General features: G+C 60.8%; 52 protein-coding genes and 1 riboswitch (1 of these 53 running past the window's edge). Of the genes, 13 read left to right on the top strand and 39 right to left on the bottom strand.

The window, feature by feature from the left end:
* The 11 genes from EKA13_RS07485 to EKA13_RS07435 form a co-directional block, all read right to left on the bottom strand.
* On the bottom strand, window positions 1-751 hold the 5' portion of the coding sequence (locus EKA13_RS07485; RefSeq protein ID WP_065758761.1) for an adenylosuccinate synthase. It extends 542 nt beyond the left edge of the window; the window shows 751 of its 1,293 coding nt (coding positions 1-751); it begins with the start codon at window positions 749-751; the stop codon falls past the left edge of the window.
* A gap of 54 nt (window positions 752-805) precedes the next feature.
* Window positions 806-1,993: an ATP phosphoribosyltransferase regulatory subunit gene (locus EKA13_RS07480; RefSeq protein ID WP_065758760.1), complete on the bottom strand. Its 1,188-nt coding sequence runs from the start codon at window positions 1,991-1,993 to the stop codon at window positions 806-808.
* 242 nt (window positions 1,994-2,235) lie between these two features.
* Window positions 2,236-3,105, bottom strand: a complete 870-nt coding sequence (hflC, locus tag EKA13_RS07475) for a protease modulator HflC (protein ID WP_065758759.1) — start codon at window positions 3,103-3,105, stop codon at window positions 2,236-2,238.
* A complete protein-coding gene (hflK, locus tag EKA13_RS07470; RefSeq protein WP_065758758.1) occupies window positions 3,105-4,265 on the bottom strand; it encodes an FtsH protease activity modulator HflK in 1,161 nt (386 codons plus the stop codon). Before hflK ends, hflC begins: the two co-directional genes overlap by 1 nt.
* Window positions 4,266-4,361: 96 nt before the next feature.
* Window positions 4,362-5,663, bottom strand: a complete 1,302-nt coding sequence (gene hflX / locus EKA13_RS07465) for a ribosome rescue GTPase HflX (RefSeq protein WP_065758757.1) — start codon at window positions 5,661-5,663, stop codon at window positions 4,362-4,364.
* A 12-nt stretch (window positions 5,664-5,675) separates the two neighbouring features.
* Window positions 5,676-5,936, bottom strand: coding sequence for an RNA chaperone Hfq (gene hfq / locus EKA13_RS07460; RefSeq protein ID WP_065758756.1), 261 nt, complete (start codon window positions 5,934-5,936; stop codon window positions 5,676-5,678).
* A 95-nt stretch (window positions 5,937-6,031) separates the two neighbouring features.
* On the bottom strand, window positions 6,032-7,006 hold the full coding sequence (miaA, locus tag EKA13_RS07455) for a tRNA (adenosine(37)-N6)-dimethylallyltransferase MiaA (RefSeq protein ID WP_065758755.1): 975 nt from the start codon (window positions 7,004-7,006) through the stop codon (window positions 6,032-6,034).
* A 1-nt stretch (window position 7,007) separates the two neighbouring features.
* Window positions 7,008-8,903: a DNA mismatch repair endonuclease MutL gene (gene mutL, locus EKA13_RS07450; protein WP_065758754.1), complete on the bottom strand. Its 1,896-nt coding sequence runs from the start codon at window positions 8,901-8,903 to the stop codon at window positions 7,008-7,010.
* Window positions 8,900-10,330: an N-acetylmuramoyl-L-alanine amidase gene (locus EKA13_RS07445; protein ID WP_176717405.1), complete on the bottom strand. Its 1,431-nt coding sequence runs from the start codon at window positions 10,328-10,330 to the stop codon at window positions 8,900-8,902. The genes mutL and EKA13_RS07445 overlap by 4 nt, the downstream gene beginning before the upstream one ends.
* A 3-nt stretch (window positions 10,331-10,333) precedes the next feature.
* Window positions 10,334-10,804 (bottom strand): tRNA (adenosine(37)-N6)-threonylcarbamoyltransferase complex ATPase subunit type 1 TsaE, encoded by a 471-nt coding sequence (gene tsaE / locus EKA13_RS07440; RefSeq protein ID WP_065758752.1) that lies wholly within the window; start codon window positions 10,802-10,804, stop codon window positions 10,334-10,336.
* On the bottom strand, window positions 10,792-11,652 hold the full coding sequence (locus EKA13_RS07435; RefSeq protein WP_065758751.1) for an NAD(P)H-hydrate dehydratase: 861 nt from the start codon (window positions 11,650-11,652) through the stop codon (window positions 10,792-10,794). Before EKA13_RS07435 ends, tsaE begins: the two co-directional genes overlap by 13 nt.
* A 63-nt stretch (window positions 11,653-11,715) precedes the next feature.
* Here EKA13_RS07435 and queG point away from each other — a divergent pair, with 63 nt between their 5' ends.
* The gene (queG, locus tag EKA13_RS07430; protein WP_065758750.1) at window positions 11,716-12,798 is read left to right on the top strand and encodes a tRNA epoxyqueuosine(34) reductase QueG; all 1,083 of its coding nucleotides are present in this window, start codon (window positions 11,716-11,718) and stop codon (window positions 12,796-12,798) included.
* Here the strand turns inward: queG and EKA13_RS07425 are convergent, their stop codons facing one another.
* Both EKA13_RS07425 and orn read right to left on the bottom strand, forming a co-directional pair.
* Window positions 12,799-13,410 (bottom strand): trimeric intracellular cation channel family protein, encoded by a 612-nt coding sequence (locus EKA13_RS07425; protein ID WP_065758749.1) that lies wholly within the window; start codon window positions 13,408-13,410, stop codon window positions 12,799-12,801. It lies immediately after the preceding gene.
* 101 nt (window positions 13,411-13,511) lie between these two features.
* Window positions 13,512-14,054: an oligoribonuclease gene (orn, locus tag EKA13_RS07420; protein ID WP_065758748.1), complete on the bottom strand. Its 543-nt coding sequence runs from the start codon at window positions 14,052-14,054 to the stop codon at window positions 13,512-13,514.
* Window positions 14,055-14,147: 93 nt separating this feature from the next.
* Here orn and rsgA point away from each other — a divergent pair, with 93 nt between their 5' ends.
* Window positions 14,148-15,179: a small ribosomal subunit biogenesis GTPase RsgA gene (gene rsgA / locus EKA13_RS07415; RefSeq protein WP_065758747.1), complete on the top strand. Its 1,032-nt coding sequence runs from the start codon at window positions 14,148-14,150 to the stop codon at window positions 15,177-15,179.
* 76 nt (window positions 15,180-15,255) lie between these two features.
* Here the strand turns inward: rsgA and motB are convergent, their stop codons facing one another.
* On the bottom strand, window positions 15,256-16,275 hold the full coding sequence (gene motB, locus EKA13_RS07410; RefSeq protein WP_065758746.1) for a flagellar motor protein MotB: 1,020 nt from the start codon (window positions 16,273-16,275) through the stop codon (window positions 15,256-15,258).
* Between the two features lie 3 nt (window positions 16,276-16,278).
* On the bottom strand, window positions 16,279-17,130 hold the full coding sequence (gene motA / locus EKA13_RS07405) for a flagellar motor stator protein MotA (protein ID WP_065758745.1): 852 nt from the start codon (window positions 17,128-17,130) through the stop codon (window positions 16,279-16,281).
* A 133-nt stretch (window positions 17,131-17,263) separates the two neighbouring features.
* On the opposite strand from motA, the gene EKA13_RS07400 reads away from it, so the two are divergent.
* Genes EKA13_RS07400 through asd form a run of 3 tightly spaced genes read left to right on the top strand, consistent with a single transcriptional unit; the run spans window position 17,264 to window position 20,534 of the window.
* Complete coding sequence (locus EKA13_RS07400) at window positions 17,264-18,799, top strand: HDOD domain-containing protein (RefSeq protein ID WP_065758744.1); 1,536 nt, start codon at window positions 17,264-17,266, stop codon at window positions 18,797-18,799.
* A 46-nt stretch (window positions 18,800-18,845) separates the two neighbouring features.
* Window positions 18,846-19,661 carry a rhodanese-like domain-containing protein gene (locus tag EKA13_RS28100; protein WP_065758743.1) on the top strand — a complete coding sequence of 272 codons (816 nt, stop codon included), beginning with the start codon at window positions 18,846-18,848 and terminating at the stop codon, window positions 19,659-19,661.
* A 9-nt stretch (window positions 19,662-19,670) separates the two neighbouring features.
* On the top strand, window positions 19,671-20,534 hold the full coding sequence (gene asd / locus EKA13_RS28095) for an archaetidylserine decarboxylase (protein WP_065758742.1): 864 nt from the start codon (window positions 19,671-19,673) through the stop codon (window positions 20,532-20,534).
* A gap of 64 nt (window positions 20,535-20,598) precedes the next feature.
* Here asd and serB read toward each other — a convergent pair whose 3' ends face one another.
* A complete protein-coding gene (gene serB, locus EKA13_RS07385; RefSeq protein ID WP_065758741.1) occupies window positions 20,599-21,813 on the bottom strand; it encodes a phosphoserine phosphatase SerB in 1,215 nt (404 codons plus the stop codon).
* Window positions 21,814-21,948: 135 nt separating this feature from the next.
* Here serB and EKA13_RS07380 point away from each other — a divergent pair, with 135 nt between their 5' ends.
* Window positions 21,949-23,451: a HAMP domain-containing protein gene (locus tag EKA13_RS07380; RefSeq protein WP_065758740.1), complete on the top strand. Its 1,503-nt coding sequence runs from the start codon at window positions 21,949-21,951 to the stop codon at window positions 23,449-23,451.
* 310 nt (window positions 23,452-23,761) lie between these two features.
* Here EKA13_RS07380 and EKA13_RS07375 read toward each other — a convergent pair whose 3' ends face one another.
* From EKA13_RS07375 to EKA13_RS07335, 9 genes are all read right to left on the bottom strand, one after another.
* Window positions 23,762-24,472 (bottom strand): PqiC family protein, encoded by a 711-nt coding sequence (locus EKA13_RS07375; protein ID WP_065758739.1) that lies wholly within the window; start codon window positions 24,470-24,472, stop codon window positions 23,762-23,764.
* 174 nt (window positions 24,473-24,646) lie between these two features.
* On the bottom strand, window positions 24,647-26,905 hold the full coding sequence (parC, locus tag EKA13_RS07370) for a DNA topoisomerase IV subunit A (protein WP_065758738.1): 2,259 nt from the start codon (window positions 26,903-26,905) through the stop codon (window positions 24,647-24,649).
* Between the two features lie 10 nt (window positions 26,906-26,915).
* On the bottom strand, window positions 26,916-27,434 hold the full coding sequence (locus EKA13_RS07365) for a retropepsin-like aspartic protease family protein (RefSeq protein ID WP_065758737.1): 519 nt from the start codon (window positions 27,432-27,434) through the stop codon (window positions 26,916-26,918).
* On the bottom strand, window positions 27,431-28,417 hold the full coding sequence (locus tag EKA13_RS07360) for an esterase-like activity of phytase family protein (RefSeq protein ID WP_065758736.1): 987 nt from the start codon (window positions 28,415-28,417) through the stop codon (window positions 27,431-27,433). Before EKA13_RS07360 ends, EKA13_RS07365 begins: the two co-directional genes overlap by 4 nt.
* Window positions 28,414-30,318, bottom strand: a complete 1,905-nt coding sequence (parE, locus tag EKA13_RS07355) for a DNA topoisomerase IV subunit B (RefSeq protein ID WP_065758735.1) — start codon at window positions 30,316-30,318, stop codon at window positions 28,414-28,416. Before parE ends, EKA13_RS07360 begins: the two co-directional genes overlap by 4 nt.
* A gap of 36 nt (window positions 30,319-30,354) precedes the next feature.
* The gene (locus tag EKA13_RS07350) at window positions 30,355-30,963 is read right to left on the bottom strand and encodes a YqiA/YcfP family alpha/beta fold hydrolase (RefSeq protein WP_065758734.1); all 609 of its coding nucleotides are present in this window, start codon (window positions 30,961-30,963) and stop codon (window positions 30,355-30,357) included.
* A gap of 107 nt (window positions 30,964-31,070) precedes the next feature.
* Window positions 31,071-31,886 (bottom strand): 3',5'-cyclic-AMP phosphodiesterase, encoded by an 816-nt coding sequence (cpdA, locus tag EKA13_RS07345; protein ID WP_065758733.1) that lies wholly within the window; start codon window positions 31,884-31,886, stop codon window positions 31,071-31,073.
* An 84-nt stretch (window positions 31,887-31,970) separates the two neighbouring features.
* Window positions 31,971-32,423 (bottom strand): DUF1249 domain-containing protein, encoded by a 453-nt coding sequence (locus EKA13_RS07340; RefSeq protein ID WP_065758732.1) that lies wholly within the window; start codon window positions 32,421-32,423, stop codon window positions 31,971-31,973.
* A complete protein-coding gene (locus EKA13_RS07335; protein WP_065758731.1) occupies window positions 32,414-33,031 on the bottom strand; it encodes an NUDIX domain-containing protein in 618 nt (205 codons plus the stop codon). The genes EKA13_RS07340 and EKA13_RS07335 overlap by 10 nt, the downstream gene beginning before the upstream one ends.
* A gap of 187 nt (window positions 33,032-33,218) precedes the next feature.
* Here EKA13_RS07335 and EKA13_RS07330 point away from each other — a divergent pair, with 187 nt between their 5' ends.
* The gene (locus EKA13_RS07330) at window positions 33,219-33,965 is read left to right on the top strand and encodes an RsiV family protein (RefSeq protein ID WP_065758730.1); all 747 of its coding nucleotides are present in this window, start codon (window positions 33,219-33,221) and stop codon (window positions 33,963-33,965) included.
* Here EKA13_RS07330 and cytX read toward each other — a convergent pair.
* A complete protein-coding gene (gene cytX, locus EKA13_RS07325; protein ID WP_425415165.1) occupies window positions 33,934-35,271 on the bottom strand; it encodes a putative hydroxymethylpyrimidine transporter CytX in 1,338 nt (445 codons plus the stop codon). The two genes, EKA13_RS07330 and cytX, sit on opposite strands and share 32 nt — an antisense overlap.
* Before the next feature lie 100 nt (window positions 35,272-35,371).
* Window positions 35,372-37,258 (bottom strand): phosphomethylpyrimidine synthase ThiC, encoded by a 1,887-nt coding sequence (gene thiC / locus EKA13_RS07320; protein ID WP_065758729.1) that lies wholly within the window; start codon window positions 37,256-37,258, stop codon window positions 35,372-35,374.
* Window positions 37,259-37,412: 154 nt separating this feature from the next.
* Window positions 37,413-37,518: riboswitch (TPP riboswitch) on the bottom strand.
* Window positions 37,519-37,672: 154 nt separating this feature from the next.
* Here thiC and EKA13_RS07315 point away from each other — a divergent pair.
* Window positions 37,673-39,103, top strand: coding sequence for a TolC family outer membrane protein (locus EKA13_RS07315; protein ID WP_065758728.1), 1,431 nt, complete (start codon window positions 37,673-37,675; stop codon window positions 39,101-39,103).
* Between the two features lie 63 nt (window positions 39,104-39,166).
* On the opposite strand, the gene waaA is transcribed toward EKA13_RS07315, so the two are convergent.
* Window positions 39,167-40,435 (bottom strand): lipid IV(A) 3-deoxy-D-manno-octulosonic acid transferase, encoded by a 1,269-nt coding sequence (gene waaA / locus EKA13_RS07310; protein WP_065758727.1) that lies wholly within the window; start codon window positions 40,433-40,435, stop codon window positions 39,167-39,169.
* Window positions 40,436-40,449: 14 nt separating this feature from the next.
* Window positions 40,450-41,340 (bottom strand): LysR family transcriptional regulator, encoded by an 891-nt coding sequence (locus EKA13_RS07305; protein WP_065758726.1) that lies wholly within the window; start codon window positions 41,338-41,340, stop codon window positions 40,450-40,452.
* An 88-nt stretch (window positions 41,341-41,428) separates the two neighbouring features.
* On the opposite strand from EKA13_RS07305, the gene EKA13_RS07300 reads away from it, so the two are divergent.
* The 4 genes from EKA13_RS07300 to EKA13_RS07285 all read left to right on the top strand — a co-directional run bounded on the left by EKA13_RS07300 (window position 41,429) and on the right by EKA13_RS07285 (window position 44,817).
* Complete coding sequence (locus tag EKA13_RS07300; protein WP_065758725.1) at window positions 41,429-41,761, top strand: DMT family transporter; 333 nt, start codon at window positions 41,429-41,431, stop codon at window positions 41,759-41,761.
* 68 nt (window positions 41,762-41,829) lie between these two features.
* On the top strand, window positions 41,830-43,005 hold the full coding sequence (locus EKA13_RS07295; protein ID WP_065758724.1) for an NAD(P)/FAD-dependent oxidoreductase: 1,176 nt from the start codon (window positions 41,830-41,832) through the stop codon (window positions 43,003-43,005).
* Window positions 43,002-43,814 (top strand): aldo/keto reductase, encoded by an 813-nt coding sequence (locus tag EKA13_RS07290; protein ID WP_065758723.1) that lies wholly within the window; start codon window positions 43,002-43,004, stop codon window positions 43,812-43,814. Before EKA13_RS07295 ends, EKA13_RS07290 begins: the two co-directional genes overlap by 4 nt.
* 40 nt (window positions 43,815-43,854) lie before the next feature.
* Window positions 43,855-44,817 (top strand): metal ABC transporter ATPase, encoded by a 963-nt coding sequence (locus tag EKA13_RS07285; protein ID WP_065758722.1) that lies wholly within the window; start codon window positions 43,855-43,857, stop codon window positions 44,815-44,817.
* Window positions 44,818-44,832: 15 nt separating this feature from the next.
* On the opposite strand, the gene hldE is transcribed toward EKA13_RS07285, so the two are convergent.
* From hldE to EKA13_RS07270, 3 genes are all read right to left on the bottom strand, one after another.
* Window positions 44,833-46,254, bottom strand: a complete 1,422-nt coding sequence (hldE, locus tag EKA13_RS07280; protein WP_065758721.1) for a bifunctional D-glycero-beta-D-manno-heptose-7-phosphate kinase/D-glycero-beta-D-manno-heptose 1-phosphate adenylyltransferase HldE — start codon at window positions 46,252-46,254, stop codon at window positions 44,833-44,835.
* 133 nt (window positions 46,255-46,387) lie between these two features.
* Window positions 46,388-48,196 carry a lipid A export permease/ATP-binding protein MsbA gene (msbA, locus tag EKA13_RS07275; protein ID WP_065758720.1) on the bottom strand — a complete coding sequence of 603 codons (1,809 nt, stop codon included), beginning with the start codon at window positions 48,194-48,196 and terminating at the stop codon, window positions 46,388-46,390.
* Window positions 48,197-48,204: 8 nt separating this feature from the next.
* Window positions 48,205-48,411, bottom strand: a complete 207-nt coding sequence (locus EKA13_RS07270; protein WP_065758719.1) for a hypothetical protein — start codon at window positions 48,409-48,411, stop codon at window positions 48,205-48,207.
* Between EKA13_RS07270 and EKA13_RS07265 the strand changes: the two genes are divergently transcribed.
* Window positions 48,410-49,015: a lipopolysaccharide kinase InaA family protein gene (locus EKA13_RS07265; RefSeq protein WP_065758718.1), complete on the top strand. Its 606-nt coding sequence runs from the start codon at window positions 48,410-48,412 to the stop codon at window positions 49,013-49,015. The genes EKA13_RS07270 and EKA13_RS07265 overlap by 2 nt on opposite strands.
* Here EKA13_RS07265 and EKA13_RS07260 read toward each other — a convergent pair.
* The 7 genes from EKA13_RS07260 to EKA13_RS07230 form a co-directional block, all read right to left on the bottom strand.
* A complete protein-coding gene (locus EKA13_RS07260; RefSeq protein ID WP_065758717.1) occupies window positions 49,001-50,116 on the bottom strand; it encodes a glycosyltransferase in 1,116 nt (371 codons plus the stop codon). The genes EKA13_RS07265 and EKA13_RS07260 overlap by 15 nt on opposite strands.
* Before the next feature lie 323 nt (window positions 50,117-50,439).
* Complete coding sequence (locus EKA13_RS07255) at window positions 50,440-51,396, bottom strand: glycosyltransferase family protein (protein ID WP_065758716.1); 957 nt, start codon at window positions 51,394-51,396, stop codon at window positions 50,440-50,442.
* 48 nt (window positions 51,397-51,444) lie between these two features.
* Window positions 51,445-52,854 carry a PIG-L deacetylase family protein gene (locus EKA13_RS07250; protein ID WP_065758715.1) on the bottom strand — a complete coding sequence of 470 codons (1,410 nt, stop codon included), beginning with the start codon at window positions 52,852-52,854 and terminating at the stop codon, window positions 51,445-51,447.
* Complete coding sequence (locus EKA13_RS07245; RefSeq protein WP_065758714.1) at window positions 52,851-53,747, bottom strand: antimicrobial resistance protein Mig-14; 897 nt, start codon at window positions 53,745-53,747, stop codon at window positions 52,851-52,853. Before EKA13_RS07245 ends, EKA13_RS07250 begins: the two co-directional genes overlap by 4 nt.
* Entirely contained in the window at window positions 53,747-54,877 is a 1,131-nt protein-coding gene (locus EKA13_RS07240) for a glycosyltransferase (protein WP_065758713.1), read from the bottom strand. Before EKA13_RS07240 ends, EKA13_RS07245 begins: the two co-directional genes overlap by 1 nt.
* Window positions 54,861-56,618: a carbamoyltransferase family protein gene (locus EKA13_RS07235; protein WP_065758712.1), complete on the bottom strand. Its 1,758-nt coding sequence runs from the start codon at window positions 56,616-56,618 to the stop codon at window positions 54,861-54,863. Before EKA13_RS07235 ends, EKA13_RS07240 begins: the two co-directional genes overlap by 17 nt.
* 111 nt (window positions 56,619-56,729) lie before the next feature.
* A complete protein-coding gene (locus tag EKA13_RS07230) occupies window positions 56,730-57,566 on the bottom strand; it encodes a 23S rRNA (adenine(2030)-N(6))-methyltransferase RlmJ (protein ID WP_065758711.1) in 837 nt (278 codons plus the stop codon).
* Between the last annotated feature and the right edge of the window lie 105 nt (window positions 57,567-57,671).

Below are 57,671 nucleotides of genomic sequence, written 5' to 3'. Positions count from 1 at the left end.
TGGCGATACCGCCAGCAGTAGTGTTCGAGCTGGTGACATACGGGTAGGTGCCGTGGTCGATGTCCAGCAGCGACCCCTGGGCACCTTCGAACATGATGTCCTTGCCGTCGCGACGCAGAGCATGCAGCTCGGCAGTGACGTCGAGCATCATCGGCTTCAGCTCTTCTGCAAAGGCCATGCACTCGTCCAGGGTCTTCTGGAAGTCGATCGCAGGCTCTTTGTAGTAATTGACCAGCACGAAGTTGTGGTAGTCCAGCAGCTCGCCGAGCTTGGCAGCGAAACGCTCACGGTGGAACAGGTCACCGATACGCAGGCCGCGACGGGCAACCTTGTCTTCGTAGGCCGGGCCGATGCCACGACCGGTGGTGCCGATCTTCAGCTCGCCACGGGCCTTTTCACGGGCCTGGTCCAGCGCTACATGGTAGGACAGGATCAGCGGGCAGGATGGGCTGATGCGCAGGCGCTCACGCACCGGTACACCTTTTTCTTCCAGCTTGGTGATTTCACGCAGCAGGGCGTCTGGTGCAACCACCACGCCGTTGCCGATCAGGCACTGCACGCCTTCGCGCAGTACGCCCGATGGAATCAGGTGCAGCACGGTCTTCTCGCCGTCGATCACCAAGGTGTGACCGGCGTTGTGACCGCCTTGGTAGCGCACTACGGCGGCAGCATGTTCGGTCAGCAGATCGACGATCTTGCCTTTGCCCTCATCACCCCACTGGGTGCCCAGGACTACGACATTCTTACCCATAACACTTGTCCTCATTCGCGCAAACTTGGCGCCGGGCATCGCCGGCGGGAAAACTCAAATGGCCAGTGGCAGAACCTGCCAAAGCCCGTTTTGCTGAATCAATTGCCGATCACAATCTGCCTCGCGGGCGGCGGACAACGGTTGCCCAGGCAATGCCTGAACCACACGCTGACCTTCGCTACGCAACTGGCAGACCTGTTGCCAAAGCGCGGCATCGCTGCTGTCGGGCATCCAGATCCCGCCAGACGGCAACACAACTTCGGCTCGCCCCAGTGTGACCAGGGTCTTCAAATCCGTAGAGAAACCGGTGGCCGGACGCGCCCGACCGAAATCCGCGCCGATATCATCGTAGCGGCCGCCCTGGGCGATCGACTGACCGACACCCGGAACGAACACGGCGAACACAACGCCGGTGTGGTAGTGATAACCACGCAACTCGCCCAGGTCGAAATACAGCGGCAGGTCTGGATAACGCGCGGACAAGCGCTCGGCAATCGCCAGCAGATCATCCAGCGCAGCCAGTACCGCTGCAGGTGCACGCCCCAGGCGCACACGCGCCGCTTCCAGCACTTCTCGCCCGCCGCACAATTCGGCCAGGGCGCGCAGCATGCCGCCCAGCTCCGCCGGAAGGTTTGCCGTGAGCGCTTCAACTTCGTCGACGGCCTTGCGCTGCAGTGCGTCGAACAACTGCTGCTCAACCGCACCGGACAACCCGGCGGCACGCGCCAGGCCGCGGTAGATACCGACATGCCCGAGGTCCATGTGGACGTCCGCCACGTCAGCCAGTTGCAGCGTTGCGAGCATGAGGCTGATCACCTCGACGTCGCTGACCGGGCTGGCATCGCCATACAGCTCGGCGCCCAGCTGAATCGGGCTGCGCGAGGTCGAAAGCGCCCGAGGCAACGCATGCAGCACGCTGCCGGCATAGCACAGTCGGTTTGGGCCCTCACGACGCAGGGTGTGCGCGTCGATACGCGCCACCTGCGGCGTGATGTCGGCACGGAAGCCCATCTGCCGACCGGATTGTGGGTCGACGACCTTGAAGGTACGCAGGTCCAAGTCCTGGCCGGCACCGGTAAGCAGCGATTCCAGGTACTCGATATGAGGGGTTACGACAAACTCGTAGCCCCAGCTCTGGAACAGATCCAACACCTGACGACGCGCGATTTCGATGCGCGCCGCTTCCGGTGGCAGTACTTCTTCGATGCCATCTGGCAGCAGCCAGCGGTCTACCGTTGCCATTACGCCATTCCTCTTGGGTCCCGACGGCCTGTCCGCAGGCCCGCCTTGAGTGAAGCAGGTATCGCCTGACGCCGCCTGTACAGGCGCTTCAAGCCGGGGCGATACCCTCGAAAACCTTGCTGCGCTGCCGATCAAACATGCAGACGCAAAAAAGCCGGGAATTTCCCGGCTGCCGCATCATACACCCGTTTTCGCGCAGGATCACCCCGCCAGAGGTATTAGCCGCCCGGCGGGGTACATCATCAAGGCTTGGTCTTGCCCATGAAGCGGAAGAAATCGCTGCTTGGGTCGAGTACCAGCACGTCGCTCTTGTTCGCGAAGCTCTCACGGTAGGCCTTGAGACTACGGTAGAACGCGTAGAACTCCTGGTCCTGGCCGTAGGCCTTGGCATAGATGGCCGCTGCCTGGGCATCGCCATCACCACGCACCTCTTCCGACTCGCGATAGGCTTCAGCCAGCAGCACACGGCGCTGACGGTCAGCATCGGCACGGATACCTTCAGCCAGCTCGTTACCCTTGGCACGGTGCTCACGGGCTTCACGCTCACGCTCGGTGCTCATGCGCTCGAACACGCTGCGGTTCACTTCCTTCGGCAAGTCGATGGCCTTGACCCGAACATCGACGACTTCGATGCCCAGCTCCTTGCTGGCCATGCGGTTCAGCGAAGCGGTGATGTCCGCCATCAAGGCGTCACGCTCACCGGACACCACTTCGTGCAGGGTACGCTTACCGAACTGGTCACGCAGGCCGCTTTCCAGACGACGCGACAGACGCTCGTCGGCGATCTGCTTCAGACCCGAGGTAGCGGTGTAGAAGCGCTCGGCGTCCTTGACCCGCCATTTGGCGTAGGCATCGACCATCACGGCTTTCTTCTCCAGCGTCAGGAAACGCTGGGTCGGAGCATCGAGGGTCATCAGGCGGGCATCGAACCTGCGCACCTGGTTAACGTACGGCACCTTCACGTGCAGGCCAGGCTGAACGTCAGTTTTCACCACACGACCGAATTGCAGCAACACGGCGCGTTCGGTCTGGGCAACGATGTAGAAGCTGTTCCAGGCCACGATCGCCAGCACTACGCCAACGATCAGGGCGATCAGCGATTTATTGCTCATCAGCGGCTCTCCCTAGAACGCGACTCACGTTGCTGCTGTTGCAGGTCAGTGGCAGCACGGTTGGCTGCATCATTGACCGAGACCGGCACGCTGCTCACAGGACCACTACTGCGCGTGTTTTCGATCATCTTGTCCAGCGGCAGGTAGAGCAGGTTGCTCTGGCCGTCTTTGCCAGAGACCAGCACCTTGCTGGTGTTGCTGTAGACTTCCTGCATGGTGTCCAGATACAGACGCTGACGGGTCACCTCAGGCGCCTTGCGGTACTCGGCCACCAGCTTGGTAAAGCGATCCGCCTCACCCTTGGCACGAGAAACCACTTCGTCGCGATAACCGTTGGCGTCCTCGATGATACGCTGCGCCTGACCACGGGCTTCCGGCACCACGCCATTGGCGTAGGTTTCAGCCTGGTTGCGGGCACGCTGCTCGTCTTCACGGGCGCGAATCACGTCATCGAAAGCTTCCTGCACTTCACGCGGGGCTGCCGCGCTCTGCACGTTCACCTGAGTGACGGTGATACCGGTACGGTAGGTGTCGAGGAAACGCTGCAGGCGCTCCTTGATCTCGACCGCCATCTGTTCACGGCCTTCGGTCAGCACCTGATCCATCGCGGTGGAGCCCACCACGTGGCGCAATGCGCTGTCGGTCGCGTGCTGCAGGCTGACTTCAGGCTGATCGACGTTCAGCACGAAATCCTGCAGGTTGGTGATCTTGTACTGCACGGTCAACGGCACTTCGACGATATTCTCGTCTTCAGTCAGCATTTGCCCCTGCTTGGTGTAGGCACGCTCGCGGGTGACGTTTTCCATGTACTTGCGATCGATCGGCGGGAAGTAGATGTTCAGGCCCGCGCCAACCGTTTCGTAGTATTTGCCGAAGCGCAGAACGACTGCCTGCTCCTGCTCGTCAACCACATAGACGGCGCTGTAAAGCCAGATAGCCGCCAACACGGCGAGACCGACACCCAGCAGGCCAAAACCACCGCCCTTGCTGGTGCCGCTGTCGCCGCCACGTTTCTTGCCACTGCCGAACATACCGTTCAGGCTGTCCTGCAGCTTGCGGAAGGCTTCGTCGAGATCCGGTGGCCCTTTCTTGTCGCCACCACGGCGGCCACCCCAAGGGTCCTGATTGTTCGAGTTGCCACCCGGCTCATTCCAAGCCATAGCGCTCTCCATCTGATAAAGCAAAGACGCGCTCACGGCGCGCCGTCCAATGCTACAGAATGCCTGTCACGGCTGCCTGACCGCTAGGCCTGGCATTTATTGCAAAGTGTGTTGCTCGATGAAATCCAACGGTTTCATCCCTTCACGACTAACCAGTCGATTGAACTCTATTCGCGACAACCGCACCGCCAGCAGGCTGTTACCTTCTTCATCGTGTTCTTCGCTCTGCACCGCACCGAGCGCAAAGAACTGCGCACGCAATCGCGCATAGCGCTGCTCAAGGCGCAAGGTACCGATGAACAGGTCATCCCCCAGCAATTCGGCAATCGCCTGCCCGACCAGCTCCAGACCGCGTCCGTCACGTGCCGACACCCAGACACGTTGCGGTTTACCTTCTTGGTTACGCTGAATCTGAGGCTCTACACCTTCAAGCAGGTCGAGTTTGTTATACACCTCAAGTATCGGCAAGCCTTCAGCACCGATCTCACTGAGTACGGCCATGACTTGCTCTATCTGTGCCATGCGCTCCGGCTCATGGGCATCGATCACGTGCAACAGCAAATCAGAGTTGCTCGACTCTTCGAGCGTAGCTCGAAAAGCTTCAACCAGCTTGTGCGGCAGATGACGAATGAAGCCCACGGTATCGGCCAGCACGATCGGCCCGACATCGTCGAGTTCAAGGCGGCGCAAGGTCGGGTCGAGGGTGGCGAACAGCTGGTCGGCTGCATACACCTCGGAGGCGGTCAGGGCATTGAAGAGGGTCGACTTGCCGGCGTTGGTATACCCCACCAGCGAGACTGACGGGATGTCTGCACGCTTGCGTCCACGACGCGCCTGCTCTCGCTGGCTGCGCACCTTTTCCAGGCGTGCCTTGATTTGCCGCAGACGGACTCGCAACAGGCGACGGTCGGTTTCCAGCTGGGTTTCACCCGGGCCTCGCAGACCAATACCGCCCTTCTGTCGCTCGAGGTGGGTCCAGCCGCGTACCAGGCGCGTGCTCATGTGCTCTAGCTGAGCCAGCTCAACCTGCAGTTTGCCTTCGTGGGTACGTGCGCGCTGGGCGAAGATATCGAGAATCAAACCGGTACGGTCAAGCACGCGACACTCGAAAACGCGTTCGAGGTTACGTTCCTGACTGGGCGTCAGGGTGTGATTGAAAATCACCAGGTCCGCTTCTTCGGCTTTGACCAGGTCGCGCAACTCCTCGACCTTGCCAGTGCCAATCAGGAATTTGGCGGAAGGCTGGTGTCGCGTCACCGTGACGAACGCAACGATATCGGCACCTGCCGACACTGCCAGCTCCTGAAACTCCTGCGGGTCTTCGCGCGCCTCAGGGTCCTGACCTTCCAAGTGAACGAGGATCGCCCGTTCACCACCACCGTGGCGCTCAAAGAACAAAGCAGACTCCTATCAGGCGTTACCTGGCTCAGCGTCACCGTGTTCGGCATCAGCTGCGCTTGGCAGACGGATTGGACGCACTGGAACCACTGTCGAGATAGCGTGCTTGTAAACCATTTGGCTGACGGTGTTCTTCAGCAGAATCACGAATTGGTCAAACGATTCGATCGTGCCTTGCAGTTTGATGCCGTTGACCAGATAGATCGAGACCCCGACCTTTTCTTTTCGCAAAGTATTCAAGTAAGGGTCTTGTAGCGAATGCCCTTTTGACATGTGCCGCACTCCTGTAAGGATCAATAGTAAGAAAATTCAAAAAAACTGATGGCTCAGGCCGCCCCACCCCAAGGATAGACGGCAATTGCAAGGACTCAGCTCAATATGGAGGCCGATCCCAAGTATTTCAAGGTGCGAGACAGATTGTCGCAAGCCAGGCTATCCAGCCAGTGCAGATCAGCCCAACTACGCAACCAGGTAAACTGCCGCTTCGCCAACTGGCGAGTGGCAATAATGCCGCGCTCCTGCATTTCAACTGAAGTCAACTTGCCATCGAGATGATCCCATACCTGGCGATAACCGACTGCTCGTATAGACGGCAATCCGGCATGCAAGTCACTTCTGGCACGCAGCAATCGGACCTCATCAACGAAGCCCTGTTCCAACATTTGACCAAAGCGCAGTGCAATTCGCTCATGCAGAACCTGCCGGTCCTTCGGTGCGATCGCCAAACTGGCGACAGTATAGGGCAATTGCCCCTGTCCCGACGCGCCTAGTACGCTACTTTGCGCAGATTGACGCTCTCGATGGGCCGTCATGCTCAAGCCGCTGACCCGATAGACCTCCAGCGCACGCATCAGCCGCTGCGGATCATTGGGATGAATACGCGCCGCCGATACCGGATCGATGGCCGCCAGTTGATCGTGCAGGGCTTGCCATCCAAGGCGCTGGGCTTCGTCTTCGATTTCCGCCCGCACCTGCGGATCGGCGGGCGGCATATCAGCCAACCCTTCGAGCAGCGCCTTGTAGTACAACATGGTACCGCCCACCAACAGCGGGATATTGCCCCGCGCAGTGATTTCAGCCATGGCTTCCAGGGCATCGCGCCGGAAGTCCGCGGCCGAATAGCTCTCGGCGGGGTCCAGAATGTCGATCAGGCGATGCGGGTGAGCCGCCAGAATATCCTTGGACGGCTTGGCCGTGCCGATATCCATACCGCGATAGACCAGCGCAGAGTCAACGCTGATCAGTTCGCAGGGCAATACTTTTGTAAGTTCGATGGCCAGATCGGTCTTGCCCGCGGCAGTCGGGCCCATCAGAAAAATTGCCGGCGGCCTGGAAGCAGGCATATCAACGACCACGCAAGAACAGTTTGTCCAGGTCATCCAGGCCCAATTGGGTCCAAGTCGGACGACCATGGTTACATTGACCGCTGCGCTCGGTGTTTTCCATATCGCGCAGCAAGCCATTCATTTCTGCCACCGCCAGGCGGCGATTGGCACGCACCGCGCCATGACAGGCCATGGTGCCCAACAACTCGTTCAAGTGTGCCTGAATACGGTCACTGGTGCCGTACTCCATCAGGTCGGCCAAGACATCCTGAACCAGGCGATTGGCTTCAGCCTGCTTGAGCAAGGCCGGAATTTGCCGGATTGCCAGGGTTTCCGGGCCAAGGCGCTGCAACTCGAAGCCCAGGCGCTGGAACCACTGGGCATGCTCTTCAGCACAGTCAGCCTCACGCTGACTCAATGCCAGCGACTCCGGCACCAACAGTGGCTGCCCACTAAGCCCCTCACTGGCCATGGCGATTTTCAGGCGCTCATACATGATCCGCTCATGGGCCGCATGCATGTCCACCAGCACCAGCCCCTGAGCGTTTTCGGCCAGGATATAGATACCCTTGAGCTGGGCCAGGGCATAGCCCAACGGCGGAATGTCGCCCTGGCCTTCCGGCAAGGCGACCGCTGCAGTTTCGGGCAGAGGGGCAAAGAACTCGCGGTAGACACTCTGGGTTTCCGCCGTTGGCATCGGCGAAGCAGGGCGCGGGGTGTACTGATACCCGTAACCGGCACCCGAACCACTGCCGGCCGGACGAGACACAGGCTCGGCCACAGGCTGCTCGAGCAGGTTGGCCGCCAGGCGCATCTCGCCCTGAGGACCAAACTCGCCCGCCGCCAGCCCACTCGGCCGAATCGCTTCAGGCACTGCCGCAGGCGCCGCCACCTGATCTTCCGGACGAACATCAGCCAGCGCCCGGTGCAACGTGCCGTAGAGGAAGTCATGCACCATACGGCCGTCACGGAAGCGTACTTCGTGCTTGGTTGGATGCACGTTGACGTCGACACCCGTAGGGTCAACTTCGAAGAACAGCACAAAGGTCGGATGCCGGCCGTTGAACAGCACGTCGCGGTAGGCCTGGCGTACCGCATGAGCCACCAGCTTGTCGCGCACGGCCCGACCGTTGACGAAGAAATACTGCTGGTCTGCCTGGCTGCGGGAGAAGGTCGGCAAGCCGACCCAGCCCCACAGGTGCAAGCCGTTACGCTCGATCTCGATCGGCAACGCCTGCTCAAGGAACGCGGGGCCGCAAACCGCGGCAACGCGCCGCGCCCGAGCCACATCGTCATTGGCCTCATGCAGGCTCAGGATGGTCTTGCCGTTATGGCGCAAGTGGAACGCCACATCGAAACGTGCCAGCGCAAGGCGCTTGATGACTTCCTGAAGGTGATCGAATTCGGTCTTTTCAGTCTTGAGGAACTTGCGCCGGGCCGGCGTATTGAAGAACAGGTCCCGGACTTCCACCGACGTTCCTACCGGATGCGCCGCAGGCTGCACCCTTGGCGCCATGTCGCGCCCCTCGGTTTCGACCTGCCAGGCCTGGTCGGCGTCACGGGTGCGCGAGGTCAGGGTCAGGCGTGCAACCGAGCTGATCGACGCCAGCGCCTCACCGCGAAAACCCAGGCTCATTACCCGTTCCAGGTCTTCGAGGTCGCGAATCTTGCTGGTAGCGTGGCGTGCCAGCGCCAGTGGCAGATCATCGGCAGAGATACCGCTACCGTCATCACGCACGCGCAGCAGTTTGACCCCACCCTGCTCCACGTCCACATCGATACGCCGGGCGCCGGAATCAAGACTGTTCTCCAACAGTTCCTTGATCACCGAAGCCGGACGCTCAACAACTTCACCGGCGGCAATCTGGTTGGCGAGCCTAGGGCTAAGCAGCTCGATTCGAGCGCTGGTATTCATTGCTGGGCCGCCAGGGTGGCACTGGGAATGTCCAGGTTCTGACCAACCTTCAGTTCATCGGTCTTGAGGCTGTTGGCACTGCGCAGCGTCGCCACGCTGACCTGATAACGCACGGCAATCATCGCCAGCGTTTCGCCAGGACGCACCACATGTTCACGTGGCCCCTGGGCGATCTTGCCGCTGTCACGCAGCCAGGCCACATAGGTGCCCGGCGGCGGGTTTTGCTGGAAGAACTGCCGCACGCCACTGTGGATAGAACGCGCCAGCGACTGCTGATGGCTAGGCGTGGCCAGCTTGGACGCCTCGTTGGCGTTAGAGATAAACCCGGTTTCCACGAGGATCGACGGGATATCCGGCGACTTCAGCACCATGAAGCCTGCCTGTTCAACCCGACGCTTGTGCAACGGGGTGATACGGCCAATGTTACCCAGCACCTTTTGCCCAACGTTCAGGCTGGAACTCAGCGAGGCGGTCATCGACAGGTCGAGCAGTACGCCGGCAAGCATGCGGTCCTTGTCGTCCAGGCTGACGTTACCGGCACCACCGATCAGGTCGGAACGGTTCTCGCTGTCCGCCAGCCAGCGCGCGGTTTCCGACGTCGCACCACGGTCGGACAAGGCAAACACCGAGGCACCGAAAGCTGCCGTGGAGGGCGCCGCGTCGGCGTGGATCGAAATGAACAGGTCGGCGCCTTTCTTGCGGGCAATCTCGGTACGTTTACGCAGCGGGATGAAGTAGTCGCCGGTACGGGTCAGTTCGGCGCGAAAGCCCTTCTCGGTATTGATCTGGCGCTGCAGTTCCTTGGCGATCGCCAGGACAATGTCTTTCTCATGCTGGCCACGCGAGCCCGAGGCGCCCGGGTCTTCACCGCCGTGACCGGCATCGATGGCGATGACAATATCGCGCTTGCCGTTCGGTACCGGCGGCAATTTGATCGCAGGCTGCGCAGGCGTGACCGGAACGGCAGGCGCGGTTGCAGTGGTCGGCGGCGGTGCTGGCGTCGACGGCGAGGTATCGGCGTCCTGATCGAACAGGTCCACCACCAGGCGGTTACCGTACTGCTGATTCGGAGCCAGAATGAAACTCTTGGGGTTGACTGCCTTGCTAAGGTCAATCACCACACGCAGGTCAGTCGGGGTACGTTGCGCCGAGCGCACACTGGTAATCGGGGTATTGGCAGTGGGAAGCGACAGCGGCGCGGCCATGGTAGCGCCGTTGATGTCGATCACCAGGCGATCCGGCGCACTCAGCGTGAATACGCTGTGCTGCACAGGCCCCGACAGGTCGAATACCAGCCGCGTGTTGTCCGGCGCCCGCCACAAACGCACGCTTTTGACTTGAGTGACGGCCAAAGCGTCAACGGTCACGACCGTAAGCAATAGTCCTACGACGGCAACCAGTGCGCGAATGCGCATACCTATCCCCATTTTCTATTTGAATTCCAAGGCCAGAGCGACACACCAGGCTTCGCCGCGCGAGCCCTGCGGCAACAGGTTCAGCGAACGACCGCCCGCTTGTGGGCTTATGGTAATGGTCAGGTCAGGCTTTGGCAAAATGCCCGCCCCCTTTTGGGGCCACTCCAGCAGACACAGGGCGTCATCATCAAAATAGTCACGAATGCCCATGTACTCGAGCTCTTCGGGATCGACCAGACGATATAGGTCAAAGTGGAAGGCGCGCTTGTCACCTATCTCATAGGGTTCAACCAAGGTGAACGTCGGGCTTTTCACCGCGCCATGATGCCCAAGCCCACGGATAATGCCGCGCGACAGGGTAGTCTTGCCCGCCCCGAGGTCGCCCTCGAGAAAGATCACGCCGCGACCTTCAGTCACCTCGGCAATACGTGCGCCGAAATCGACCATGGCCTGCTCATCGGCCATAAACAGGGTTACACCTGACACGCTGAATGCTCCTCCAACAACTGACGAATCTCTGGAATCAGGTCACTGGCCGCCAGGCCACGCCCTTTTTCACCCTGCCGCTCTCCGGCACGGGCATGCAACCAAACACCCAGACAGGCGGCCTGCCATGGCGCCATTCCCTGCGCCAGCAGTGCCCCCAGCACACCACTGAGCACATCACCCAAGCCTGCTGTCGCCATGGCCGGATGCCCATGCTGACACATGGCCAGATGACCATCCGGAGCGGCAACCAGGCTGCCGGCGCCCTTGAGAATGCACACCGCCGCATACTTGCGTGCCAGCTTGCGTGCCGCCCCGGCCCGATCCGCCTGCACCGCTTCGGTGGCGATACCCAGCAAACGTGCGGCCTCACCCGGATGCGGCGTCAGAATGCTATGGGCGGGCACCGACAAGGGCGAGCGCGCCAACAGGTTCAATGCATCGGCATCCCACACCTGCGGCAACGCCACATCAACAAGGGCTGACAACAGGCTACGGCCCCAAGCCGCCTGCCCCAGACCGGGCCCCACCACCAACACCGAGGCACGTGACAACGGCGCCATCAACTGGTTGGCCGACTGCACACCCAGGCTCATCACTTCCGGCAACCGCGCCTGCGCTGCAGCCAGGTGTTCGCCACGGGTCGCCAGTGAAACCAGCCCGGCACCACAGCGCAGGGCAGCCTCTGCGGCCAGAAGCCCGGCACCGCCGGTACCGCGATCCCCGCCGATTACCAGCACATGACCAAACTGGCCCTTATGTGCATCAACGGGTCGTGCTGCCAGCAACGGCAGGCTGTCGCCCTCAAGCGTCAGCACGTCTTTTGCGATGTGTTTGGTATGCGGCATGCGTACTGGGCTCCGATGTCTGGCAGAATTATACGCACCTGAGTCCTGATTGCCTTGTTTAGCATGCCTGTTCCTGTCACTGATCTTCCCGCCCTGGCCCAATCCATCAAGGAATGGGGCCGCGAGCTTGGCTTTGCCCATGTCGGTATTGCCGGGGTGGCACTTGGCGAGCATGAAAAACACCTGGAGCGCTGGCTTGAAGCCGGTTACCACGGCGAGATGGACTACATGGGCGCCCACGGCAGCAAGCGCTCGCACCCTGAGGAACTGGTGCCCGGTACACTACGGGTGGTTTCGCTGCGCATGGACTACCTGCCGGGCGACACCCAGATGGCACAACGCCTGGCACAACCCGAAAAAGCGTACATTTCCCGCTACGCCCTGGGCCGCGACTATCACAAGCTGGTCCGCAAGCGTGTTCAACAACTGGCCGAACGTGTCCAGCAGGCTATTGGCCCCTTTGGCTTTCGCGCCTTTGTCGACAGTGCCCCGGTGCTGGAAAAAGCCATCGCCGAGCAGGCCGGGCTCGGCTGGATCGGCAAAAACACCCTGCTGTTGAACCGCAAGGCCGGCAGCTACTTCTTCCTTGCCGAACTGTTCGTCGACATTCCACTGCCCGTCGACCCGGCACAGACCAGCGAGCATTGTGGTCGCTGCAGTGCCTGCCTGGATATCTGCCCGACCAAAGCCTTCGTCGGCCCCTATGTACTGGATGCCCGACGCTGCATTTCCTACCTGACCATCGAGCTGAAAAACGCCATCCCCGAAGACCTGCGCGCCCTCATTGGCAACCGGGTCTTCGGTTGCGACGACTGCCAGATTGTCTGCCCCTGGAACCGATTTGCTCGCCCAACCGAAGAGCGCGACTTCAAGCCTCGACACAACCTGGACAACGCCGAGTTGGCCGAGCTGTTTCTCTGGGATGAAGAAAAATTCCTGGCCAGCACCGAGGGCTCGCCGTTGCGCCGGGCCGGCTATGAGCGCTGGCTGCGCAACCTTGCCGTGGGCCTGGGCAACGCGCCCTCGAGCATTCCCGTGCTGGAAGCCCTCAAGGCGCGTCGCGACTACCCTTCCGATCTGGTACGCGAGCACGTCGAGTGGGCGCTAAGGCAACATGCCGAGCGGTTGTCACCCCTGTCGGTTTGATCATTGCTCGTCGTTGTAATGGAACTTGGGCATTTCCCAGTGAAAGCGAATGGCCAATAGGCGCAACAGGAAGCCGCCGAACAAGGTGAGCAGAATGGCCTGCTCGCCTGGCAGCTCCAGCGCAACGCAGGCCAGATAGCACCAGGCCGCCGCGAAAGAGACGCTGGCATAGAGCTCACGACGGAATATCAGTGGGATGTCGTTGCAGAAGATGTCGCGCAGGATGCCGCCGAAGACCCCGGTAATGACCCCACTGATCGAGGCAACCAAAAAGCTCTGGCCCATTTCCAGGGCAGTCATGCAGCCAATCAGGGTGAAGGCCACCAACCCCAGCGCATCAAGCACCAGGAACAGCGAACGCAGGTGGCGCATCAAGGGGGCAATGAAGATAGTGACCAGCGCCGCAACACTGGTCAGCACCAGGTACTCGGGGTGCTTGACCCAGGTCAGCGGGTAATGCCCCAGCAGTACATCCCGCACCGAGCCACCGCCCAGTGCGGTAATGCAGGCGATCAGCACCACGCCGAACCAATCCATGCCGCGACGACCGGCCGACAACGCACCCGTCATGGCTTCAGCGGTGATTGCAATCAAGTAGAGCATCAACAACATGGTGCAGATCCGAGCAAAGGGGCGCGCAGTCTACCCAGTTGCCCGCGGCACCAAAAGGGGGCGCACGGAGGATAATCCGCACACCCGGGGTGCACACCGCATCAGAACTTGATGAAGTGCTCGCGGTAGTGACGCAGCTCGGCAATGGATTCGCGGATGTCGTCCAGCGCCAGATGGGTTCCACCTTTCTTGAAACTGTCGCGGACCTCAGGCGCCCAGCGTGCGGCCAGCTCCTTGAGCGTTGAGACGTCGAGATTACGGTAGTGGAAATAGTTTTCCAGCTCACGCATGTGGCGGTAGAGGAAGCGGCGGTCCTGACAGATGCTGTTGCCACAGATCGGCGACTTGCCCTTCGGCACCCACTGCTCGAGGAAGGCCAGGGTCTGTGCTTCGGCGGCGGCCATGTCGATCTTGCTCTCCCGTACACGCTGAGTCAGGCCCGAAGCGCCGTGGGTACGGGTGTTCCACTCGTCCATGCGCGCCAGCACCTCATCACTGTGATGGATCGCGATGACCGGCCCTTCAGCCAGGGTATTCAGGTCACTGTCGGTGACAATCGTGGCCATCTCGATGATGACATCATGATCAGGGTCCAGACCGGTCATTTCCAGATCGATCCAGATCAGGTTCTGGGGGTTCTGCATACAGTGTGCTCCTCAACGTAGCTGCGCAGTTTAGCCTAGTGGAGCATGCTAAACTCCAGACCGATTTAATATTGCCTCCCGCACGGAACCTTCATGGCCAAACGCCAGCTCAATCGTCGCCAAAACTGGCGTATCGAAAAAATCCAGGGCGAACGCGCTGCACGCGCCGCCAAACGCGAACAACAAGCCATGGAGGTACTCGAAGGTGGCGACTTGGGGCCCGAGCAACTGGGCCTGGTAATCGCCCACTTTGGCGTACAAGTTGAAGTCGAAGCCCAGGACGGCGAACAGGTCGGCCAGGTCTTTCGTTGCCACCTTCGCGCGAACCTGCCAGCACTGGTAACCGGCGACCGCGTCGTCTGGCGCGCAGGCAACCAGGGCATTGGCGTGATCGTGGCGCAAATGCCGCGCAGCACCGAACTGTGCCGCCCAGACTCGCGCGGCCAGCTGAAACCGGTGGCGGCCAACGTCGACCTGATCGTGATCGTCTTCGCACCAATGCCCGAACCGCATGCCAACCTGATCGACCGCTACCTGGTAGCCGCCGAGCACGCCGGCATTCGCCCCTTGCTCCTGCTGAACAAGGCCGACCTGATCGACGAACAGAACGCCCCGGCACTCAATGCACTGCTGGCGGTGTACCGGCAACTGGGTTACCCGCTGCTGGAGGTTTCGGCCCACCATGGCGACGGCATGCAACAGTTGCAGTCCCAACTCGACGGCCATATCAGTGTGTTCGTCGGCCAGTCGGGGGTGGGCAAGTCATCGCTGGTCAACAGCCTGCTACCCGAGGTGCAAGCCCGTGTTGGCGCGCTGTCCGAATGGTCAGGCCAAGGCACCCATACCACGACGACCGCCCGCCTCTTCCACTTCCCCGGGGGTGGCGAACTGATCGACTCACCGGGTATCCGTGAGTTCGGCCTGGGCCATGTCAGCCGCGCTGATGTCGAGTCGGGCTTTATCGAGTTCAATGACCTGCTCGGCACCTGCCGCTTCCGCGACTGCAAGCATGATCGCGAACCCGGCTGCGCCCTGCTCAAGGCACTGGAAGACGGGCGCATCCAGCAGCAGCGCATGAACAGCTACCGCTCGATCATTGCCAGCTTGCCGCAAGACAGCTACTAAGCAGTAACGAGCCCGTCAGCACACAGCAAAACGCCCGCGCAGATCGCTCTGCGCGGGCGTTTTGAGTACCTTGGACTTAACGTTTGCCCGGCTCGTCCATCTTCAACACACCATCCTCGAAGATGTTCAGCTTCTGGCGCAGTTCATGTGGCTGCATGGGCTCGGGCTCTGGTGCAGTAGCACCGCTGGAGCCGCCCGGCGAAACCGGTGCACCACCTGGCTGAGCGCCATCCGGCGCGGCAGGCGCCTGCTCACCCTCCATCGCACGCTGGGCCTTCTTGGTCAGCACGATGATGTCGATACGACGGTTAACCGGATTGAACGGGTTAGCGCGATCAAACAGCGACGACGACGCATAACCCACTACCCGAGCGACCTGGGTGTCCGGGTAACCGCCCGCCACCAGCGCACGCCGAGCGGCGTTGGCACGGTTGGCAGAAAGCTCCCAGTTACCGAAATCACCCGTACCGGCGAACGGCTTGGCATCCGTGTGGCCACTGATGCTGATCTTGTTCGGTACGGCCTTGATCGTATCGGCCATGGCCAGCAGGATATCTTCGAAATAAGGCTGCAAGCGCGCACTGCCCAAATCGAACATCGGCCGGTTTTCCGCATCCATGATCTGGATACGCAGGCCGTCCTGGGTAATCTCGAAGAGGATCTGATCCTTGAACTTCTGTAGCTGCGGGTTTTCTTCGACCTTGTTTTGCAGTTCCTGCAGCAACAACTCCAGACGCTCACGCTCAACCTGTTCGGCCATGGTTTCGACCTTGTCCTTATCCAGCTGGATGCTGGTGTCAGGCGTTGGCTCGGACTTCACCTCAGGGTTGATAGTCTTTTCAGGGGCCAACTGAGGCGAACCGCCCAGGTCGATAATGTACGGCGTACCACTTTCAGAGAACCCTATCGGGTCCTTGAAGTAACCTGCGATGGCAAGCTTCTGTTCCGGCGTGGCCGTCGACAGCAGCCAGAGCACCAGAAAGAACGCCATCATCGCCGTCGCGAAGTCGGCGAACGCAATCTTCCAGGCGCCACCGTGATGGCCAGCGTCAAAGCGTTTGACGCGCTTGACGATAATGGGCTGATTGTTCTCCATGGCTTAGCGACCGCGAACCGCTTGTTCCAGCTCAGCGAAGCTCGGACGATGCGACGGGAACAGCACCTTGCGACCGAACTCGACAGCCAGCGATGGCGGCATGCCCGACGCCGAGGCGACCAGCGAAGCCTTGATGGCCTCGTAGACATTGAGTTCTTCACGGGCGTCATGACGCAGCGTATTGGCCAGTGGACCGAAGAAACCATAGGCCGCGAGAATACCGAAGAAGGTACCGACCAGCGCCGCGCCCACGTGCAGACCGATGGATTTCTGATCGCCATCACCCAGCGAGGCCATGGTCACCACGATACCCAGTACGGCAGCCACGATACCGAAACCCGGCATACCGTCGGCAATACCCGTCACCGCGTGCGACGGATGCTCAAGCTCTTCCTTAAGGCTCAGCAATTCCATGTCGAACAGGCCTTCCAGCTCGTGAGGAGCCATGTTGCCGGTAGACATGATGCGCAAGTAGTCGCAGATGTACGCGGTCATGCGTTCATCCTTGAGCACAGCCGGGTACTTGGCAAAAATCGGACTGGCCGCCGCGTCTTCGATATCGGCTTCAATCGCCATCATGCCTTCACGACGGCTCTTGTTGAGGATCTCGTAGACCAGGCCCAACACCTCGATATAAAAGGTGTGCGTGAAGCGCGTGCTGAACATCTGCAACGATTTTTTGACCACGTGCATGGTCATATGGCCAGGGTTGGCCTGCAAAAACGCACCGAATGCAGCACCCCCGATGATCAGCACTTCGAAAGGCTGAATCAACGCAGCGATTTTGCCGTGAGAAAGCACATATCCGCCAAGCACACTCGCGAATACGACGATGATGCCGATAATTTTAGCCATAGTTTAAAGCACTTACTGTCGTGGTCAGGGTCGGGGGGGGGCGGAAGCTCGAAAACTCTTCTTCTACTTATCGGCACTTCTGCGCCAGACTATAGCCAGTCAAGGCGAAAAGCCAGTTCAGGCGCCCTACAGCATGCCTAATGAAACTATCGTGCCAAATAAAACCCCAAAAACACTCGATGCCTGGGTCAGGCTTCTAGACAGCGCTCGCCTTCCGGTACCCCGCGACAGCCATGCACGGGTTCGTGCGGCAATCAGCGACAACCGAAGCTCGTTACGTGACATTGCCGAGCTGATGCAGGGCAGCCCAGCGCTGGTGTTGAGCGTGATCCGCGAGGCCAATCAACACACTCATTCGAGCATGAGTGAACCGGCCGAGAGCCTGGAAATCGCCCTGAACAGGTTGGGCCTCAAGCGCACCGAAGAACTGCTTGAGCGCTTGCCCACCCTGGATCAGGCGCAGATCCCGCAACCCCTGCGGCAGTTGCAGATGGTCAGCCAGCATGCCTGCACGCAAGCCAATGGCCTCTTCGCCAATCGACTGGCGCGACTATGGCAGGAAATCCACTGGGGCAGCCTGCTGTTCCTGTCACCGCTCTGGCCTCTGGCAATCACTTACCCCAAGTTGCTTGAAGAATGGGAAGTGCGGGTTGTCCACAAGAGCGAGTCATCAACAGCCGTTGAGCACGAGTTGTTCGGTGTGCGCCTGCTCGCCATCTTCCAGGCCCTGGCCAATCATTGGCGCCTGCCAAACTGGGTCACTCAGGGCTATCACTTGCTGCAGGAGGAGCGCGAACTGCTGGCCAAGGTCACCCACATTGCGCGTGATGACGACCCGCTGCATCAACAACAGCAACTGGACGATGATCCCGGTTTGCGACGCTGGTTCAACCAGCCGGCCAACACGGTGCTACTGGCCAATGGCTTGGCGCTGTCGGCCCAGGTGGCCTGGACCAGCCCGCACAACGTTCGCTGGGAGTACCTGATCAGCCTGTACTTGCAAGAACCTCTCGACGCGGTACAGCAGCAGATTCACCAACACGCCGCCAGCAGTGCCCGCAGCCACGCAGACGCCGACCTGTTCCACCCGGCGGAAGCATTGATCTGGCCGTGGGAGGCACGCCGTATCCCGCGCGGCCTGTTGCCAGCGGCGCCGCCGTCAACCGAGGCACTGGGTGCCTGGCGCAAGTACTGCGCCGAACTGCTGGCCGAACCCAGCCCCTTCACCAACGCCATGCACCTGACGACTCACGCCCGGGACGCGCTGCTCGCCTGCGGCATGCAGCGGGTGATGCTACTGATGACCGACAAGAACCTGACCCACCTGCGCGTTCATCAAATTGCCGGCCTGGCCAAAGAGGCTGCCAGCCTGAACCTGCAGATCGATCAGAGCAAAGTGCTGCAACGCCTGCTGGCTCAGTCAGCCCAACTGCGCCTGACCCCGGAAAACAACGCGCAGTTTTCTGCACTGTTGCCGGCCAGCCTGCGCAGCCTGTTCAAGGGCAGTCACGTGCTGTTGCGCTCGCTGTCGAGCCATGGCCGGGTCGTCATGCTGCTGGTGGCCGACCAAGGCGGCGCGCCCTTCTCGGAAATCAGCGTGCAAGCCTTCGGCAAGACCGCGCAATGCATCGAACGCGCCCTGAACAACTTCAGCAATCGCAGTGCCTGACCCATGCGCTACAATCGCCCCCTCTCTTTCGACGTGGAGACCCTGGATGACTGACTTTTCTGGCTTGCCCCTGGTGATCGAGCCCGCTGACCTGCAGGCTCGCCTTGAGGCCCCGGAGCTGATTCTGGTCGACCTGACCAGCGTCAACCGCTACGGCAGTGGACATATCCCGGGGGCGCGCTTCGTTGATCCCAAGCGCACGCAATTGGGTCAGCCTCCTGCGCCAGGCTTGCTGCCGGCCAAAGCTGACCTGGAAAAACTGTTCGGCGAGCTCGGGCATAACCCCAATGCCGTCTATGTCGTGTATGACGACGAAGGTGGCGGTTGGGCCGGGCGCTTCATCTGGCTGCTGGACGTAATCGGCCACACGCGTTACCACTACCTGGATGGTGGCCTGCATGCCTGGCATGGGGCAGGCCTGGCCCTGTCCACCGATGTGCCGGCCAGCGCTGGCGGCCCGGTCAGCCTGCGCCTGAACGACGCACCGACAGCCACCCGCGAATACCTGCAAAGCCGCCTCGGCGCAGCCGACCTGGCAATCTGGGATGCGCGTAGCCAACTGGAATACAGCGGTGAAAAGGTCCTCGCCGCCAAGGGCGGACATATCCCCGGCGCGGTCAATTTCGAGTGGACCAAGGGCATGGACACCGACAACGCCCTGCGTATCCGCAAAGACATGCCGCAGATCCTCGAGCAACTGGGCATCAGCAAAGACAAGGAAGTGGTTACCCACTGCCAGACACATCACCGCTCCGGCTTTACCTACCTGGTGGCCAAGGCCCTCGGCTACCCACGGGTCAAGGCGTATGCCGGCTCATGGGGCGAATGGGGCAACCATCCGGACACGCCTGTAGAAGTTTAAGGAAACCCAATGAAATCCCGCTTGTTCATCATCAGCCAGTACCTGCTGCCGCATCACCTGCTTTCGCGCCTGGCAGGCTGTATTGCCGAGTGCCGCGTGCGCTGGTTCAAGAATGCGTTCACCCAATGGTTCGCCAAACGCTACCAGGTCAACATGAGTGAAGCACTGGTCGAAGACGTGACCGCCTACGAGCACTTCAACGCCTTCTTCACCCGCGCGCTGAAACCGGATGCACGCTCACTGGACACAACTCCAGGGGCGATTCTCTGCCCAGCCGACGGCGCTGTAAGCCAGCTCGGCCCTATCGAGCACGGACGCATTTTCCAGGCCAAAGGCCACAGCTTCAGCGCCCTGGAACTACTGGGCGGCGATCCAGCACTTGCTGCGCCGTTCATGGGCGGCCAGTTCGCCACCATCTACCTGTCGCCGAAGGACTACCACCGCGTGCACATGCCACTGGCCGGCACACTGCGCGAGATGGTCTACGTACCGGGTCGCCTGTTCTCGGTCAACCAGACTACCGCCGAAAACGTACCGGAGCTGTTTGCCCGTAACGAACGCGTGGTCTGCCTGTTCGACACCGAACGTGGCCCGATGGCCGTGGTGCTGGTGGGTGCAATGATCGTGGCATCGATCGAAACCGTTTGGGCGGGCCTGGTGACACCGCCGAAGCGCGAGCTGAAAACCTTCCGCTACGACGACGCCGCCCGTGCGCCGATCCACCTGGAGAAGGGTGCGGAGCTGGGACGTTTCAAACTGGGTTCGACCGCTATCGTGCTGTTCGGTCAGGATCAAGTGAAATGGGCTGAAGAGCTGACAGCAGGTTCTGCTGTACGGATGGGCCAAGGCCTGGCACTGCCTGCACAAGCCTGACGCTACAGACAGACATGCGCCCCAGGCCGGGGCGCATGTCATGCGGGGCTAACCAGCAGCGTGATCAGCCACGACCGTGGCGGTCACGCATGCCCAGCAGGTACAACACACCGTCCAGGCCCAATGTCGAAATCGCCTGCTTGGCCGACTGCTTGACCAGCGGTTTGGCCCGGAACGCAACACCCAACCCTGCAATGGCCAGCATTGGCAGGTCATTGGCACCATCGCCCACGGCAATGGTTTGCTCCATCTGCAAGCCTTCCTTGCGTGCCAGCTCGGTCAGCAGATCAGCCTTGCGCTGTGCATCGACAATCGGCTCTACCGCCACACCGGTGACCTTGCCATCGACGACTTCCAGCTCGTTGGCATAGACATAGTCAATACCCAGACGGGCCTGCAACTGCTTGGCGAAGTAGGTGAAGCCGCCGGACAGGATGGCGGTCTTGTAGCCCAGGCGCTTGAGCTCGGCAAACAGGGTCTCGGCACCCTCGGTCAAACGCAGCGACGCACCGATTTCATCCAGCACGCTGACATCCAGCCCTTTGAGCAACGCCAGGCGCTCCTTGAAGCTGGCCCGAAAATCCAGCTCGCCGCGCATCGCGCGCTCGGTGATCTCCGAGACCTGCTCACCCACACCCGCAGCCTTGGCCAACTCATCAATGACTTCGGCTTCGATCAGGGTGGAGTCCATGTCGAATACCGCCAGACGACGGTTACGGCGGAACAGCGAGTCCTGCTGGAAAGCGATGTCGACGTTCAGTTCCTGAGCCACGCTGAGAAATTCGGCGCGCAGGGCTTGGGGGTCGGCGGGTTCGCCACGTACCGAGAACTCGATGCAACCCTTGCTCTTTTCCACCGGCGTATCCAACGCAACGCGGCCGGACAGACGGTCGATGTGGTCGATATTCAGGCCGTATTGCGCGGTAATCGCGCTCACTCGCTGCACTTGCTCAGCGGTTACCTTGCGGGTCAGCAACGTAACGATATGCCGTGGCTTGCCCTGACCCTCTACCCAGGCCTGGTAATCGGCTTCGGAAACCGGCGTAAAACGCACCTGCTGATCCAGCTCGTAGCCAGCGAACAGGATGTCCTTGAGGACCGAAGAGGCATGCTCGCTTTCTGGAATTTCGACCAGAATGCCAAAGGACAGGGTGTCATGAATCACCGCCTGACCGATATCGAGGATGTTCACACCGCTCCTCGCCAGGACACCGGTGATGGCGGCGGTGAGACCCGGACGGTCCTCACCAGTGATGTTGATCAGGACGATTTCGCGCAAGACGGGCTCCGACTCGTTGAAAAAAAGCGCATTCTACCGACTTTCACTGACTATCGGGCACCGCCGATACTTTGCCGCCCTGTAGCTGCTCGCTATACTGCGCAGCAACTTAACCGACATAAAGAGCCGCGCTCTGTGAACCGGCCTACGCCTGTAAAAACCGACAACTTCTTCCTGCTGATCTTTCGTGCCCTGCGCCAGCGCCGAGTACCGTTGGCGCTGCGGATCGCCTGCCATAACGTCTTCCTGGTCGCCTTGGCACTGGTGATCTATGCCGTTGTGATGGGCCTGCAGTTCAAGGAAGCCATGCATGAACAGGCTGATGCCCTGGGCCAGAGCCTGACGACCCAGACGGCCACCTCGGCTACCGAACTGCTGGTGTCCAACGACATCCTCAGTCTCAACGTGCTGCTGGGCAACCTGGTGAAGAACCCGCTGGTGGCCCACGCGGCCATCTACAGCGTCGATAACCGGATTCTGGCCGAGGCTGGCCAGCGCCCGAAAAACGGCCTGCTGGGCGAAGCGGAAGGCCTCTACCAGACCAAAATCACCTTCCAGGACGTGACGGCAGGGCAACTGCGCATCAGCCTGGACATGAGCCAGTTCCAGCAACCGCTGACCATCAGCCTGCAAAGCATGGGCATTCTGGCCGGTATCCTGCTGGCACTGGCACTGGCCTTGAGCCTTCGTCTGGGGCGTTTCATCTCCACGCCGCTGCTGCAACTGCGCGTATGGCTGCGTGACCTGAATGAATTCACCCCGGCCACTGAGCGCCAGGACGAGATTGGCGACCTGGCGCGCCAACTGCATGCCCGCTTCGCGCCGCCGCCGCGTGAGGTAGAGCCAGAAGCAGAGGATGACGACTTGCTGGAAAGCGAGGCGGACGAACCGACATTTGAAGTGCGTAATCTGCGCGACCCAAGCTTTGACGAAACCCCAGCCATTGCACGCCCTACCGTCCGAGCTGTCGTGGACGAGGACGAGGACGACGAGGCGTTCGCCGACCTGCATGATGACACCGACGTCGCCCGCCCGGCCCCGCAAGCAGTTGCACGCCCACCGCAGGCCAGTGCAGTTCTGGCCATACAACTGGGCTCGCAGGAACAACTGCGTCGCCTACCACGCGCGCGCCTGACTGAACTGCTGGAACGCTACCGCGACTGCCTCGACCAGGCCGCCTCGCTGTATGAAGGCGAAGTGCAGACGCTCAATGACGGCAGCACCCTGATGCTGTTCCACCGCCAGGACAGCGGTGACGACTACCTGACCAACGCCATTTGCTGCGGCGAACTGCTGCGCGCACTCGGCCATGCACTGCAGATCGAGGTCGCGGACAGCGGCATCACCCTGCAACTGCAGCTGGGTCTGGTGTTGGGTGAAGGCCTGCATGGCCTGAGCCAGATCGACCTGCTGCTGACCGAAAAGGCCCAGGATGCCCTGGCCTTGTCCCAGCACAGCCGCAATTTGTTACTGGTCGAACGCAAGATCAGCGACGACGCCCTGATTCGCCAGCGCGCCCGCATTCGCCCGATCGCCAGCCCTGAAGGGGCCTGCTGCGTCGAACGACTGATGGAACCTTATCCATCGATGCTGGAACGCCAACTGGCACGCATGCACGAAAGCCGCGTCAAGAACTAGCCCACCCACCGATGCAGGCTTGCCTGCGATGACGTCAGCGCAGGCGCCAGTGATTACGCGGCGCCTGCATCGTTGGCAAGCCAACTCCCACAGGAGTCCGCGCAGTACACTGCATTCTGTGGGAGTGCCTGCGATGGCGCTGGCGGAGTGTCAGTAAGTGCGCAGCGCCTGCATCGTTGGCAAGCCAACAGGGGGCCGCGCAGAACGCTACATCCCTGCGGGAGCAGGCTTGCCTGCGATGGCGTCAGCACGGGCACCCGTAAGTGCGCAGCATCGACAGCCGGAACCCGCATCACTGCGGGCTCGTTCTTCAGAAGCGGAACACTTCCATTTCGGTGCGGATTGGCGAAGCCAGCGGGATCTTCGACTTTTCAGGCCCCTCCTTGCGCACCTGCACAGGAGCAGCCTTGCGTGGTGTTTCTTCGACCACAGGCGGCTGATTGGCCAGCGGTTTGAGCGCAGCGCTCAACTGTTCAGACAATCGCTGCAGCAACACACCCTGAGCCTTGACCTGATCAGCAGAACTGCCCAGATGCCGTTCCTCAAGGTGGATGATACGGTTGTCACGAACCTTGCCACGACGGTCAATCAAACGCCACTGGGCATCCAGAATGGCAGGCTGATGCACGCCCGAATCCAGACGTGTGATCGACAGCAGCACTTGCACGTCAGGACTGAAACCCGAGGTGGCCGGCGCCAGCACGACGCGATGGCTGTCCAGACGCCAGGCCAACTGACGTACCAGCAGTTGATCGATGTCAGCCGACAGGCTGCCTGCCCAACGACCATCGGTAGCAGCAGTCAGGCTGCCATCCGCCTGACGCTGCAGGAAGGTTTCACGTTGCAAGTAATCAGCAACCGACACCGGCCCCAGCACAACGGCCATGCCGCCCGCCTGTTTAGGCTGCTCAGGCTGACCATCGTCGAGCTGATACAGCGCAACCGGTTGATGCATGCTACAGCCAGCCAGGCCCAATACCCCTGCCAGCAGTAGAACAAATGGAAGGCGCAGAAAAGTCATCATCCCATCCAGGCGGTCGCCACTCGGCTCACCGCAGTGATACACATAAATTCACTCGGGCACCCAACTACCTGGGCACCACAAGGCGCCTATCATCCGCGAATATGCGGCGTGACTCCAGCATTTGTGCCGTATACCCGACCAAAAAAGCCGGGTATGCGGCCCACGAGCACACTAGCCAAGGCTCTCGACCAGCAACGCGTCAACCCGCTGGAAACCACGTGGCAGCTTGCTACCGCGCCGCCCTCGCTCACCCTTGTAGTGCTCCAGGTCATCAGCCTTGAGAGACAGGGTACGCTTGCCGGCCTGCAATACAAGGGTTGAACCCTCAGGAACGACCGCCAAATCAGTGACGTACTCTTCGCGGCTAGCAACCCGCTCACCTGGAATACCAATGATTTTATTGCCCTTTCCTTTGCCTAACTGCGGCAAGTCGCTGACCTTGAACACCAGCAACCGACCTTCGGTCGTGACGGCTGCCAGCCAATCCTGCTCACGGTCGGCCAACGCACGCGGCGCAATGACCTTGGCACCATTGGGCAAGCTGAGCAGCGCCTTGCCCGCCTTGTTTTTGGCCTGCAGGTCTTCGCCCTTGGCCACAAAGCCATAGCCGGCATCGGAAGCGATCACATACAGCGCGTCATCGTCAGGCAGCAGCACGCACTCAAAAGTAGCCCCTGGCGGCGGTGTCAGTCGGCCGGTCAGCGGCTCTCCCTGCCCCCGCGCCGACGGCAGGGTATGAGCCGCCACCGAATAGCTGCGGCCTGTCGAGTCGATGAATACCGCGAATTGGTTGGAACGCCCCGCAGCGGCAGTCTTGAAACCATCGCCGGCCTTGTAGGAAAGCCCCGTTGCATCGATGTCGTGACCTTTGGCGCAACGCACCCAGCCCTTCTCCGAAAGCACCACGGTAACCGGCTCGGTCGGCATCAACTCGTTTTCCGAGAGGGCCTTGGCCTCGGCACGCTCGATGATCGGCGAGCGGCGATCATCGCCGTAGGTCTCGGCATCCTTGATCAGTTCCGTGCGCACCAGCTTGCGCAGCTTGGATTCGCTACCCAGCAAGGCGATCAGGCGAGCCTGCTCTTTGGCCAACTCGTCCTGCTCATTGCGAATTTTCATTTCTTCCAGCCGCGCCAGTTGGCGCAGGCGGGTTTCGAGAATGTACTCCGCCTGGGTTTCGGTCAGGCCGAAACGGGCGATCAGCGCAGCCTTCGGCTGATCCTCGGTGCGGATGATATGAATCACTTCATCCAGGTTGAGGAACGCCACCAGCAAACCTTCCAACAGGTGCAGGCGCCGCTCGACCTTGTCCAGGCGGAACTGCAGACGACGACGCACAGTACCAACCCGGAACTCCAGCCACTCGCTGAGCAGCGCCCGCAGGTTCTTGAGCTGAGGGCGACCGTCAAGGCCGATGATGTTCATGTTGACCCGGTAGCTGGACTCCAGATCCGTGGTCGCAAACAGGTGCTGCATCAACTCGTCGAGGTCGACCCGGTTGGAGCGGGCGATGATCACGATCCGGCACGGGTTTTCATGGTCAGATTCGTCCCGCAGATCGGCCACCATCGGCAGCTTCTTGGCTTGCATCTGCGCGGCGATCTGCTCCAGCACCTTGGCGCCGGAGACCTGATGCGGCAACGAGGTAACGACGATATCGCCATCCTCGATGCGGTAGACCGCGCGCATGCGCACCGAACCACGACCGGTTTCGTAGATTTTCAGCAGGTCGGCCCGTGGCGTGATGATTTCCGCCTCGGTCGGATAGTCTGGGCCCTGGATATGCTCACACAGCTGTTCGACGGTCGCTTTCGGCTCATCGAGCAGCCGCACACAGGCACTGGCCACTTCGCGCAGGTTGTGGGGCGGCACGTCAGTCGCCATGCCCACTGCGATACCGGTGGTACCGTTGAGCAGAATGTTCGGCAAACGTGCTGGCAGCACGGCAGGTTCGTCGAGGGTGCCGTCAAAGTTCGGCACCCAGTCGGCGGTACCCTGGCCCAGCTCACTGAGCAGTACTTCGGAGTAACGCGACAGGCGTGCCTCGGTGTAACGCATGGCGGCAAAGGACTTCGGATCATCCGGTGCCCCCCAGTTACCCTGGCCATCGACCAGTGTGTAGCGGTAGCTGAACGGCTGGGCCATCAACACCATGGCTTCATAACAGGCCGAATCGCCATGGGGGTGGAATTTGCCGAGTACATCACCAACGGTACGTGCCGATTTCTTGTGCTTGGCGTCAGCGTCCAGCCCCAGCTCGCTCATGGCATAGACGATACGTCGCTGCACCGGTTTCAGGCCATCGCCGATATGTGGCAGCGCACGGTCCATGATCACGTACATGGAGTAGTTGAGGTAGGCCTGTTCGGTGAAGTCAGCCAGTGACCGGCGCTCTACGCCATCGAGGCTGAGATCAAGGGAGTCGCTCATGCGGGCCTCATCATTTCAAGGTCTGGCGCAGCAGCAAGGTGCCGCTGCGCTGGGTAAATTCAAGTCGTTTCAGGGCACTCATGCCCAACAGCACCTGCTCGCCGCCTAGCCCCGGCACCACCAGGGCACGCACATCGAGCAAGCGAATATCGCCCAACTGCAGTTCGTCCAGCCGCGTGCGGTAACCCTCTGTACGGCCATTGGCAGTGCTCAGGGTGACCGGAGCGCCGCGCTCAAGACCGAGCCGGGTTGCCAGACGCTCGGGGATGGCCACATCGGTCGCCCCGGTATCCAGCATAAAATGCACCGCCTGACCATTGATCTGGCCATCGGCAACGAAGTGACCCTGGCCATTACCGACCAGTTGCACCTCGATGTAATCCTCGCCCCGCACCGAACTGACGACCTTGTTCGGGTTTTCCTGACGCTGCTCCCACTGCCCGAAAAAGCGTGTCGCCAGAAACAGACCGGCGGCCCACGCCAGTATCAGGAACACCCGACCGGCACGCTTGCCCGGGGCCTGGCTCATGGCTTGGCGCTCCAACCGTCCTTGGGCGCAGCAAAACGCCAGACGATCGGGCGGCTTTCGCCATCCGCACGGCTGCCACCATTGTTATCCAGGCCTACCCAGGCACCTTCAGCGTCGATCACCAACGCTTCAGCCAGGCCGAAGGGTTGTGAATAGCGACGCGGCTCCGTCAAGGCTTCAGCTGCAAACGACCAGCAGCGCTCGACCACGGCCGTGGCGGGGTCTCGGCGGCAGATTCGAAACGCATTGCGCTCCAGGGTGAACAGCTTGTCATTGAACAACGCCAGGTCGGCAAAATCACGCTCCCAGGCTTTCGCGTTGGGCATCTGCTCCGGCTGAAGTTCAGCCCCGCCTTCACTGAGCAATACACAACCGCCATTGCAGTCCCAGGTCGTCTGCTGTCGTTTAATCAACAGCAGACCGCGCCTTTCGCGCTCGGCAGCCAGCCAGATACGGTCACCGGACGGGTTGACGGCAAGCCCCTCAAACAAGGCATTGAAGTGCAGCAGCATGCCACTGCCACGGGCCTGACGAATAACGCCGGGGTCAATTTTCAACCAGTTTGGCACACCATCAACCGGCACCTGAAGTACGGCCGCATGGGCCTCGCTGACCAGGTACTTGTTGCCAGTGGCGTCACAGCTCACGGCTTCGAAATCAATCGAGCCACCCCGTACCCAGGACGCAGCCCAATTACGCATGCGCACTCCCCAAGGCAATGCACTGTTCGGCGCAGGGGGCAACACCATCGTGCTAGCGATGGACTGCCAGACGGGCGCCGAGGTGTCCAGGCGGTACAGCAGGTCATCATCACGATCCGAAATCGCCCACAGGTCCTTGCCACACAAGGCCAGGCCCGAGAGGTTGCCGCCACGCATGCCGTCGACAGGATGCTCGGCCTGGAGTGTCAGTTCCGGCCAGGGCGCAGCCAGCGTCGGCAAGGCGAAAAGCAGCAGCACGCTCGCCAACAGCGAACGAATCAAGCCATGACCTCGGCCAGATTCCCTTTGGTTTCCAGCCAGTTTTTGCGGTCGCCCGCACGCTTCTTGGCCAGCAGCATGTCCATGATCTCGCTGGTTTGCGCGAAATCATCCAGGGTCAGTTGAACCAGGCGCCGGGTGTTTGGGTCCATCGTGGTTTCGCGCAGCTGTGGCGGGTTCATCTCACCCAGACCTTTGAAGCGGGTCACCTGAGGCTTGCCACGCTTCTTCTCGGCGACCAGGCGATCGAGAATGCCATCGCGCTCCGCCTCGTCGAGGGCGTAGTAGATCTCCTTGCCCAGGTCGATCCGGTACAACGGTGGCATGGCGACGTAGACATGGCCCGCCTCGACCAGCGGACGGAAGTGCTGAACGAACAACGCGCACAGCAAGGTGGCGATATGCAGGCCGTCCGAGTCGGCGTCGGCCAGGATGCAGATCTTGCCGTAACGCAGTTGGCTCATGTCACTGGCACCTGGATCGACACCGATGGCGACTGCAATGTTGTGCACTTCCTGGCTGGCCAGGACTTCACCACCATCGACCTCCCAGGTATTGAGGATCTTCCCGCGCAACGGCAGGATCGCCTGGAACTCCTTGTCCCGTGCCTGCTTGGCCGAGCCGCCTGCCGAATCACCCTCGACCAGGAACAGTTCAGCGCGCATCGGGTCCTGCCCGGCGCAGTCAGCAAGCTTGCCGGGCAGGGCCGGCCCTTGAGTGACACGCTTGCGCTCAACCTTCTTGCTCGCCTTGAGGCGACGCCCGGCGTTACTGATCGCCAGTTCGGCCAGTTGCATGCCCAGCTCTGGGTGGGCGTTGAGCCACAGGCTGAAGGCATCCTTGACCACGCCGGAGACAAACGCAGCCGCCTCGCGGGAGGACAGGCGTTCCTTGGTCTGCCCGGAGAACTGCGGTTCCTGCATTTTCATCGAGAGCACAAAGGTAATGCGCTCCCAGACATCTTCGGGGGCCAGCTTGACCCCGCGCGGCAGCAGGTTGCGGAACTCGCAGAACTCCCGCATGGCGTCGAGCAGGCCCTGACGCAGGCCGTTGACGTGGGTACCACCCTGAGCGGTCGGGATCAGGTTGACGTAGCTTTCCTGAACGCTGTCGCCGCCTTCGGGCAGCCACAGCAAGGCCCAGTCCACGGCTTCCTTGTTACCGGCCAGGCTGCCGCAGAACGGTTCGTCCGGCAGACGCAGGTAGTCGCTGACCGAGTCGACCAGGTAGGAACGCAGGCCGTCTTCGTAGTGCCACTCGACTTTCTCACCACTGGCCTTGTCCTCGAAGCTGACCAGCAACCCCGGGCACAACACCGCCTTGGCCTTGAGCACATGCTTGAGGCGGCTGATGGAGAACTTCGGCGAGTCGAAGTACTTTGGATCGGGCGCGAAGTAGACGCTGGTACCCGTGTTGCGCTTGCCGACCGTACCGACCACTTCCAGCTCGCTGGCCTTGTAGCCGTCGGCGAAGGTCATCTGGTACTCGTTGCCATCACGCTTGACCTTGACCCGAACCTGACTGGACAAGGCGTTGACCACCGAAATACCGACCCCATGCAAACCGCCGGAGAACTGGTAGTTCTTATTGGAAAACTTACCGCCCGCGTGCAGTTTGGTCAGGATCAGCTCGACCCCGCTGACCCCTTCTTCAGGGTGGATGTCCACCGGCATGCCACGACCGTCATCCGAGACTTCCAGAGAATGGTCGGCGTGCAGGATTACCTGAACCGACTTGGCGTGCCCGGCCAAGGCCTCGTCGACACTGTTGTCGATGACTTCCTGAGCAAGGTGGTTCGGCCGGCTGGTATCGGTGTACATGCCCGGGCGCTTGCGCACAGGGTCAAGGCCGGAGAGGACTTCGATGGCGTCTGCGTTATAGGCGCTAGCGCTGGGATTGGCCATGGGTTCTCGTCGTCATTCGTAGGTAAAAATAAGCAATCAAAATACAGAAAAATCGAGCGCTTGATACTGTTTCGGCGCAATTCCTGCAAAGTTCAGCAAGGCCGGCAAACGTTCGGCGAAGCCCTGGAAGCTATGGTCGCCCCCTGCCTGGATCCGCAAGGCGCATGCCCGGTAGAAGGCTTCGGCACGGCGATAATCAAGGGTTTCATCAGCGGTCTGCAACCAGACCTGGAAGCGCTCGGCATCGCGTGGCGGGGCCACTTCCAGTTCGGCCAATGCATGCACATGATCGACCGTCAGTTCCCATGTTTCACCGGTGTAGAGGTTCTGCTGGCTACCCAGGTAGCCGTCGAACAACTGGTGCGGATTGACTGCCGGGTTGATCAACAGGGCCTTCAGACCGTGGCGCTCGGCCAGGCTGGTCGCATAGTAGCCGCCGAGTGAGCTGCCGACCAGTAATGGCGCACCGAGTTCGGCGATGGCTGCTTCCAGTTGCGCGATTGCCTCACGGGGATGGTGGTGCAGCGCCGGAACCCGAAGCTGTTCCTCCAAGCCCAGCTGCTGCATGACCGCCACCAACTGAGTGGCCTTTTTCGATGACGGCGCGCTATTGAACCCGTGGATATAAAGAATCGAACCCGACATACCACCCCCGCGCATCGACATGGCCCGCACTGCGGGCGCAAAAGCATGCAGTTTAGCGTGTCCGGCGGGCGTTGGATCAGCTTTGGAGACTTCGCAACACTTTGTACTCAGTAACCCGTGCTACCGTAGTCCACCGTGAAGGCAAAATCGCTGACACGGGACACGCCGGTATCGATCTGACCGTTGCCGTGGAGTCGCAACCAGCGGTACCCCGGCGCCTGTGCACCTACGGTGAAGTCTTCGCTGCCTGGCTCGAACTGAATACAGGTGGACGGTGAGGCGAGCAGACGAATGTCACCACGCTGTTCATCCCACTCCTGATGGACATGCCCCCAGAGTACTGCCCTGACCTGTGGATAACGCTCAAGTACGGCGAACAGGGCATCGCCATTACGCAGGCCGATCGGCGCCAACCAGGCGCAGTCAATCGAGACCGGATGATGATGCAGGCAGACCAGATGATGGCGCTCGGGCGCCGTGGCCAGCGCCTGCTCAAGCAATTGCAGTTGATCCTCGGCCAGCAGGCCTGGCACGGCACCCGACACCGCCGAATTGAGCAGAATGACCCGCCAGGCGCCGATATCCATGACCGGTTCAAGCGCATCCGAGCCTTGCGCGGCCTGCGCCATGGGCAAGGGCTCGTCATGATTGCCCGCCAACCAGCGTACCGGTGCAGAAATTTGCTCGCTCATCTGGCGAAACCGCTCGTAGGACGCCTGCGTACCGTCCTGGGACAGATCGCCCGTTGCCAACACCAGATCGATACGTGGCTGCTCGTTCAGCACCTGCCCGATGACCCGCTGCAGGCTGTCACCGGTGTTCATGCCAAGCAGCGTGCTGCCTTCATCGGCAAACAGATGACTGTCGGAAAGCTGGACCAGTAGCACTGAGGCATCACTGGTGGAAGTCGATTGAGGCTGCAAGGCTCGCTCCTGGGGCGGATTCGGCACGATTATGGTGGCGACGAAACGTCGGAGCAAACCCGTTACACGACCGGCTTCACATTTTTAACGTACCGCCGCCAACTCGTGTCCACAGGCCAGGCAGTGGCTCAGCCACTCACCGAGGAACAGGTTGAGCTGAGCCTTTTCATCCGGCTGATGCATCTGCGTGTTCGGATAAGGGTAGATGCTGCGAAAGCGTCGGGCATGCTCAGCGCTGACCACTTCAGCCATGCGCGCATCATGATAGACCTGCACCTCCAACTGCGGCACCGGCAACCAGGGCAGGCTGTGTTCCTGACGTACGCGGAGCGTGGTGGTGTAAGGACAGGCAAGGACAACATCGAGCACCAGAACGCCAAGCATCTGGTCGCCCTGGGTCATACCGATACGGCGCGAGCTTTGGGTGTTGCGCATGTCCGGCAACAGCCGCATCAGGCGCGCATAGTTGGCCTCGCAGGCAGCCTGCAAGCCCACCAGATCGACCCGATAGCGCTCACGCAACAGATTCACGACCATAGCCCCCTGACTTCATCGCGGTTCAACGCCAACCATTGCAAGGCAATGATGCTTGCCGCGTTGATGATTTGCCCATCGCGCACGGCCTGAAGGGCATCCTCGAATGCCCAGACCTTCACGCGAATATCTTCGCCCTCAGCCTCCAAACCGTGCAAGCCACCCGCCCCCACGCTGCTGCAACGGCCAAGGTACAAATGAACGTACTCATCACTGCCGCCCGGCGATGGAAAATACCGCGTCATGGGCCACAGGGCAGTGAACTTCAGGCCAGCTTCCTCCTCGGCTTCGCGGTGTGCAACTTCTTCCGGTTGTTCGTCCTTATCGATCAGACCAGCAACCAGTTCTATCAGCCAAGGGTTCTCAACCTTGCCTATGGCACCGACGCGAAACTGCTCGATCAGCACTACTTCATCACGCTGCGGGTCGTACGGCAGCACACACACGGCATCGTGACGCACAAACAGCTCACGGCTTATCTCCCGCCCCATGCCGCCTGCGAACAGCTCATGACGCAGGCGCACCTTATCGAGCCGGTAAAAGCCCTTGTAGCAGTTGTCCCGTTGAACGATCTCAACGGCGCTGGGCACAGCACTAGCCTTGTCTGTCATGGAAATCCTCATTGCTTCGGTGTACCGCTTGGCGCCATCCTAACGCGCACTCGGCCAGCTTTCACCTCTTTAAAGATACCGGCGAGGCTGCGAGGATAGGCAGCCCGCTGGTCTATTCAGCTTAGTGGCGAACCGAAGGCGCCGCCGACGGTCAAAGCCCGATTACCTTAGCCTTACAGGGACCATCATGACGCTTGCGAAACTGACTTCCGTGGCCGTACTGGCACTGGCGCTGGGCGCTTGCCAAAGCGTGTTCCAGCCCAACATGCGTACGCCACTGGAGGTCAAACGCGAGGCCTGGGAACACATCAAGCCAGGCTGCAACAACACCGACTGCCCGCTGGTAAACATCGACACGATTCACTTCCCGGCACAGCCAAAGCTGGATGCACTCGTCGAGCGGCGCCTGTTGCAAATGACCCAGGACAACAACCGCACAGCACTGCCTGCCTCGCTCAAAGCCTACGAAGAACAGTTTTTGCGTGACGCAGAAAGCCGCAACAGCAGCTACCTGCAAGCCAAGGTACGTGAACAGCATGACGGACTGGTGATCATTGAACTGTCCAGCTACCTGGACACCGGCGGTGCCCACGGTATGCCCGGGCGCGGCTTCATCAACTACTCGCGCCAACAGGACAAGGTACTGACGTTGCAGGACATGCTCCTGCCTGGTCAGGAGGAAGCCTTCTGGCAGCAAGCGCAACTGGCTCACAAGAGCTGGCTGGCGAGCGTCAAGATGGATCAGGACCCGGAGTTCGTGCAAACCTGGCCCTTCCGCAAGACCCCACACATTGCCCTGACGTACGGCGCGCTGGTGCTCAAATATGAGGTCTACACCATCGCGCCCTACTCCATGGGCCACACTGAGCTGAAGATCCCTTACCCGCGCCTGAACGGCATCCTCAAGCCGGAGCTTTTTCCTGGCCGCGGCTGAATACCCCCGCTGAGAGCCCGTACAACAACCCTGCCGAAAGCAATGCCGGCAGGGTTGCGCCGACTTCAGGGTAGTAATTCGCCAGCAGGTGGTAGATCAGCACACCGCCGCACCAGGCCAGCAATGCCCCCCAGTGCAGTGCCCGTATGCTGACGTCCGCACGGCGGCGGCGCCAGATGAAGTGATCCACCAGCACGACGCCAAACAGCGGGGCAAACACCGAGCCAATCAGCAACAAGAAGTTCTGGTACTGCGCCAGTGGCGCAAAACACGCGATCAGTGTGCACACCAGGCCGATGACCAACGCCAGATGCTCGACTTTCAAGGGCAGCAGCAGGCCTGTCGAAACAGCGGCCGAGTGAATATCGGCAAACGCGTTTTCCGACTCGTCGAGCAAAATCAATAACAAGGGAATGCCCAGGCCAGCACCGGCCAGGGCCAACAGCAGTGCATTGGTTTCACCGCTTGGGGCAAATGCCAGGGTGTACGCTACGCCCAGGCTCATCAGCCAGAAGTTACCGATAAAAAAGCCGAGCGCCGTGCCACCGAACACCCGCGAAGCACGCTGACCGAAACGCGAGTAGTCGGCAATCAACGGCAGCCAGGACAACGGCATCGCAATCGCGATATCAAAGCCCAGTGCAAATGACAGCGAACCATCTCCCGTACGTTGCCAGAGGCTGGCCAGATCTGCCTTGGCGAACAGGTTCCAGGTCAGCCACAGGCAGGCACCCAGCAGCAACCAGATGCCCCACTTGCGCAGGATCCGCCGTACGAAGGTCAACGGGCCACTGACGGCCAGCAAGGTCGCCAGGCCACCAAAGAACAGCGTCCAAAGCAACGGACCGGCCCAGAGGCTCCCGTCACCGAACGCCCGCGCCCCTAACAAGCTGGCGGCATCGCGCATGACAATGATCTCGAACGCGCCCCAACCGATCAGTTGCAGCAGGTTCAACAGTGCCGGCAAGGCCGCCCCCTGCCGCCCCAGGCTCAACCGCAAAGCGGCCATGGCCGAGAGGCCGGTATCACTGCCGATGACGCCGACCGCCGCCAGCAACAACACGCCCACGGCCGTACCGAGGACAATCGCCAGTAACGCACCCGCAAGCCCCAGCCCCGGACCAAGCAAGGCGCCGGTCTGCAGCACCATCAGGCCAATGCCAAGGGAAAACCACAGGGAAAACAGGTCACGTGCACCGAAGGTACGCTGATGACTGGGAACAGGATGGTCGGGGGAGTAGTGGCTGGATGTGCTCACGGCGATGGTCTCGACAGGGAGAGAGTCAGGTAGTCGTTTGAATCCCATTGCGGCCAAGCCAACCCCCACAGGCACCGGCATGTGCAGTGTCTGTAGGGGTTGGCCTGGTTGCGAGGCGGTGCGCATGGCGCGCCGCCCCAGGATGTCCTTAGACCTTTTTGTACAACTGGCTGCCTTCCTGGCGGAACCGCTCGGCTTGCTCACGCATGCCTTCCTCGACCGATACATCCAGCGCTTCGATGCGTTGGTTGGCGGCGTACTCGCGCACTTCCTGAGTGATCTTCATCGAGCAGAACTTCGGCCCGCACATGGAGCAGAAGTGCGCGACCTTGGCCGAATCCTTCGGCAGGGTTTCGTCATGGAAGCTGCGTGCAGTGTCCGGGTCCAGGCCAAGGTTGAACTGGTCTTCCCAACGAAACTCGAAGCGCGCCTTGGACAAGGCATTGTCACGGATTTGCGCCCCCGGATGGCCCTTGGCAAGGTCGGCAGCATGCGCGGCGATCTTGTAGGTAATGATGCCGGTCTTGACGTCATCCTTGTTCGGCAGGCCCAAGTGTTCTTTGGGCGTCACATAGCAGAGCATGGCGCAGCCAAACCAGCCGATCATCGCCGCACCGATACCGGAGGTGATGTGGTCATAGCCAGGAGCGATGTCCGTGGTCAGTGGGCCGAGGGTATAGAACGGCGCCTCGTCGCAGCACTCCAGCTGCTTGTCCATGTTCTCTTTGATCAACTGCATCGGCACGTGGCCAGGGCCTTCGATCATGCACTGAACGTCGTGTTTCCAGGCGATCTTGGTCAGTTCACCAAGGGTTTCCAGCTCACCGAACTGCGCTTCGTCGTTGGCGTCGGCAATCGAACCCGGACGCAGGCCGTCACCCAGCGAGAAGCTGACGTCGTAGGCCTTCATGATTTCGCAAATTTCGTCGAAATGGGTGTAGAGGAAGTTTTCCTTGTGGTGCGCCAGGCACCACTTGGCCATGATCGAACCACCACGACTGACGATACCGGTCACACGCTTGGCGGTCAGTGGCACGTAACGCAGCAGCACACCGGCGTGGATGGTGAAATAGTCCACACCCTGCTCGGCCTGCTCGATCAAGGTGTCACGGAACAGTTCCCAGGTCAGGTCCTCGGCGACACCATTGACCTTCTCCAATGCCTGGTAGATCGGCACGGTACCGATCGGAACCGGCGAGTTGCGGATGATCCACTCGCGGGTTTCATGAATGTGCTTGCCGGTTGACAGGTCCATGACAGTGTCCGAACCCCAGCGAATACCCCAGGTCAGCTTGGCCACTTCTTCTTCAATGGACGAGCCCAGGGCACTGTTGCCAATGTTGCCGTTGATCTTCACCAGGAAGTTACGCCCGATGATCATCGGTTCCAGTTCAACGTGGTTGATGTTGGCCGGAATGATCGCACGGCCACGGGCAATTTCCTCGCGGACGAACTCCGGGGTGATCTCTTTCGGAATACTGGCACCGAAGCTGTGACCGGCGTGCTGCTGGTTGAGCAGGCCTGCGGCACGGGCTTCTTGCAGCTTCATGTTTTCGCGAAGGGCAACGTACTCCATCTCGGCCGTGATGATGCCCTTGCGCGCATAGTGCATCTGGCTGACGTTGGCACCGGCCTTGGCCCGACGCGGGTTTTTGACGTGGGCAAAACGCAGTGCGGTCAGCTCCGGGTCACTCAGGCGTTGCTGGCCGAAATGCGAGCTGAGGCCGTCGAGGCGCTCGGTGTCGCCACGGGCTTCGATCCAGGCCGAGCGCACGTCGCCCAGGCCTTTACGCACATCGATCACCACGTTCGGGTCGGTGTAAGGGCCCGAAGTATCGTAGACCAGCACCGGAGCGTTAGGCTCGCCACCGAAGTCGGTCGGCGTGTCGTCCAGGCTGATTTCACGCATCGGCACACGAATGTCAGGGCGCGAGCCTTCGACATAAATTTTGCGCGAACGGGTAAAAGGTTGCACGGACTGCTGATCGACCTGAGCCGATTCACTCAGGTTGGCGTATTTTTCTTGTTTACTCATCACAGGCTCTCCAGACGGCATCCAGCGGTGGAATGTCGGAGTGAACCTGAAAGGCACGGACGCACCAGGACTGGTGCTGTGCCATAGTCGGCGATGCCTGGCAGCCTGAAGCTGACTCGACATTCCCGGACCCTGGCACAAGAGGGCTCGCGGGAAGGCGAGCAATCTTGTTCCCTACGCAGGCGCTAACCTGATCAGGTTCAACGGGATCCGGAATTATCCGATCTCAGCCTCAACACAAGGCACCCCGACAAGAACCGGGTCAGTCTAGACTGGAGTGACGCGTAAAGCCACCACTGTAAAACTGCGTACGATCAATGGCGGATATGGCAGATTGTTGCAACATGCCAGCGCAACTACACTGCACTACGCTCTGAGACTAAGCGACTATCTAACTCGTTCAAGGATTGCCCTATGCTGCGCAAACTTTCACTGGCCCTTGCCGTGTCTTGTGCTACCAACGGAATGGCCTGGGCAGCAGAAGCGCCCTTGTCCGCAAAGACCGACCTGGTCAGCGTTTATCAAGAAGCAGTCAACAATAACGCCGACCTGGCAGCGGCCCAGGCCAACTACGGTGCTCGCCGCGAAGTCGTACCCCAGGCGCGTGCCGGGCTACTGCCAAACCTCTCGGCCGGGGCCGAAATGCAGAGCACCCGCACCCAGTTCGATGAACCCTCGACCACCTCTAACCGTAGTGGCAACTCGTGGCAAGCGACCCTGTCGCAGCCGATTTTCCGTGCCGACCGCTGGTTCCAGTTACAAGCGGCACAGGCCGTCAATGAACAAGCAGCACTGGAGCTTTCGGCTACCGAACAGAATCTGATTCTGCAGAGTGCAGACAGCTATTTCAGCGTGCTGCGTGCCCAGGACAATCTGGCGGCGACCAAGGCCGAGGAAGCCGCGTTCAAGCGCCAGTTGGACCAATCCAACGAACGCTTTGACGTGGGCCTGTCGGACAAGACCGACGTACTGCAGTCCCAGGCCAGCTATGACACGGCACGGGCCAACCGGATCCTTGCCCAACGTCAGGTCGAAGACGCCTTCCAGGCGCTGATCACCCTGACCAACCGTGAGTACAACGCGATCCAGGGCATCGTCCATACCCTGCCCGTGCAGGTGCCGGTTCCAAACGACGCCACCGCCTGGGTCGATACCGCCGCCCGGCAGAACCTGACCTTGCAAGCGACCAACTATGCCGTCAGCGCCGCGGAGGAAACCCTGCGTCAACGCAAGGCAGGGCATGCCCCGACGCTCGATGCAGTGGCCAACTACCAGAAAGGCGACAACGACAACCTGGGGTTCAGCAACCCAACGCCAGGTGTCCACTACGGTGGCGATGTCGAACAACGCAGCATTGGCCTGCAACTGAACATTCCGATCTACAGCGGCGGGCTGACCAGCTCGCAGGTGCGCGAGGCCTACCAGCGCCTGAACCAGACCGAACAGCAACGCGAGAGCCTGCGCCGCCAAGTGGTGGAAAACACCCGCAACCTGCACCGTGCAGTGAACACCGATGTGGAGCAGGTGCAAGCACGCAAGCAGTCGATCATCTCCAACCAGAGCGCACTGGAAGCGACTGAGATCGGCTACCAGGTCGGGACACGCAACATCGTCGACGTACTCGATGCCCAACGTCAGCTGTACACCTCGGTGCGGGACTACAACAACACCCGCTACGACTACATCCTCGACAACCTGCGCCTCAAGCAAGCCGCTGGCACACTGAGCCCGCAGGACCTGCAAGACCTGACGCGCTACCTGAAAGCCGACTACAACCCGGACAAGGACTTCCTGCCGCCAGACCTGGCCAAGGCCGCACAAGCGAACTTCGAGCGCCGCCCCTGACCGCATCACCGGCAAGCCGCACACGGGACCGCAATGGACCGTGCTGGCGTGCCGGTGACACCCTCAGAACAACCGCGCCAACCCGTCCAGCAAGCGCTGCAATGCCCCCTGGTTGGCGCGCATCACTGACAACCCGGCATCACCCATGCGCCGAGCGTCGATTGGCAATTCAATCAAGCGGCGCACCTGTGCAGCCAGGCCTTGCGCGTCGTCCACTTCCTGCAAAGCCCCCGCTTCACGCAACATCGCTGCGATTTCCAGAAAGTTGAACAGGTGCGGCCCACTGAGCACCGGCTTGGACAAGGCCGCCGGTTCCAGGACGTTATGCCCACCATTGGCGACCAGGCTACCGCCGACGAAGGCAATGTCTGCCAACGCATACAGGAACAGCAACTCGCCCATGGTGTCACCGAGCAGTACCTGGGTTTGCTCAGTGACCGCTTCGCCACTGGAGCGGCGCTGTGTCACACACTGCTGCTGACAGAGTTCGAACACAGCGTTGAATCGCTCAGGGTGACGCGGCACGAGAATCAGCAAGGCGTCGGCGTGGTGTTCCAGCAGTTGCCGGTGCGCCTGCAGAATGATCGCGTCTTCGCCCTCATGGGTACTCGCCGCGATCCATACTGGGCGCCGATCCGCTTGCCACTGGGCACGTAACTGACCGGCACGGACCAACAGCTGAGGATCGATGCTCAGGTCGAACTTGATCGACCCGGTAACCTCAACACATTCGGGACGGGCGCCCAACTGACGGAAACGCTCGGCCTCGGCCTCGGTCTGAACTGCAATCAGGCTCATCTGCGCCAACATCGGCTGGGTCAGCCTGGCAAATCGCCCGTAGCCACGCGCAGAGCGCTCAGACAACCGGGCATTGGCCAAAGCCACCGGTATACCTCGTTTGGCGCACTGGTTGATGTGGTTGGGCCAGAGCTCGGTTTCCATGATCACCGCCAGCCGCGGCTGTACGTGATCCAGAAAACGTGCCGCCGCCCAGGGCAGATCGTACGGCAGGTAGCAGTGCTGAACGCGCGGCTCATCGGCAAACATAGCCCTGACCCGCTCGGAGCCGGTCGGGGTCATGCACGTGATGGTGATGGGCAGCTGTGGATAACGTTTGAGCAAGGCCCGCACCATCGGCGCCGCAGCAATACTTTCGCCCACCGACACGGCATGCACCCAGATGCCGCCGGTCTGCATCGGTGCAAGGCCCTTGGCAAAGCGCTCGCCGATACGTTTCGCATAGGCTGGCGCCTTGCGCGAGCGCAGGTACAGGCGCAGCGCGACCAGCGGCAGGCCCAGGTGAAACAACAGGGTATAAAGGGTTCTGTTCATGGCGCCGCAGTGTACTAGCCAATGGCGCGCAAGTGCAGTGCGAAGCGTTCAGCCAACCACTGTGCGGCCGGCCCCAGGGGCTCATCCCGCCGCCATGCCAGTTCCACCACCAATGCTGGCGGCGTCCATTCGCTGGCCAACTCGACCATCTGCGTCTGGTAAGTCGGGTACTGCACCACATGCCGGGGCAACCAGGCCCATCCCAGACCTCGCATCAGCAGCTCGGCGATGGCGTAGAAACTGTCTGCACGCCAGATCTGCGGGCTGATCGGCTCACCACCGGGGTAGCCGCTCTCCTGAGGGGTAATCAACAACTGACGGTGCTGCGCCAATTGCTGCCGACTGACCCACGGCAGTTGCGCCAACGGGTGATGGATCGCACACACCGTGACCATCTCGACGCTGCCCAACGCCCGACGTTCCAGCGCGGCAGGCATATGGTCATGATGGAACAGCAACCCGAGGTCTGCCCGACGCTCAACCAACTTGCGCGCCACATCCCCCTGTGCCCCGCTGGCCAACTGCACTTCAAGCAGCGGAAAACGCTGGGCCAGTTCATCCAGGCTGTCAATCACCGGCTGATAAGGCATGGCCTCATCCTGGGCCACACGCAATTGCGCCTCCTGCCCGCGCATCAGCGCCAGGGCCCGGCCATCCAGGCGCTCGCATTGGCGCAACAGTTCGCGGGCGTCCTCCAGCAACGCCGCGCCTGCTTCGGTCAGGCGCGGTTGGCGGCCGCTACTGCGCTCGAACAGGACGACCCCCAGGTCCTCTTCCAACAAGGCAATGCCACTGCTGATCGCCGACTGCGCCTTGCGCTGCTCACGGGCAACAGCGGAAAACGAGCGCAACTCCGCCACCCGCACGAACAGCCGCACCTGCTCCAGACTCCACTGCTCGCTCATCGCAACCTATCTCCAATCCAGATAGCCAATGACTTTACCGCATTCGGCCATCCTCTAGAATGCCCACCAACTACAGAGGACACCCACCATGAACGCCTACACCTACCTCGCTATTGCCATCTTCGCGGAAGTCATTGCCACCGCCTCCATGAAAGCTGTCAAAGGCCTGAGCACACCACTGCCCCTACTGCTGATGGTCTGTGGGTATGCCGTGGCGTTCTGGATGCTGACCCTGGTCGTGCGCAGCATTCCGGTGGGCATCGCGTATGCGATCTGGTCAGGGCTGGGTATCGTCCTGATCAGCATCGCCGCATTGCTCCTCTATGGCCAAAAGCTCGATACCCCCGCCATCCTGGGCATGGCGATGATTGTCGGCGGCGTGGTGGTGATTCAGGTGTTCTCAAAAACCGCCGGGCATTGATGCCAGGCAGGGTGCAAACCGCCACAGGCTGTATACTGCGCTCCTGTCCCAGCTTGTGAGGTTTGTACATGCCATCGGTTATTTCTACCGACGTCCTGATTGTCGGCGCAGGGGTCGCAGGCCTCTGGCTCAATGCGCGCCTGCGTCGTCAGGGCTATTCGACGGTTCTGGTAGAGCGCGACAGCCTCGGTGGCGGGCAAACCCTGAAATCCCAGGGGATCATCCATGGCGGCGCCAAGTACGCCCTGCACGGCGCCCTGACCGGTGCCTCGGAAGCCATTGCCGACATGCCTCGGCGCTGGCGCGAAGCCCTGGCCGGTAGCGGCGAACTGGACCTGTCCGGCGTGCGCCTGCTGTCAGAAGCGCACTACCTGTGGTCCCCGGGTACCCTGGCGGGCAATCTCACCAGTTTCTTTGCCAGCAAGGCCGTGCGCGGCCGGGTCGATCAGGTCAAGGGCGAGCAGCTGCCACCTGCCCTGCAGGATCGCGCCTTCAAAGGCAAAGTCTATCGCCTGGCCGAACTGGTCATTGATGTCCCCAGCCTGCTCGATCGCCTGGCAACCCTGGCCGGTGACAGCCTGCTCGCCGGTGAGCGGATCGAGCCGCTGCGTGAAGGCGATGAACTGGTCGGCCTGCGGGTCGATGGCCGCGAGATCCGTGCGCAGCGCGTGGTGCTGAGCGCGGGCGCCGGCAACGCCGAACTGCTCACGGCACTTGGCCTTAGCCAGCCGGCCATGCAAACACGCCCCCTGCACATGGTGCTGGCCAAAGGGCCAAGCCTGAAACCCCTCTATGCCCATTGCCTCGGTGGCGGCCCCAAACCACGCGTCACCGTCACCACCCACCCGGCGGCCGATGGCCAGTGGGTGTGGTACCTGGGCGGCGACCTTGCAGAAGCAGACGGCGTTGCACGCGAACCGGATGCACAGGTCGCGGCAGCGAAGAAGGAAGTGGCCAGCCTGCTACCCTGGGTCGATCTCAGTCAGGTGCGCTGGGCAACCCTGCGGGTTGATCGGGCAGAGCCGGCACAATCAGGACTGGTACGCCCAGACAACGCCTTCCTCGCCGAGCAGCAGCGCTTGCTGGTCGGCTGGCCAACCAAACTGGCACTGGCCCCCGACTTCGCCGATCGCGTAATGGCCAGCCTGACGCGCGACGGCATTACGCCAGGGGCCTGTAGCACACTGCCGGAACTGCCAAAGCCGCCCATTGCACCACCTGTCTGGGAGCAGTTGCTGCCATGAACCAAGCCACCCTGCATGACCTGCACCGCCCGCTGGGCAGCCTGGGCCTGATGGTCTCGCCACTGGGCCTAGGCACCGTCAAACTGGGCCGCGACCAAGGCGTGAAATACCCCAACGGCTTCACGATCCCGGATGACCGTGAAGCCCGTCAGTTGCTCGACCAGGCCCGCGACCTGGGCATCAACCTGATCGACACTGCGCCCGCCTATGGCCGCAGCGAAGAACGCCTTGGCCCGTTGCTGCGTGGCCAGCGACATGAATGGGTGATCGTCAGCAAAGTGGGCGAAGAGTTCGACAACGGCCTTTCGAGCTTCAACTTCAGCGCGGCCCATACCCGCCTCTCGGTCGAGCGCAGCCTGACGCGCCTGGAAACCGACTGTATCGACCTGGTACTGGTGCACTCTGACGGCAACGATCTGCGTATCCTTGAGCAGGAAGGCGTTTACGAAGCCCTCGCGCAGCTCAAGCAGGAAGGCAAGATTCGCGGCTTTGGCCTCTCCGGAAAAACCGTCGCCGGTGGTTTGAAGGCTCTGGAACAAGGCGATTGCGCCATGGTCACCTACAATCTCAACGAGCAGGGCGAACGACCGGTACTGGACTATGCCGCCGCGCACGGTAAAGCCATTCTGGTGAAGAAGGCACTGGCCAGCGGCCATGTCTGCCTGCACGCGGACGAAGATCCCGTGCGTGCCAGCTTTGAGCTACTGTTTGCCCATCCCGGCGTTAGCAGTGCTATTGTCGGCACCATCAACCCCGTACACCTGGCCCATAACGTGGCCACCGTTGCCCAGGTATTAAGCAAGCGCTGAGCCGCCGTCGCGGCCGACCCCAACGCAAGAAGGAGCCGACATGCCGCGAACGCTGATCCGCAAGAACCCCAGCAACTTCAAGACACTGCCGCTCCATGTCGAAGCCAGCCCGGAAGGGCTGAGCTACCAGAGCATCGGCAAACCGCTGAATTTTGCCCAGACCCTGCAGCGGCGCAAACCCATCCAGTTGGGCGATCACCAACACTTCGTGGCCGAGCTGGCCAACCTCGGGGTGTCGGTGCGACTGACGCTGCAATGGCAGAACCGCGACTATTGGGTACTGGTGCGCCAGCGCCGCCAGGACCGGGGCGATGTCGTGCTCAAGCTGATCTCCGGTTATGTCCCCGCTCAGGAACTGAACCTGCCGCTGCACACTGCGATACAGGAAGTGGCCGAGGAATGCCTGCTGGAGACGCCCGAGGGGTGGCTGAGTGGACGCTTCAACGAAACCTGGTTACCGGCGCCCTATGCTGAAGCCCTGCACTACCGTGACACCCTGCCCTTTGTCGTGACGCCACTTTCAGGTGCCGCACAGCCCGTACACTGCGCCAACCTGCAACTGTTGGAACGGCCACGGGCCTATGTGCATCTACCCACGGCGTCGCTACAACTGGTCTATGACCTGCGCCTTCAGGTACCCAAGGAAGCGAGGTCGCTGAGCCTGTTCCACGTCGACGAACGCCTAGAAGGTGACCAACTGGTCGCTCGGCTGAATCGCAGCCGGCCCGACCTTTACCTGATGCCACTCGAAGACGGGCGACCGCTGGCTGAGCTCTACACGCTGAAGAAGGATCGTCTGAACCCGGCCAGCACCCGCGGCGTGTATCTGGCTGAGAGTTTTGCCCGGCAGGACGGCTGGGTCGTCAAGGAAGAGCGTATTCGCTGGAAGGACTGGCTCAGGCAGGAAGGCCTGAGCCCGGCCCGCAGCGAGTCCGGGCTGAGTCGCCTGACGGGCAAGGCCAGGCAACTGCTGCAGATGGCCCGTGGCAGCCTGCACAAGTAGCGCAGGCTGTTCGGGTCAGTTTTTGCGGATCTTCTCGACGATCGCTGTGGTCGAGCTGTTTTCCACCAGCCCCAACACCTTCACGGTTCCGCCATAGGCTCTGACGATCTCGGCGCCGACCACCTGGTCAATACCATAGTCGCCACCTTTGACCAGCACGTCCGGCTTGAGCTGGCTGAGCAGGTTCTCCGGGGTCGCTTCAGGGAAGCTGATGACCCAGTCGACAGCACCCAGGCCTGCCAGCACCGCCATCCGCCGGTCCACGCTGTTGATCGGGCGACCTGGCCCTTTCAGGCGGCTGACCGATGCATCATCGTTTACCGCCACGATCAGTCGATCACCCTGGGCACGCGCCTGCTCCAGGTAGGTCACGTGGCCCGCGTGCAGGATGTCGAAACAGCCGTTGGTGAACACGATTTTCTCGTTGTGCGCCCGGGCATCATCGATGGCCAGCAGCAACTGCTCCAAGCCCAACACGCCGCGTTCGGAACCTTCCTCGCGCTGAATGGCGCGGCGCAGCTCCGGTGCACTGATGGCTGCAGTACCGAGCTTGCCCACCACGATACTGGCGGCCAGGTTAGCCAGGCCCACTGCCTGCGGAAGTGCTTCTCCGGCCGCGATGGCCGCCGCCAGGGTGGAAATGACCGTATCGCCAGCACCGGTGACGTCGAAGACTTCACGCGCACGCGCAGGCAAGTGCAAGGCCGGTTGCTCTGGACGCAGCAGGGTCATGCCATGCTCGCCACGAGTCACCAGCAACGCACCCAATTCAAGTTCGCGCATCAACTGACTGCCCTTGGCGACCAACTCGGTCTCGTCAGCGCAACGTCCAACGATGGCCTCGAACTCGCTCAGGTTAGGCGTGATCAGGCTGGCACCACGGTAGATGGAGAAATCCTTGCCCTTGGGATCAGCCAACACCGGAATACCTTTGGCACGGGCGGCCTGGATCAGGCTTTGATGGTTCTTCAAGGCACCCTTGCCGTAGTCCGACAACACCAGCACCTTGACGCCGTCCAGCAAGGCATCGACTTCGGCACCGAGCGACAACGGGTCGGTGGCAAAAGGTTCTTCAAAGTCGATACGCAGCAACTGCTGGTGACGACTCATCACCCGCAATTTGACGATGGTCGGCTGATGGGCAATACGCTGGAAGATCGAACGGACACCGGCCGCCTTCAGGCTATTGGTCAAGCTGTCGGCCGCTTCGTCCTGGCCGGTAACGCCGATCAGCAACGCCGGCGCACCCAGCGCAGCAATGTTCAAGGCAACGTTCGCTGCACCGCCCGGGCGGTCCTCGATCTGTTCGACCTTGACCACCGGCACCGGGGCCTCAGGCGAAATACGTGAGGTGCCGCCATGCCAGTAGCGGTCGAGCATGACATCGCCGACCACCAATACCGGGGCTTGATCGAAACGCGGCATGGACAACTTCATGGGTAACCCATATACAAAATGAACAGGGGCGGAATATTAGCACAGGCGAAACAGAGGCTTGATTGCCGCTGTACACGCGGGCGCTCACACGCCGATTGGCAGCCGGGGCACAGCAGGCCCCGGCATTCATGCATCAAGTGATGTCGGCCTTGCTTGGCTCGTCCAGCCCCATCGCATGCAGGCGGGCGTAATAGCCGTTCTCCGCGATCAACTGGCTGTGTGTACCGCGCTCGACGATACGTCCCTGATCCATCACGAGAATCAGGTTGGCCTTTTCGATGGTCGACAGTCGGTGGGCGATCACCAGGGTCGTTCGGCCTTTCATGACCTGATCCAGCGCAGCCTGAATGTGCCGCTCCGACTCGGTATCCAGCGCCGAGGTTGCCTCGTCAAGAATCAACAGCGGGGCATTTTTGAGCAATGCCCGAGCAATTGCCAGGCGCTGACGCTGGCCACCGGACAACAGCACGCCGTTCTCACCAACCTCGGTGTCGAAACCATGCGGCAACTGCTCGATGAAGTCCTTGGCATAGGCGTCGGCAGCCGCTGCTTCGATCTGCTCACGCGGTGCTCCGGCCAGGTCGCCATAGGCGATGTTGTTGGCCACAGTATCGTTGAACAAGGTGACGTGCTGGGTGACCTGGGCAATGTGCCGACGCAGGTTACGCAGGCGATACTCCTCGATTTCCACGCCGTCCAGCAGGATCTGGCCCTGCTCGTGGTTGTAGAACCGCGGAAGCAGGCTGGCGAGGGTCGACTTGCCGCTGCCGGAACGCCCCACCAGTGCGATCATCTGACCGGGCTCGGCACTGAAACTGATGTCATTGAGCACCTGACGCTCGGTGCCCGGGTAGGTAAAGCTCAGGTTGCGCACTTCAAGGCGACCGCTGACGCGCTCACGCTCCACCGTCCCAGTGTCACACTCGGGCTCAACATCCAACTGCTCGAAAATACTCTCGGCCCCGGCCACACCCTTCTGGATGGTCGAGCTGACTTCCGACAACTGGCGAATCGGCTTGGGCAACAAGCCCGCGGCAGTAATGTAAGCCACCAGATCACCGGCAGAAGCATCTCCGCGCAAGAACAGCACCAGGAACATCAGCACGGCCATGGCCGAATAGATCACCAATTGCAGCATTGGTGTATAGATCGCACCAGTCTTGGTCATCCGCAGCTGTTTGTTGGTGTTGCTCTGACTGGCGTTGGCAAACCGCTCCTGCTCATAGCGTTCACCCCCAAAACTGCGCACCACGCGATAGCCTTGAATGGTTTCCGAAGCGACATGGGTCACATCCCCCATGGCCACCTGGATTTTCTTGCTCTGCTTGCGGAATTTCTTGCTGGCGGTACCGACCATGACTGCAATAAGCGGCAGGATCGCCAGCATGACCAGCGTCAGCTTCCAGTTCATCCACAACAGGTAGATGAACAGGAAAACAACGGTCAGGCCTTCGCGAATCACCACCTTGATCGCATCGGTCGCCGCCCCCGTGACCATGGTCACGTTGAAGGTAATCCGCGAGATCAGATGGCCGGAGTTGTGGCTGTCGAAGTAGCGATTGGGCAGAACCAGCAGATTGTTGAACAGCTCAACCCGCAGGTCATGCACCAGGCCAAGGGAAACCTTGGCCAGAAAGTAGTTACCCAGGAAGGAGCCGAGCCCCTGCCACGCGGCAATGGCCACGATCAGCAAGGGCACCGCCTGGAGCAACTGCATGTCGCGCAGGTACGGCACATTGGGGAACAACACCGCTTCGGGGTTGCTCAAGCCGTCGACGAAGTATTTGAGAATGCCCGCCAGCATCGGCTGGGTCGAGGCAAAGATCACAAAGCCAACAATGCTCAGCAGGAAAATGCCTATATAAGGCTTCACATAGCTCAGCAGCCGAAAGTAAATTTTCAGACTGGAGCCCTGCTCCGCCTCTCGCGGTGTTTCAGCCATCTTCGAGCTCACTGTTCTGGTAGAACGGAAAATTTTATCACAGCCGACGTGATGGGCATGCCATCACAGGAACTCGGCTCACCGTAAAGAGCAATCACAGGCTCATGATGCCCGCACTGCCAATGAATCAAAGCATCCTGCCATGGTGCATTCCTGAAGTTTTCGGCATTATGGCCTGTCATTTGGCGTGCCATTTTCAACAAGGCCTCAACCATGCAATGCTCCCGACTCACTCAGGCCGACCTCGAACAGCTGATACTCGGCGCCCAGATCCTGGAGGCCGATAGCTTTGGCGCGAAAGTCTACCTGCTCGAGAACGGTAATATTCTTAAACTCTTCAGGCGCAAGCGTTTTTTCTCTTCGGCGCTGCTGCGACCCTACTCCCGTCGCTTCATCGACAATGCCCTACGCCTGGAAGCATTTGGCATCCCCACACTGCATGTACTAGCCCATTACCGACTCGACGAACCCGGCAAGACTGCAGTGCTGTACCGCCCGCTGCCCGGCAAGACCTTGCGCCAAATCAGCCAACAGCCCGGCTTCAGCTGGCAGAAAACGCTGCCGGAAATGGTGTCGCTGATTCGCAAGCTGCACCACTGCGGGATCTATTTTCGCTCACTGCACCTGGGCAATATCGTCGTGACACCCGACAGTCACCTGGGGCTCATCGACGTAGCGGACATGAAATTTCTCCGGGCACCCTTGCCTGAACGCATGATCAAACGCAACGTGCAGCATTTTGCCCGTTACCTGTCTCGCGAGCAGCTCAGCGAAGCGTTTCCACTCGTTGAGCTGGAACATGCGTTACTGGCCCGCTGAAGCAGACACCGGAGCCAGCAGATCGCGGGAGGTCTGGCTGAACGTTTGCCAGGCCTGCACGGGTGCCAAGGCTCGGTACTGGGCACTCGCTACCTCGACGGCAGGTAGCGCAGCACAGCGCTCGATGGCCTGCGCCCATGCCTGGGTATCACCCACGGGCGCGTAGCATCCATCCTCGCCCAGTTGCTCGCGGAAAACGGCCAGATCGCTGCATAGCACCGGCACACCGGCCAGAACAGCCTCCTGCAGCACCAGGCCCAGCCCTTCCGAATAGGAGGGAATCAACACCCAGTCGAAAGCGCGATAGAGCTGATCACAGCCAGAAAAGTGCCCCGGCAGAATGACCTTCCCGAGCAGCCCGAGTCGCTCGACACGCGCTTCAAGATTCACGCGCTCAGCACCCTCACCAAGAATAAACAAACGCAGATCGGGGTGCGCCCTGGATGCCTGGGCAAAGGCATCGATCAGATAATCGAAACCCTTGCTAGCGACCAGGCGCCCGACAGCGCCCATTACCCTGACCCCGTCCGTACTCACCCCCAGTGTCTGCCGAGCCTGTTCACGTGCGAACAGTGCGGCTTCAAAGCACGAGGGCTCAAGCGCGCTGCGCAACACGGTCACCGGCAAGCCTGTCGTGCCTTGCAGTGCATCGGCAAGCGTGCGAGAAACGGCAACCAACGTCAGCTGAGAGGTAGGGAGGGACTTGAGCAACGAGACATCAGCCGTACTCAGACGTGTCTCGCCATGAAAAAGGACGGCAACCCGGACACTGGGCAAGCTGCGCAGGACCGGGAGCAACAAGCGCGCTACACCCACACCGTCGAGCAGCACCGCACCGGCATCAGCCTCCAGCAAGGCCTTGCGAAAACGCGCGCGCAACCAAGGGCCAAGCAGTTTCCAGACGTGCCGCCCCTTGATCAAGCGCGAGGACAGGTTCCATTCCAGGCTTGGCGATCCAGCACTTTCGGGCAAGGCACGGCCTTGCAGCAACCAGTTGATGACTGAAGTTCCGGGCGCCGCCAGCGAAAGAATCTGCTGATGGACCTTGTGCACTGAAACAAAAGGCGAGCCACCAGCCCACATGATGTTGATCACGTTCATGAGGCAGCACACTCTGCTTCACGCCATACGAAAATGACACAGGCGAACGCATCCACTGAAAAAGCCAATGTCATCTCCATTGATAAAATCCATTCCAAACTTTACTGCACAATCCGAACAGCGCGCATGAACACGACGAATACATGACGCCAAAAAGGCAGGATATTGCCACAAACCGAGCGCCTGATGCGGAGCAGTTCTGCCCTTCGCCGCCTGCACCTGGCTAACCCCACAAGCGCAAAAGGCTCAGGTTGAAGTAATCGAAGACGTTACGCCGGCATGCCTGCTGAAACCAGGGCATACCGGCACATTGCCTGGGCCACTCAGAAACCCAGGCTTAGCCGTAGGCGCTGCCAACCGGTCAACGCCGGGCGAGGCCGAAGAGGCGGTTGCAACTGCTCGACAATGCTGCGTCCGACCTGAGCAAAACTGAAGCGCGAAACCGCAAGATCACGGCCGTTGACAGCAATACGCTGCGCCAGCGCAGGATCTGCACGCAGGATGTTCAACTTTTCCTGCAACTGGGGAATGCTGCCATACAGCACGACGTTGTGCATATCCTGCAAACCCAGCGCACGGTTTTCGGCATCGCCCTGATCGTAAGCGAGCAGTACGCAGCCACACGCCATGGCTTCGAAGTTCTTGATCATGTACTCGCCCATGCCAACATCAGCGCTTACAAAAAAACGAATCCGGTTAAGCGTATCGCAGTACTCTTCACCCGATTTTGTTCGGGTAACGACCAGATTTTCGACCTGAGCCAGTTCATCGAGCAAGGCTTTGCGACCGCTGTAGGCAACGCTGTTGGTGCTGCCAACGAATGCCAACTCGATGTCCCGCTCACGCCCCTGATCAGCCAGCAACTGCTGGTCATACCCCTTGGGCACGAACACTGCATCAAACCCTTCCTGCCGCAGACGCTCGCTGACCATGAAGCCGGAGCTGATCACGCGCGCCCAAGGCAGCTTGCGATAATGCTTGCTGAAAGCACCGGTGTACTTGCAGGGAATGTAATTCTGGTAAGCATCGTGCTCGAGGATGACCAGGTTGGGAACCGTACGAATGAAACCGACCTGCCGTATCTCCTGCTTGAAGCGCAGGAAGAAGATGATCCGGTCATACTGGCTGACGTCGATTTCACGGCGAAAGTACGCACGTAGATTGCGCTGATCGGCGCTGGTCAACCAACGCAGGTCGCACTCGCAATGCGCAGCAACCCCTTCGTACAAGCGATCCAGAATGGCCCGCTGTTCCTTCTGCACCAGAAATAGAACTTTCATTGTCTTCCTTACGGCGCATGCGCTACCGCTATCAATCACGCCCTGGACCTACAGATCCCGGCGCCAGAACAATTCATGTCGACGCACTGCTTTACGGAAAAACTCATTCTCACCGTAGGGCGACGCTTTGCGGCCTGCCAGCCAGCGCTGCAACAGGCGTCGCAGGCGCCGCTTGAACGGGGGAGCAGGCTGCAGGTCATGCATCATGCCCAGCGCCATGGCCTTGTCACGCTGTGCATTCAGGTCAAGCACCAGGCTATGCGGAGTCCAGCCTTGGCCAGCCTCCATTTGCGGTGGCAACGCCACGCCTGCACCGCTGTCGCCCATCGGCCAACGATCGTTGTCATGCAGGTGGTTGGCGTAGCACAACAGGGTTTCAGGCTGCCATTCAAGGCCTTGCAAGGCTTCAAGCACCGCCGCCTGAGCGCACACGTGATCGGGGTGAGGGTCGAGTGTAGGGTGCGGCATCACCAGCACCTGTGGACGCGCCAGCACAATCAGCGCTCGCAAGTCAGCCAGCAGGTTGTTCCAGGTCGGAGCACCATCGTGATCGCCTGGCAAGGCAAGACTATTGAACTGCCGGAACAGCCGCGTGTCGGCCATCTCGGCTTCCCGAGAAGCCATTGGCTGATCCGGTGCGGCTTGCATGGCGGGCAACTGCAGGCAGAAGTACCCCAGCTGTACGCACTGCGCCTGCGGTACACCCGCCCAGCGTGGCACCGCAATACTGTCCCAGGCACGCAGACGCCCCTTGAGGCGTGCAGCCTCGGCACGCTCAAGGCCCATCTGCTGGTAATGCTCTGCCTCGATCTCACCCGCCGTCAGTGTCACGATCCAGGACTCTGCGGCCTTGCTGTAAAGGCCATAGGCGGCCAGCTCGGCATCATCGGCATGAGGCGCAATGACCATCACCCGCCGCGGGTACAGGTCACCGCTGCGCACAACCCACAGTTGCGATGCTTCCAGCACCCGACAATGCCGGCCACGCAGGCGCAGATTACCTGCCATTACAGCCGTCGCCTGGCCCGTCAGGTTGAGGTAGCGCACGCCTCGCACACCGCGCTCGAACATCTGCAGGTCCGGGACGTCACCGCCCAGCACCTCGACGGCAGGGTCGAAGAAACGCCCTAGCCAGGTACATTTCAGGCGGACCTGAAGAATCAATGTTTCGTCACCCGTTACTGGCAATGGCTGAGTCACGCGCAGGCCCTGGCCGGCCAGTGACACCGCAACCGGCTCACAGCCTTCAGGGAAGGTGTACTGGTAATCCTCGGCTGGCGAATAGAACAAGTGGTCGGCGAACCACGCTTCGTGAGCCACCCACAGCAGCGGCAACAGCACCAGTGGCAACCACCAGTGAACGCCGACACCCACGCCGAGCAGCACGAGCAGGCCGAGCAGCAAGCCCAGGCGCTTGTTGCGCCGATGGCGCTTGAGCAACTGTTGCTTGCGGCTCACACCTGAAACACCGGAACGGGGTTGCACCATCGGTCCTTGTACTCGCGATCGGAACGACCGAAAGAAAACCGCAACGGCTTGTTCCGCGCACGGGCGTCTTCCCAGGCGCTCTGTGTGTTGAGGAAGCTCAATACGCTGCCAGGGCTGAACGCCTTGGTTTCGGGATCGACACCGCCATTGACGTACTCAACGCTGATCCATTCCGGCGCTTCAACCCGATACACCAATTGAATGGCGATGGGGGCACCGTCAAGAAACAACACCGAACCGATCAACAGCTCACGCAAGCGCTCAAGCACTTCGGCCATACGCTCGGCACCGGTGGCCGGGAACGTCCATCGGCGCTGGAACAGGTCGCAGTACATGGCCGCCAGCTCCGCACTGCTGAAGTCGGTCACAGGACGAACCTGCCCACCCGCCTCTTCCAGCAGACGCAACTCGCGGCGCTGGTTGTAACGGAATTTCTTCGACAGGTCTTCCGGGGTCCTGGCCATGGCCAAGGACTCCACTTGCGGTTTGAGGTTGGCGAAACGGCCCTGATTCAACTCGGAGAGGTAACGCCCGGCATGCCGCAGCGGCGCCTGAGCATCGGCCGCAGCAGGCAGAATCAACTCGGCGTTACCCAAGTCGAACAAGCCTTTCTTGCCCGCACGCTTGAGCACGTCCTTAGACAGCGCCAGGTAACGCCCCCAGGTTGGAATCACCGCCTTCAGTTCACCCTGTGCCTCCCAGGCCAGGTAACGCACCGGGATCTCGGCCAGGTCAGCCAATTGCGCGACCACCAACGGGTGAGTGGCAACGCTGCCACCAAAACGCTGCCAGGCCTGTTCATAGGCAGCAGCATCTACTTCGTGCCAGCCACGTTCGCGCCAGCCTTTGATTCGATTGAGCATCAAGCCTCCGCAGCCAATGCGCTGACGGCTGGCAGCTGCCAGAAGGACTCACGTACGGCAACATCGGAAAAACGTTCACGCAGACGCTGCAGCATGCGCTCGGCGCAGGCCTGGCGTTGCGACTCATCCAAGCCGGCCAGGTGCTGCAGCCCTTGAGCAAGGCGCTCGGCATCACCCAGTGGGAACAGAATACCGACCCCCTCGACGACCTCCTTTGCCCCACCACAAGCTGTCGCCAACAGCGGCAAGCCAGCAACCATGGCCTCCAGCAGAACCATCCCGAACGGCTCGTGATCGGAGCTCAGGGCAAAAGCATCGAATGCGCGGAAATAGCGACGACCGTCTGCTACCTGGCCCAGGAAATCGACCTGTCCGGCGATTCCCAGTTCGGCAGCCAGCGCCTTGAGGCTTTCGTCCAAGCGCCCCTTGCCCATGATCGCCAGACGAGCACCGGCCGGCAGCCCCGGCAGCGCCTTGGCAAAGCCGCGCAGCAGCGTGGCCTGGTCCTTGTCCGGGTGCAGGCGACCGACGTTGGCGACGATCCAGGCCTGCGGGTCCAACCCCAGGGCCTGACGCGCTTCGGCAGCAGGCAACAAGCTCGCCTGCAGCGCCTCGATGTCGACACGGTTGTAAAGGGTCTGGATACGCTGCTCCGGCCACTTGGGCAAACAGTGGCGCATGTCGTCGCGCACTGCATCAGAGACGCCGAGCAGGCTCAGGCGTCGACGGAACAGGTTGGCAAACAACTGCCGGCTGCCACGCTTGTAATCGCTGAATGCGTGATGCACACCGATCACCGGCACATTCGTCGCCAGCAAGGCCACATAGATCGGCTTGAAACGGTGGGCAATGCAGAAGCTGAAACGGCGGCTGGAAGCGATCCGGCGCAATGCGCGAATCGCCCCCAGCTTCAGGCCGCGAATGGCCTTCGAGCTGAATTCCATGAACAGCACTTCGTCAGACGCACAGCCAGCAGCCACCTGTGGATCGGCAGCACCGGTCAGGAAAACCGTGGTAACCCGGTAACCCGTGCCCGCAAACAGGCTGGCATACTGACGGGCACAGTCCAGGAACGGCCCGTCATAACCATGACAGAACTGCAGGACATGCCGCTCAGCCGATGGTGTCATAACTGTCCGCACCGTCCTTGACCACCAGAATGTCTTCCATGATCAGGTATTGCAGGTCGGAGCCGAAGAACATGTTCAAGGCGTCGGTCGGCGAGCAGATCATCGGTTCGCCACGACGGTTGAGCGAGGTGTTCAGCGACACACCGTTACCCGTCAGGTCCTCCAGCGCTTTCATCATGTCGTAGTAACGCGGGTTGTACTCACGCTTGAGTACTTGTGCCCGCGAAGTGCCGTCTTCATGGACAACTTCCGGCACGCGGGTTTTCCACTCTTCCGCCACTTCAAAGGTGAAGGTCATGAATGGCGCCGGGTGATCGACCTTGATCATCTGCGGGCCGACCGTGTCGAGCATCGACGGGCAGAATGGCCTCCAGCGCTCGCGGAACTTGATCTGCTCGTTAATCCGGTTAGCCACGCCCGGCACGCTCGGGCAGCCGATGATCGAACGACCACCCAGGGCTCGTGGCCCAAACTCCATGCGGCCCTGGAACCAGGCCACCGGATTGCCGTCGACCATGATCTTGGCGATGCGCTGCGGCATGTCGTCGATCTTGCGCCATTTTGGCTGGCTCGGATGACGGGCACAGGCGGCGATCACGTCCTCGTTGGAGTACGCAGGGCCGAGGTAGACGTGCTCCATCTTCTCGACCGGAACGCCACGGGCGTGCGACACATAGGCCGCCGCACCGACAGCGGTACCGGCGTCACCGGAAGCCGGTTGAACGAACAGCTCCTTCAGGTCCGGACGGGCGATGATCTTCTGGTTCAGCTTGACGTTCAGCGCACAACCACCGGCAAACGCCAGCTTGCCGGTTTCCTTGAGGATGTCGCCCAGGTAATGGTCGATCATCTGCAACGCCAGTTTTTCGAACAGCGCCTGCATGCTGGCCGCATAGTGGATGTACGGCTCGTCGGCGATATCGCCTTCACGCTTCGGCCCCAGCCACTCGATCAGTTTTGGCGAGAAGTAGAAGCCCTTGCCCTTCTCTTTATGGCGGCGCAGGCCGATGACGTTGGCGTATTCGGTGTTGATTTCCAGCTCGCCATTCTCAAAGCTGGCCAGGCGCGAGAAGTCATACTTGCTGGCATCGCCATACGGCGCCATGCCCATGACCTTGAACTCGCCATCGAGCATTTCGAAACCGAGGAACTCGGTGATCGCACCGTAAAGGCCACCGAGGGAGTCCGGATCGAAGAACTCCTTGATCTTGTGAATCTTGCCGTTTTCGCCATAGCCGAAGAACGTGGTGGCGTACTCGCCCTTACCGTCGATCCCGAGGATCGCAGTCTTCTCCTTGAAGCCAGAGCAGTGGTAAGCGCTGGAAGCGTGAGCCAGGTGGTGCTCGACCGGCTCGATCTTGATCTTCTTCGGATCAAAGCCCAGTTGCTCCAGGCACCAGACGATTTTCTTGCGGTAACGCTTGTAGCGGCGGTTGCCCATCAGAATCGCGTCAAGGGCACGATCAGGGGCATACCAGTAACGCTTGGCGTAGTGCCAGCGAGCCTTGCCGAACAGGCTGATCGGGGCAAACGGAATCGCGACGACATCGACGTCGGACGGTTTGATCCCGGCCTGCTCCAGGCAGAACTTCGCCGATTCGTAGGGCATGCGGTTCTTTGCATGTTTATCGCGCACGAAGCGCTCTTCTTCAGCGGCAGCAATCAGTTTGCCGTCGATATACAGGGCCGCGGAAGGATCATGGCTAAGGGCGCCGGACAGGCCAAGAATCGTCAATGCCAAGGGTCTAGCCTCTTCAAACTTTTAAAATGTGCCCCTGCGCGTGTGGCAAGCGGCAGCCAAAGAGCGGGATTATAACGTAAAGCAGCGCGCAACCCAGCACTGCGCGCCGACTCATTCAGCGATCAACCAGTCCATACGCCAGCTGCCTTGTGTCTGACCGAGTACTTGCGCAAGCCATGGCAGCAGCTCGCGCAACTCCTCTTCCAGCCCCCATGGCGGATTGGCAATGGCCAGGCCGGAACCGTTCAGGCTTTGCGGGGTATCCAAGGGATGCACCAGCAATTCAACCCGCAGCAGTTTCGGCGCCCCTGTACTGGTCAGGTCCTGATAAAAGCGCGTCAGTTGACGCTCTTCCTTGATCGGGTACCAGATCGCCGCGACGGTCTGTCGCATACGGCCGATGGCCTCTTTCATGGCCTGACTGCATCGCTTGAGCTCATCGAGTTGCTCAAAAGGCGGGTCGATCAGCATCACCGCACGCTTCTCCTGAACGGGCAGCAAGGCACGCGGCACGTGCCAGCCTTCGCCAAGGTGCACTGCAACGCGTCGATCACCTTTCATGTTCTCTTTGAGCAGACGACCGTCTTCCGGGTGTTTCTCATTGAGCAGCACGCGATCCTGATCACGCACCAGACGCCGCGCCAGCTCAGGCGAACCTGGGTAATAGCGCAGTTCGCCATCCCGGTTCATGCGTTTGAGGATGCGCAGGTAATCGGCAGCCAACTCGGGCAGGTCGTCACGCCCCCACAGGCGCCCGATACCCTCAAGGTACTCGCCAGTGCGTGTCGCCTGATCGCCCTGCAAGTCATACAAGCCAAGGCCGGCGTGGGTATCGATGTAGGCGAACGGCTGCTCCTTGCGCGACATCAGCGCAATGAGGCGGGTCAACACAAGGTGTTTGAAGACGTCGGCATGGTTGCCGGCGTGGAAGGCGTGACGATAGTTCATGGCAACTCCTGCAAGGCCGACAAGTTTACCCTGTCGCAGGGGCCAGGCAAAACGACAACGGCCCGACCTCTGGAAGAGATCGGGCCGTTGTCAGGCACAGACCAG

This window comes from Pseudomonas defluvii (assembly GCF_001695625.1).
Taxonomy (GTDB): domain Bacteria; phylum Pseudomonadota; class Gammaproteobacteria; order Pseudomonadales; family Pseudomonadaceae; genus Aquipseudomonas; species Aquipseudomonas defluvii.
This window is presented reverse-complemented; position numbering and strand designations above follow the sequence as displayed.

Excerpts from the sequence above, each read along its gene's own strand:
- EKA13_RS07480 (WP_065758760.1), bottom strand. The coding sequence starts at position 1,993 with ATGGCAACGGTAGACCGCTGGCTGCTGCCAGATGGCATCGAAGAAGTA.
- hflC (WP_065758759.1), bottom strand. The coding sequence starts at position 3,105 with ATGAGCAATAAATCGCTGATCGCCCTGATCGTTGGCGTAGTGCTGGCG.
- hflK (WP_065758758.1), bottom strand. The coding sequence starts at position 4,265 with ATGGCTTGGAATGAGCCGGGTGGCAACTCGAACAATCAGGACCCTTGG.
- hfq (WP_065758756.1), bottom strand. The coding sequence starts at position 5,936 with ATGTCAAAAGGGCATTCGCTACAAGACCCTTACTTGAATACTTTGCGA.
- miaA (WP_065758755.1), bottom strand. The coding sequence starts at position 7,006 with ATGCCTGCTTCCAGGCCGCCGGCAATTTTTCTGATGGGCCCGACTGCC.
- mutL (WP_065758754.1), bottom strand. The coding sequence starts at position 8,903 with ATGAATACCAGCGCTCGAATCGAGCTGCTTAGCCCTAGGCTCGCCAAC.
- EKA13_RS07445 (WP_176717405.1), bottom strand. The coding sequence starts at position 10,330 with ATGGGGATAGGTATGCGCATTCGCGCACTGGTTGCCGTCGTAGGACTA.
- EKA13_RS07435 (WP_065758751.1), bottom strand. The coding sequence starts at position 11,652 with ATGCCGCATACCAAACACATCGCAAAAGACGTGCTGACGCTTGAGGGC.
- queG (WP_065758750.1), top strand. The coding sequence starts at position 11,716 with ATGCCTGTTCCTGTCACTGATCTTCCCGCCCTGGCCCAATCCATCAAG.
- EKA13_RS07425 (WP_065758749.1), bottom strand. The coding sequence starts at position 13,410 with ATGTTGTTGATGCTCTACTTGATTGCAATCACCGCTGAAGCCATGACG.
- orn (WP_065758748.1), bottom strand. The coding sequence starts at position 14,054 with ATGCAGAACCCCCAGAACCTGATCTGGATCGATCTGGAAATGACCGGT.
- rsgA (WP_065758747.1), top strand. The coding sequence starts at position 14,148 with ATGGCCAAACGCCAGCTCAATCGTCGCCAAAACTGGCGTATCGAAAAA.
- motB (WP_065758746.1), bottom strand. The coding sequence starts at position 16,275 with ATGGAGAACAATCAGCCCATTATCGTCAAGCGCGTCAAACGCTTTGAC.
- motA (WP_065758745.1), bottom strand. The coding sequence starts at position 17,130 with ATGGCTAAAATTATCGGCATCATCGTCGTATTCGCGAGTGTGCTTGGC.
- EKA13_RS07400 (WP_065758744.1), top strand. The coding sequence starts at position 17,264 with ATGCCTAATGAAACTATCGTGCCAAATAAAACCCCAAAAACACTCGAT.
- EKA13_RS28100 (WP_065758743.1), top strand. The coding sequence starts at position 18,846 with ATGACTGACTTTTCTGGCTTGCCCCTGGTGATCGAGCCCGCTGACCTG.
- asd (WP_065758742.1), top strand. The coding sequence starts at position 19,671 with ATGAAATCCCGCTTGTTCATCATCAGCCAGTACCTGCTGCCGCATCAC.
- EKA13_RS07375 (WP_065758739.1), bottom strand. The coding sequence starts at position 24,472 with ATGACTTTTCTGCGCCTTCCATTTGTTCTACTGCTGGCAGGGGTATTG.
- parC (WP_065758738.1), bottom strand. The coding sequence starts at position 26,905 with ATGAGCGACTCCCTTGATCTCAGCCTCGATGGCGTAGAGCGCCGGTCA.
- EKA13_RS07365 (WP_065758737.1), bottom strand. The coding sequence starts at position 27,434 with ATGAGCCAGGCCCCGGGCAAGCGTGCCGGTCGGGTGTTCCTGATACTG.
- parE (WP_065758735.1), bottom strand. The coding sequence starts at position 30,318 with ATGGCCAATCCCAGCGCTAGCGCCTATAACGCAGACGCCATCGAAGTC.
- EKA13_RS07350 (WP_065758734.1), bottom strand. The coding sequence starts at position 30,963 with ATGTCGGGTTCGATTCTTTATATCCACGGGTTCAATAGCGCGCCGTCA.
- EKA13_RS07340 (WP_065758732.1), bottom strand. The coding sequence starts at position 32,423 with ATGGTCGTGAATCTGTTGCGTGAGCGCTATCGGGTCGATCTGGTGGGC.
- EKA13_RS07335 (WP_065758731.1), bottom strand. The coding sequence starts at position 33,031 with ATGACAGACAAGGCTAGTGCTGTGCCCAGCGCCGTTGAGATCGTTCAA.
- EKA13_RS07330 (WP_065758730.1), top strand. The coding sequence starts at position 33,219 with ATGACGCTTGCGAAACTGACTTCCGTGGCCGTACTGGCACTGGCGCTG.
- cytX (WP_425415165.1), bottom strand. The coding sequence starts at position 35,271 with ATGGGATTCAAACGACTACCTGACTCTCTCCCTGTCGAGACCATCGCC.
- thiC (WP_065758729.1), bottom strand. The coding sequence starts at position 37,258 with ATGAGTAAACAAGAAAAATACGCCAACCTGAGTGAATCGGCTCAGGTC.
- EKA13_RS07315 (WP_065758728.1), top strand. The coding sequence starts at position 37,673 with ATGCTGCGCAAACTTTCACTGGCCCTTGCCGTGTCTTGTGCTACCAAC.
- waaA (WP_065758727.1), bottom strand. The coding sequence starts at position 40,435 with ATGAACAGAACCCTTTATACCCTGTTGTTTCACCTGGGCCTGCCGCTG.
- EKA13_RS07305 (WP_065758726.1), bottom strand. The coding sequence starts at position 41,340 with ATGAGCGAGCAGTGGAGTCTGGAGCAGGTGCGGCTGTTCGTGCGGGTG.
- EKA13_RS07300 (WP_065758725.1), top strand. The coding sequence starts at position 41,429 with ATGAACGCCTACACCTACCTCGCTATTGCCATCTTCGCGGAAGTCATT.
- EKA13_RS07295 (WP_065758724.1), top strand. The coding sequence starts at position 41,830 with ATGCCATCGGTTATTTCTACCGACGTCCTGATTGTCGGCGCAGGGGTC.
- EKA13_RS07290 (WP_065758723.1), top strand. The coding sequence starts at position 43,002 with ATGAACCAAGCCACCCTGCATGACCTGCACCGCCCGCTGGGCAGCCTG.
- EKA13_RS07285 (WP_065758722.1), top strand. The coding sequence starts at position 43,855 with ATGCCGCGAACGCTGATCCGCAAGAACCCCAGCAACTTCAAGACACTG.
- hldE (WP_065758721.1), bottom strand. The coding sequence starts at position 46,254 with ATGAAGTTGTCCATGCCGCGTTTCGATCAAGCCCCGGTATTGGTGGTC.
- msbA (WP_065758720.1), bottom strand. The coding sequence starts at position 48,196 with ATGGCTGAAACACCGCGAGAGGCGGAGCAGGGCTCCAGTCTGAAAATT.
- EKA13_RS07265 (WP_065758718.1), top strand. The coding sequence starts at position 48,410 with ATGCAATGCTCCCGACTCACTCAGGCCGACCTCGAACAGCTGATACTC.
- EKA13_RS07270 (WP_065758719.1), bottom strand. The coding sequence starts at position 48,411 with ATGGTTGAGGCCTTGTTGAAAATGGCACGCCAAATGACAGGCCATAAT.
- EKA13_RS07260 (WP_065758717.1), bottom strand. The coding sequence starts at position 50,116 with ATGAACGTGATCAACATCATGTGGGCTGGTGGCTCGCCTTTTGTTTCA.
- EKA13_RS07255 (WP_065758716.1), bottom strand. The coding sequence starts at position 51,396 with ATGAAAGTTCTATTTCTGGTGCAGAAGGAACAGCGGGCCATTCTGGAT.
- EKA13_RS07245 (WP_065758714.1), bottom strand. The coding sequence starts at position 53,747 with ATGCTCAATCGAATCAAAGGCTGGCGCGAACGTGGCTGGCACGAAGTA.
- EKA13_RS07240 (WP_065758713.1), bottom strand. The coding sequence starts at position 54,877 with ATGACACCATCGGCTGAGCGGCATGTCCTGCAGTTCTGTCATGGTTAT.
- EKA13_RS07230 (WP_065758711.1), bottom strand. The coding sequence starts at position 57,566 with ATGAACTATCGTCACGCCTTCCACGCCGGCAACCATGCCGACGTCTTC.